Here is a 56,073-nt window from a genome sequence, read left to right as displayed (position 1 = left end):
CGCGCGGCTACCAGTAACCCCAGCGGCGCCGGAGGACCCACTCGACGGCGAGCACGCCCGCCAGGGCGGCGAGGTACCACCAGCGATCCCACACTGGCACCGACTTGCGCCGGCCGATCTCGACCACCTCGGGATCCGCGAGCTTCAGGTCGGGGAGGCGGCCGCCCGGGAGGGCCGAGAACGCGCCGCCCGTGGCCTCCGCGAGCGCCGAGAGCAGCTCCGGGCGCGGCGCCGCATCGGAGTCCTCCGGGCCGGAGCCGCGCACCGCCACCGCGCCGGTCGCGACCTCGCCGTCCCGGCCGTGCGCGACGATCTTGTAGGCGCCGGGGCCCGGCGCGACGAGCTCCACGCGCGCGACGCCGTCCTCCCCCGCCACCGCCTCGCCTCGCGCGACGCTCCGGCCGTCGTCGTCGACGAGCTCCGCCGCGACGCGGTCGCCGGCGGCGGGCCCGAAGTCCGGTCGCCGGGAGGTGACCGCGATCCCGACCGGCGCCCCGGGCTCGACGGCGGGTGCATCGGGCTCGACCTGCAGGGGCGCGAGGCCCGGATCGCGCACGAGCCAGCGCAGGGCCTGGTTCCAGAAGCGCAGGTACGCGCGGTTCCCCTGGCCCGACTCGGCGGCGAGGAACCCCCAGCGCCAGGTCGCGTCGGTCGCGACCGCGAGCGTGCGGCCCTCGCCGACCTCGCGCACCGCGACGAGCGGCGCGGGGCGGCCCTCGACGAGGACCGCGGGCGCCTCGAGCAGGACCGACGCGCCGGCGCCGGGCGCCAGCGCGTGCGTGAGGTTCACCGCGGTGACGGGCGGCAACCCGCGCCAGACCCCCTCGTTCGCGGCGTCGCCCGGGGCGAGGCTCGTCACGGGGTGGCGCTTCCCCTCCGAGGTGAGCCGGGGCGCGATCTCGCCCTCCGCCATCGACGAGCCGTCGATCGGCGCGACGGGGAGGATCTCGGCGAGCGCCGTCTCGCCGTAGCGCCCGTCGCCGAAGCTCTGCTCGCCGCCGACCATGGCGAGCGCGCCGCCCCCGCGCACGTACTCGCGGAGCGCGGGCAGGAAGCGCTCGATCTCGAGCCCGCGGTACGGGGCGTAGGCGAAGTTCACGAAGACCACCGCGTCGAACGTCCGGAGCTGCTCCCCGAAGATCTCCGCCACCGGAAACGGGATGAGCGACAGGTCCTGCTGCGGCCCCGCGTCGTCGGCGTTCGAGCGGAGGATGAAGAAGCTCACGAGATCGACGTTGGGATCCTGCTTGAGCAGGCCGCGCAGGAAGCGCACGTCCCAGCTCGGCCGCCCTGCGACGAGCAGCACGCGGACGCGGTCCCGGATGACGCGCAGCACGAAGGAGTGCGCGTTGTTCTCGACGACCGCCTCGCCCGGGAACACCGGGGCCGCGACGGTGAAGACGAAGGTCCCCGTCGCGTCCGGCGCGAAGGAGAGCGGGACGGTGTAGCGGTCGCGGCCCCGTTCGAGGCGGACGGTGGCCGAGGCGACGACCGCCCCCTCGCGGCGCAGGACGAGCCGGACCTCCTCGTCGGAGAAGCCGCGCGCGCGGAGCGTCACGTCGACCGTGACGGTGTTCCGGACGAACGCGAACTCGTCGACCGCGACGCGCTCGATGGCGAGATCCTTGGGCGCCCCGCGCCCGACCGCGACGGCGTTCACCGGGATCCCGAGCGCGCGCGCCTTGGCGCGGGCCTCCGGGCCCACGCCCTCCGAGAGCGCGGCGTTGTCCGCTCCGTCCGACACCACGAGCAGGCCGGCGAGCCGCCGCGTCGAGCCGCTCGCGCCCGAGGCGACCGCGTCGAGTGCCCCGAGGAGGTCCGTCCGGCCCGCGCGCCCGGGGACGCCGCGCGCGGCCTCCGCCGGATCCACCGGCGCGACGTCCGCGCCGAACGTGTACCACTCGAGGTCCACGCGGTCCGAGAGCCGCTCGAGATCGGCGCGGTGCGCGGCGAGGAACGCCCCGGCCGCCGCCGCGCGGGGCTCGCCGTCCCGCTCCACCGGGAAGTTCATCGAGCGTGAAGCGTCGAGGAGGACGGCGAAGCGGTTGCGGACCCGCGCGGTCTGGAGGAGCTCGACGGCGGGCTCGAGCAGGAGGAACAGCGCGAGGACCGCCGCGAGGGCGCGGAGCGCGACGAGGGCTGCGCGCCGGGCGCGGCGCGCCTCGGAGCGCAGCCCCCGCAGCGCGAGGACCACGGCGCCGGCCGCGGCGAGCGCGGCCAGGGCGATCGCCCAGGTCGGCAGCGGCGTGAGCGCGGTGAGCCGCCAGGCGTTGTACCCGCCGTCCACGCTAGCTCCGCCTGCGGAGGATGAACGGGAGGTGCACGGCGTCGTCCTTGTAGTCCGTGCAGAGCGCGTACATCGCGAGGTTCACGCCGATGCGCAGCGCCGTCTCGCGCTGCGCCTCGCCGCCGGGCGTGCACGGATACTCCCAGTCGCCGAGCTCCGTGCGGGCCCATGCGCCGCCGAGATCGTTCTGCGAGTAGACCACCGCGAGGCGCCCGTCGAGCGTCTGCGCCTCGACCCAGGGCTTCACGAGCACGCGGCCGCCCTGGCGATCGAGGAGGTAGAACGTCTTGTTGAGGACGTGCTCGCGCGGCACGGGCGCGAGCGGGGAGGCGGGGAGCACCCGCGCGAGCTCACGGCGGACCGAGGCGTCGAACGGACCGGCCTCGGTGCCGTCGGCGGAGTCCACGACGAGGAATCCGCCGTACTGCAGGTGGCGGCGGAGGGCGGCGCGCTCGGCGTCGGTGAAGGGCGGGAGCGGCCCCGCCCCGGCGAGGTAGAGCCACGGCCAGCGGTGGAGCCCGGGATCGGAGAGCCGCACCGCGGCCGGTGCGCTCGCCGTCTCGATGGACGTCCGCCGCGCGAGCTCCCACCCGAGGCGGCGCAGCGCGGACGGTCGCGGGTTCCAGCTGCCGCCGTGCTGCACCTGGGCGAGGACGAGCTTCGAGGCGTCGGAGAACGCGCGAGCGCGCCGGGGGAGGGCGGCGAGGGTGGCGGCGGCCGCCGCCGCGGCGAGGAACGTGCGGCGTGGGATACGGGTCGGGCCGGGCATCGATCTCGCGCAGATCTTAGGCGGAAACCGGCGCGGGCGCCCGCGGAATCCCGGGCACGGGCGCCAGGTTGGCGCGCGCTCCACCCGCTGCTAGGGTGTGCGCCGTGTCGGTGCTCAAGAGCGTCCTCGACCTCGCAGCGCGCGCCGTCGCGGCCGCGACCGACCTGGGCCGCCTCGCGGAGCTGCTGCGCGACCGAGGGTTCGCGGTCGCGCTCGCGGCGGGGCTCCTCGGTCTCGCGGCGCTCACGGTCGCGGCGCGGTTCCCGCGCGGGCTGGCCGCGGCGGGCGGGGCGGTCCTCGCCGCCCTCGCCGCGTACGCGCTCCGCGGCGCGATCGCGGCGCACCTCGGGATCTCGCTCGCCGTGGCCACGCCCGTCCTCGCCGTCGTCGCGGGCGCCGCCTGCGCGCTGGTCCCGCTCGCGTTCCCCGCCGCCGTGGGCGCGCTGCCCGGGCTGCTGCTCGGCCTCCACGCGCCCATCGCCGGCCGCGCCGAGCTGGGCGCGGCGATCGGCGCGCTCGTCGCCGGGCTGGTCGGGCTGCTCTTCGCCCGGTTGGTGGCGGTCGGCTTCGCCTCCGCCGTGGGCGGCCTCCTGGTGGGCGCCGCCGCGGTCGCGCTCGGAGGAGCCCGCCCCCTCGCGCGAGAGCTCGTCACGCACCCGCTCGCGATCGTGGCCCTCGCCCTCGTGCTCGCCGTCGCGGGCGCCGCCTACCAGCTCGCCCACGGGGTCGCGCCGGCGCGCGCCCCGCGCCCGCCGCCAGCCGCCTGAGCGACGACGCTCGCGATCGCCTCCCGGCGCGGCGAGTCACGCCCGGCCACGCGGGGCGTCCGGCTCAGGACGTCGCTCGCTCGGGCCGGGCGCCGGCCGCCGGCTCGAGGGGCGCGATCGCGGCCATCAGTCCTCGGGCGGGCCGAGCAGCTCGAAGTCCGGGATCTCCGCGCGCAGGTAGTCCCGCAGCCGGGCCGTGAGCTTCGCCTCGATCTGGCGCGCCCGCTCGCGGGTGAGCTTGAAGCGATCGCCGATCTCCTGGAGCGTCAGGGGCGGCTCTCCGTCGGGGGGCAGGAGGCGCCGGTCGAAGATGTAGCGCTCCTTCTCGTCCTTGATGGTCTGCGAGAACGACTGGAGCTTCTCGCGGAAGATCCGGCGGAGCTGCTCGTCGCCGATCTGCTCGTCGGGAGCGCTCGCGCCGTCGAGCGCCAGGCGATCGAGGCGGGTCTGGCGCGCGTCGTCCTCGTCGCTGCGGAGGGGGGCGTCGAGCGAGACGTCCTCGCTCGACATCCGCGCGGTCATCTCGAGGACGTCCTTCTCCTCGACGTCGAGGTTCTTCGCGAGGAGGCGGGGAGTGGGATCGATGCCGCGGGCGAGGAGCTTCTCGCGCTCCTTGGACAGGTTGAAGAAGAGCTTGCGCTGGGCCTGGGTGGTGCCGAGCTTCACCATCCGCCAGTTCTCCATGAGGAACCGGATGATGTACGCGCGGATCCACCACGCCGCGTAGGACGAGAGCTTCACGCCCTTCCACGGGTCGTACTTCTTGACGGCCTGCATGAGGCCCATGTTCCCCTCCTGGACGAGGTCCAGGACCTGGAACGCGGTGCGGCGGTACTCGTGCGCGATCTTCACCACGAGGCGGAGGTTCGAGGCGACGAGGCGATAGGCGGCGTCGACGTCGCCCGTCTCGCGGTACCGCACCGCGAGCGCGTGCTCCTCCTCGCGCGAGAGCACCGGGTGGCGCGAGATCTCCGCCATGTACGCGCGGAGCGGGTCGTAGCGGACGAGCCCGCCCGCCCCGGCCTCGCGCTCGGCGCGCGAGGGCAGGCGTGGGAGCGGCCGGGAGGTGGCCTCGTCGTCGCGCGTGGGCTTCGCCATCGGGGTTTCGGGCGCGGCCAGGCAGGAATGCCGGCGCGCGCCCGTCGTTGTGTTATATGAGGTGCGGCGCCGCGTGCAAGAACTGCGGCGCCGGCACCGGCGCGTGGCGGGTCTTCGCGGAACGGCGCGGGTTCCGGTCCTCCCTCAGGACCGAGGCCGACGCGGTCCCTAGCGAGATGCCGCCATGCGCCGCTCACGAGCCGCGCCCGACTCGGTCGAGGCGCGAGCAGGAGTCTACGCATGGAGAACCCCGCCGCCGGGGCGCCAGAGCTGGCGCCCTCTGACTACGTCTCACAGGCCTCCTTCGACGAGCTCGGGCTCTCGGAGGCGGTCCGCCGCGCGATCGCCGAGCGAGGCTACGAGCGGCCGACCCCGGTGCAGGCCGCGACCTACCGGCCCGTCCGCGACGGCAAGGACGTGATCGTCCGGTCGAAGACCGGCACCGGCAAGACCGCCGCCTTCGCGATCCCCATCCTCGAGCGCGTGCCGGAGGGCCGGCGCAAGCCCTCCGCGCTCGTGATGTGCCCGACGCGCGAGCTCGCCATCCAGGTGGCCGAGGAGTTCACCGCGCTCGCGAAGCACAGGGACCTGTCGGTCGTCGCGGTGTACGGCGGCGCGTCGATGGGCGACCAGCTCCAGAAGCTCGAGGCCGGCGCCGAGATCGTCGTCGGGACCCCGGGCCGCATCTACGATCACATCCGGCGCCGCACGCTCAAGCTCGACGACGCGATGGTCTGCTGCCTCGACGAGGCGGACGAGATGCTGAACATGGGGTTCTTCGAGGAGGTGACGCGCATCCTCGACAACCTCCCCCAGGACTGTCAGCAGCTGCTCTTCTCGGCGACGGTCCCGGCCGACATCGAGCAGATCATCCACGACTACCTCACCGAGCCGGAGACCATCCTCCTCTCGGGCGACGAGTACTCGGTCGAGAACATCCACAACGTGATGTACCCGGCGGTGGACGCGTACCCGAAGCCGCGCAACCTCCTCTACATGATCGAGACGGAGGAGCCCGAGACGGCGATCGTCTTCTGCAACACGCGCAACGACACCTCGCTCGTGGCGGCCGTCCTGAACCGGAACGGCTACGACGCGGAGCTCCTGAACGGCGATCTGCCTCAGAAGGAGCGCGAGCGGGTGATGGCGAAGGTGAAGCGGGGCGAGGTCCGCTTCATGGTCGCGACCGACATCGCGGCGCGCGGCATCGACATCTCGGACCTCTCGCACGTCATCAACTACTCGCTGCCCGAGGATCCCGCGGTGTTCCTCCACCGGGTGGGCCGCACCGGGCGCATCGGCAAGAAGGGCACGAGCCTCTCGATCGTGTCGGGCGCCGAGATCCACACGCTCACGGTGCTCCAGAAGAAGTACGGGATCACCTTCGAGGAGAAGAAGCTGCCCACGCCCGACGAGGCGCGGCGCCGCTGGACGGACCGCCACGTCGCGGAGCTGAAGGACAACATGAGCGCGTCGATCTTCGAGGCGTTCATCCCGCTCGCGCAGGAGCTCAAGAACCGCCCGGACGGCGAGTACCTCACGGCCTTCGCGCTCAAGTACTTCTTCACGCACCACCGCATGGAGCGGGCCCAGGATCGCGAGAAGGCGGAGCACAAGCGCGAGGAGCACGAGCGCCGCGAGAAGGCCGAGCCGCGCGAGAAGGCCGAGCCGCGCGAGGCCCGCGGGCGCGACCGCGGACATCGCGGCGAGCGGTCGGAGCGGTCCGGGCGTTCGGAGCGCTCGGAGCGCTCGGAGCGTCCGCGTCGCGAGCGCCGCGAGGTGGTCGAGGCGGTCGCGCCGGCTGGCGAGGCGGACGGCAAGACGCGCGAGGTGGCCGCGACGACCGTGGACGCGGGCTCGCCCGCGCCCCGCGAGGGCAGCCGCCGCACCTCGCGCGGACGCGGTGACCGCCCGCGCGAGCCGTCCGTCGAGGGTGACGCCCCCGCGCCGGAGGGTGGCGCGGAGGGGAGCCTCGCCGGGGGGGCGGGGAGCGAGGACGCGGCGAGGCCGCCGCGCGCGAAGATCTTCCTCTCGCTCGGCGAGCAGGACGGCGCCGACGAGGGCCGCGTGCGCGAGGCCCTGTCCACCTTCGCGCCCGGCGTCGAGCCGCGGTCCGTCGAGGTCCGCCGCACGCACAGCTACGTCGAGGTCGCGCCCGAGGCGCTCGAAGGCGCGGTGGCGGCGCTGCACGGCAAGGAGTGGAGCGGGAAGACGCTCACGGCCGAGCGCGCCCGGCGCCGTCGCCGCTGAAGGCCGCCCCACGCCGCCGCGCGACGCGAGGACCTCCTCGCGCGCGGCGGCGTGCGCTCGCGGTGATTCTCCGGTCGACGGGGCCGGGGGGCCCTCACGACGCGCCGCGTCTCGGCTTCGCCGGACGAGAGGCAGGCGATCGCACGCTGCGCGTCGTAGGATGCAGCCTCATTGCCACGCAGGGGAGGCGCGATGGCCCTGTCTACCACCCCCGAGCTCCTTCGCGAGCTCGCGGTCCTCTACAACCGCGTCGCGGAGCTCGAGCGGGCCGGCGGCCTGCGGCCCGGCGAGGGCGCTCCCGAGGGCCTGCAACGGCAGGTCGGAGATCTCGACACGGGGCTCCACGCGGCGGTGGCGGCGTTCTCGGACGATCTGCTCGGCGTGCTCACGCCCGCCGGCGACATCCTCTACGTGAACGACGCCGTCGAGCGGATCGCGGGCTACCGGCCGGACGAGGTGATCGGGAAGAACGCCTGGTCGTTCGTGAGCGAGGAGGACCTCGCGAGCCTCGCGAGCGCACGCTCGACGCCGCTCGACGACGCCATCCCGATCGAGGTCAGGGTCCGCTGCGCCGACGGCCGGCTGCGCTGGCTCGAGTTCTCGGCGCGCCCCTGGCCGCGCGAGAACCCGGTCTACATCATCGCCTGCTGGCGCGACCGGGAAGGACGGCGCGCGGCGGCCGAGGGCGGCGAGGACGCGCTGCGCCTCGACGCCGAGCTCCGCCGCGCCGCGGCGCTCGCCCGCGTGAGCCAGCTCGCGCTCGGGCTCCCGTCCGTGCAGGATCTCCTGGACGCGGCCGCGTCGCTCGCCCCGAGCGCCCTCCAGCTCTCGGCGGGCGCGTACCTCGAGCCGGAGGGAGGCGGCCTCGCCGTCCGCGCCTCCGCCGGCGTCTCGGTCCCGCGCGGCCACGCCGTCCCGGTCGTGATGACGCTCGCCGGCCTCGCGCGCGCGGGCGGCTCGCCGGTCCACAGCTCCGACGTGGTCCGCGACGGCCGCCTCGCGGACTCGCTCCTCGCCGCCGCCGGCGCCGGCGCCGCGCTCGCCGTCCCCGTGCGCGGGAAGGAGCGCGCCCACGGGGTCCTCCTCGTCGCCGGCCGCTCGCCGCGCCACTTCGCCTCGGACGAGATCCACTTCCTCGAGACGGTCGCGAACGTGGTGGCGACCTCCATCGACGCGCGCGCCGCGCAGGAGGCGCTCCGCGTGCGCGAGCGGCTCGCCCGCGCCGTCTTCGACCACGCGCGCGACGGGCTCGCCATCGTCGACCGCGAGGGGCGCTTCGTCGACGCGAACGCGGCGGTGGAGCGGATCCTCGGCGCGACGTTCGAGGCGCTGCGGGGGCACCGGCCCTCGGAGGTCGCCCGCACCGAGCTCGACCTCGCGGCGCGCACGCCGCGCCAGGGCGAGGCCACGGTCACGACGCCGAGCGACACCCGGCTCGTCGAGTGGGACGTGGTGCCCGACATCCAGCCCGGGGTGGCGCTCGCGGTGCTCCGCGACGTCACCTCGCGACGCGAGGTCCAGACCCGCCTCGCCCTCGCGGACCGGCTCATCTCGGTCGGCGCGCTCGCGGCGGGCGTGGCGCACGAGCTCAACACGCCGCTCGCGTACGTCGCCGCGAACCTCGAGTACCTCGCGGGCGCGGTCCCCCCGCTCGTCGCGGACCGCCCGAGCGCGGAGATCCGCGAGGCGCTCCAGGAGTCGGTGGAGGGGGTGGAGCGGCTGGGGCTCATCCTGCAGGACCTCCGCACGTTCATGCGCGCCGCGAGCGGCGCCGACGACGGCCCGGCGGACCTCGAGGCCGTGCTCCGCTCCTCGGTGGCCATGACCTGGAACGAGATCCGGCACCGGGCGCGGCTCGAGAAGGACGTCCGCCGCGTGCCCGCGGTGCAGGGCAGCCCGGCGCGCCTCGCGCAGGTCTTCGTGAACCTGCTCGCCAACGCGGCCCAGGCCATCCCGGAGGGAGACGCGCAGTCTCACGTCATCCGCATCTCCGCCCGGGAGCTGCCCGGCCGGAACGTCGCCGTCGAGGTGGCCGACACCGGCGCCGGGATCCCGCCCGCGGTCCTCCCGCGGATCTTCGAGCCGTTCTTCACGACGAAGCCGGCGGGGCAGGGCACCGGCCTCGGCCTCAGCATCTGCCGCAGCATCGTGCAGGGCCTGGGCGGGCAGCTCGAGGTGAAGAGCACCCCGGGCAGCGGCGCCACCTTCCGGGTGGTCCTGCCGGCGGCCGAGACGGCGCCGTCGGCGTCCGTCACGGCGGGCCGCGCCGCCGCGCCGCCCCCGGTCGCGCGGAGCCGCGTGCTGGTGGTGGACGACGAGCGGCTGGTGGCGGCGTCGCTCCGGCGCGTGCTCGCGGCCGATCACGACGTGACGGTCGTGGCGTCGGCCCGCACGGCGCTCCGGCTCGTCGAGCGGGGGGAGCGGTTCGACGCGGTGCTCACGGACCTCGTCATGCCGGACATGACCGGCCTCGAGCTGCACCGCCAGCTCCTCGCGATCGCGCCCGAGCTGGACGGCCGCGTGCTGTTCATGACCGCGGGCGCGTTCACCGACGAGGCCAGGCGGGCGACGGAGATCGAGCCGGAGGCGTGCCTCGAGAAGCCGGTGCGCCTCGACGTGCTCCGCGGCGCGCTGGCGCGCGTGCTCGCGCGGCGCGAGTGAGGGGCCCCCCGCCAGTCATCTCAGCGGGAGGGGCCCCGCGCAACGCGCGGGGAGGGGCGAAGCCGCTCCCGGCGGGGAACGGTCGCGAACCCGCGAAGCGGGCGCGACCGTTCACGGGCCCCGCCGAGCAGGGGTGGGGTCCCCAGCGGCTTCGCCGCTGGGGAGGGGACGCAGTCCCCGTGAGATCGACTCAGTTCAGCGCGACCGGCCCCGCGAGCTGGGCCCGCAGCGGCGCGATCTTCTCGCGGTAGTCCGGCAGCCACGCCGCCTGGACGGGCGCTTCGCGCGGGACCTGGATCTGCATCGGGTTCATGTACCTCCCGCCGCGCTTGACCGCGTAGTGGAGGTGCGGCCCGGTCGAGAGGCCGGTCGACCCGACGTAGCCGATGATCTGCTTCTGCGAGACCTGCCTCCCCGCCGACACCGCGACCTGCGACATGTGGCAGTAGATGGTCTCGAGCCCGTTGCGGTGGTGCAGGATCACGCTCTTGCCGCAGCCGCCGTTCCAGCCCGCCTGCCGGACAGAGCCGTCGCCCACCGCCCAGATGGGCGTGCCGACCGGCGCGCCGTAGTCGACGCCCTCGTGGGCCCGCGTGTAGCCGAGGACCGGGTGGCGGCGCATCCCGAACGTCGAGGTGACGTGCGCGTACTTGAGCGGTGACTTGAGGAAGCCGCGCCGCGCGCTGTTGCCCTCGTCGTCGAAGTAGCTCGTCTGGCCCGTCGGGTCGGTGTAGCGGAAGAGGCGCTTGCGGCCCGTCGCGGCGCCGTCGTACTCGGCCGCGAGGACGTCCCCGTACCGCAGGAGCTTCCCGTCGGCGTACACCTTCTCGACGAGGATCCGCATCCGGTCGCCGTTCCGGACGTCCTGGTAGAAGTCGACGTCCCAGGCGAGCACGTCCGCGGCGAGCACCGCGAGCCCGGGGTCCTCCTCGGCGCGCGCGAGCGACTCGTAGAGCGACGACTCGATGGTGACCGCCACGCGGGCGACCTCGGTCGTGAGCTCGACCGGGCGCTTCGCGCCCTCGAGCGTGCCGTCCGGGGCCCGCTCGACGATCCACTCATCCGCCGCGCCCTGCCGGTAGCTGAAGCGGTGCAGGTCGCCGTCCGCGGTGCGCTCGATGCGGAGCTGGTCGCCGGGCCGCGCCTTCCGGAAGGGGAAGTGGCCGCGGAGCGCGTCCACCACCTGGTTCACCTCCGCCGCCGCGAGGCGGAGCGAGAACAGCGCCTGGTTCAGGGTCTGGTTCTTCTGCAGCCGCACCGCGACCGTCGTGAAGCGCACCGGCTCGACCGCCGGCGTGGCCTGGGCCGACGGCCCCGGCGCCGGTTCCGCCTGGATGATCGCGGGGTTCGCTTCGGGCGGGACCGCGCGGAGCCGGCCGGCGGCGCCCACCAGGGCGACGGCGAGAATGGTGAGGAAGCCGAGCCCGGCGAGGACGGCGGGGAGACGGCGGCGGCGGGGCAGGTCGTCGGCGCGGTTCTGCATCGGCCGGCAATGTAGCAGCAGGTCCGGCGGATCAGAAATCCCGGTGTTGGGCGTGTGGGAGTGGGTACGTCGGGTGCCCGGTCGCTACCGGGCGGGGAGCGCTGCCGCGCCGCGTCGGAGCGGCCGCCGGCCGGGGTCAGAGCTCCACGCGCCGGTCGCCGTGCTCCTTGCCGTCGAAGCGGAAGAGCGTGCCGCGGCCCTCGATCTTGGAGACGAGGTTCACGGGCCGGCGCCAGAGCGACTGGAGGTGCTTCAGGGTGTCGCGCGCGTAGTCGAGCTTCAGGTCCACCCCGTCGTGCTTGTGCACGAGGAGGAGCTCGCCGCGGTTGTCGAAGTTGCCGTCCTCCACCGCGATCATCGGCTGGCCGAAGTTGGTCAGCATGTGGAGGAGCTTCTCCTTCACCTTCTTGAACTCGCGCTCCATGACCTCCCAGCGCTGGTGCTTGTCGTTGTAGCCGTAGGTGAACAGGCGCTGATCGAGCACGAACTCGAGGGTGAGGAACTCGTCGATGAAGGTGACGTCGTTGTAGTGCTTGCGGACCTCGAAGATCTTCTCGCGCCCGAGGCCGAGCCGCTTGTCCCAGTGCTTGCGCTCCACGAAGGAGTCGCAGTCGTCGTACTCCTTGCCGAAGCGCCCCTTGTTCCAGCGGTCCTCGATGTCGCGCCAGAGCTCCACGCCGAGCTTGTAGGGGTTGAGCTGGCCCGGGTGCGTGGCCAGGGTGCCGGAGTGGTGGTCGGCGTAGTCGATGATCTCCGACGCGTCGAGGGCCTTCTCCGTCATGATCTTGGAGTGCCAGTAGGTGGCCCAGCCCTCGTTCATGATCTTGGTCTGGCCCTGCGGCGCGAAGTAGTACGCCTCCTCGCGGACGATGGAGAGGACGTCGTGCTCCCACCGCTCGAGGGGCGCGTTCTCCAGGAGGAAGAGCAGCACGTCGCGCTCCGGGCGCTCGGGGAACTTGCGCTTGCGGGCGGCCTCCTCGTCGAGCAGCTTCTGCTGCGCCTTCAGGAACTCCGGCGGGTTGATGAACTCCCGCATGTACTCGCGCTCGGACTTGAAGCCCTTCGCGACCTTCCGCTCGCCCTCCTCCTCCGGGTGGTCCGGACGGCGCTTCACGTAGGGTGACTGGTAGTCGATGAGGTTCTCGATCGAGAGGCAGCGATCGATGAAGTCCTCGACCAGCTCCACCCCGAGCTTGTCCTGGTAGCGGCGGACGCGCGTCGCGTGGTTCGCCATCTGGTCCATCATCTTCCGGTTGGTGTGCCGGAACATGAAGTTGTTCTTGAAGAAGTCGACGTGGCCGTAGACGTGGGCCATCACGAGCTTCTGGTCCACGTCCATGTTGGACTCGAGCAGGTACGCGTACGAGGGGTCGTTGTTGATGACCATCTCGTAGATCTTGGAGAGGCCGTACTCGTAGCCCTTCGCGAGCCGCTCGTAGTCCATCCCGAACCGCCAGTGCGGGTAGCGGTTCGGGAAGCCGCCGTAGGCGGCGACCATGTTGATCTCGTCGAAGTTCAGGACCTCGAAGATCGTGTCGAAGAAGTCGAGCCCGTACTCGCGGGCGTAGCCCTCGATGCGCTTGCGGATGTCGTGCAGGTGCGCCGGGAGCTGCGTCTTGCGATCCATGCCGTCCCCTAGTTCCCGGTCCCGAGGAACGTCTTGATGGAGCCGTAGATCCCGTCCTTGTCGGCGATCTCCGAGAGCGCCACGTTGTCGTGCGCGCCGATGGCGTCCTTCAGGTCCTTGATGAACTGGCCGGAGCCGTACGGGCTCTCGACCTGCCCGTACGCGAACAGGTTCACGGCGGGCAGGATGCGGTTCTGGAGCAGGTCCACGCAGAGCCGGGTGTCGTCCGCGCTCCAGTTGTCTCCGTCGGAGAAGTGGAAGGGGTAGACGTTCCAGCTCCCCGGCGAGTACTCGCTCTCGATCATCTCCAGCGCGAGCTTGTACGCGGACGAGATCATCGTCCCGCCCGACTCGCGCGTGTGGAAGAACGTGTCGCGGTCGACCTCGCGCGCGACGGCGTCGTGGATGATGTAGCGGGTCTCGAGGCCCTTGTAGTGCTTGCGCAGCCAGGTGTCGATCCAGAAGGACTCGATGCGGACGATCTCCTTCTGCTCGTCGCCCATCGATCCCGACACGTCCATCATGTAGATGACGACGGCGTTCGTCTCCGGGAGCGGCACCTGCTTCCAGCTCCGGTAGCGCCGGTCCTCGCGCACCGGGACGATGAGCGGCTTCCGCCAGTTGTACGAGCCGCTCGCGATCTGCCGCCGCAGCGCCTGCTTGTAGGTGCGCTTGAAGTGGCGCAGCGACTCGGGCCCGGCCGGCGCGACGCCCGTGTACTTGAGCTTCGTCGCGACGATCCGGTCCTTGCCCTTCGGCTGGATGCGGGGGAGGGAGAGCTCCTCGCCGAGGATGTCGGCGAGCTCCTCGAGCGAGACGTCCACCTCGAGGATGTGCTGCCCCTCGCCCTGGCCGGCCTGCCCGGAGCCGGGCTGCCCGTCCCCGGGCGAGAGCGGATCGCCCGGCTCGCCCTCGCCCTGGCCCACCCCGCCCTGCGACCGCTCGCCGAACACGAAGTGGGGGATGTCGATGGTCGGGACGGGGATGGTGATGAACTCCTTCCCCTTCTTGCCGATCATCTCTCCCTTCTGGACGTACTTCTTCAGGTTCCGCTTGATGCGGCCGCGGATGATGTCGCGGAAGCGGGCGTGGTCCTGCTTGATCTTGAGTGTCATGCGCCGACCACGCTCCTCGCCCGCGCTCCGGGCCCCGCTGCTGGCTAGTCCTTCGCGTCGCCGCGCGCGAAGATCGAGGCGACGTAGTTGAGGACGTCGGTGGAGCAGACCTCGCAGTAGCCGTAGTTCTTGATGAGGCGCTGCTTCACGACGTCGATCTTCTCCTGCGTGTCGCGGTCCACCACCGAGGCGACCAGGTTCTTCAGCTTGATCGAGTCCTTCTGGTCCTCGAAGAGCTTCAGCTCGAGCGCCTTGTGGAGCCGCTCGTTCGTGCGGTAGTTGAAGGTCTTCCCCTCGATCGCGAGCGCGCCGATGTAGTTCATGATCTCGCGGCGGAAGTCGTCCTTCCGGCTGTCCGCGATGTCGATCTTCTCCTCGATCGAGCGCATCAGCCGCTCGTCGGGCTCCTCGTACTGGCCCGTGTACTTGTTGCGGACCTTCTCGCGCTGCGTGTACGCCTTGATGTTGTCGATGTAGTTCGCGCACAGCTTCGTGATCGCGTCCTCGTCGGCGCTGATCGCGCGCTGGACCTCGTTCTTCACGACGTCCTCGTACTCGCGCTTCACGTCGGTGAGGAGGTCCCGGAAGCGCTTGCGCTGCTCCTCGGAGGAGATGAGCGAGTGCTGCCGCAGGCCGGACTCGAGCTCGTTCAGCACCATGAACGGGTTCACGCAGCCGTCGCCCTTGTCGGAGACGAGCGCGTTCGAGATCTTGTCCTGCACGTAGCGCGGGCTGATGCCCTCCATGCCCTCGCGCTGCGCCTCCTTGCGGAGCTCCTTGATGTTGTCCTCGGTGAAGTTCGGCAGCGACTTGCCGTTGTAGAGCTTCAGCTTCTGGACGAGGGTGAGGTTGTGCTTCTTCGGCTCTTCCAGCCGGGTGAGCACGCCCCACATCGCGGCCATCTCGAGCGTGTGCGGGGCGATGTGCTTGCCCCGGATCTTGTGGCTGTTGTAGTCGCGCTCGTAGATCTTCACCTCCTCGTCGAGGCGCGAGATGTACGGGATGTCGATCTTGACGGTGCGATCCCGCAGCGCCTCCATGAACTCGTTCGACTGGAGCTTCTTGTACTCGGGCTCGTTCGTGTGGCCGACGATGACCTCGTCGATGTCGGTCTGGGGGAACTTCTTCGGCTTGATCTTGTGCTCCTGCGTGGCGCCGAGGAGGTCGTAGAGGAACGCCACGTCGAGCTTCAGGATCTCGACGAACTCGATGATGCCGCGGTTCGCGATGTTGAACTCACCGTCGAAGTTGAACGCGCGCGGGTCCGAGTCGGAGCCGTACTCGGCGATCTTCCGGTAGTTGATGTCGCCGGTGAGCTCGGTCGAGTCCTGGTTCTTCTCGTCCTTCGGCTGGAACGTGCCGACGCCGACGCGATCCTTCTCGGAGAGGATGAGCCGCCGCACGCGCACGTGCGTCATCACCTTCTCCCAGTCGCCCTTGTACTCCGTCATCAGCTCCTTGAAGACGAAGCGGCAGGCCGGGCAGAGGTCGCCCGTGTCCGGGATGGTGAAGCCGGCCTCCGGCGGGGAGAGCTCCGCGTAGACCTTCGCGCGCCACTCGTGGGGCACGAGGTGCAGCGGCTCCTCGTGCATCGGGCAGGGCATGAGCTCGCGGCGCTTCACCCCGTCGAGGTTGGTGCGCTCGACGTCCCACGCGTAGGTGTAGACCGCGCCCTCCGGGCTCCTGGAGTACGCCTCGAGCCCCTTCTTGAGCAGGCGCGCGATGGTCGACTTGGACGAGCCGACCGGGCCGTGCAGGAGGATGACGCGCTTCTCCGTCCCGTACATCTGCGCCGCGCTCTTGAAGACGTTCACGAGCTTCATGAGCGGGATGTCGAGCCCGTAGATCGCGTCCTTCCCGCCGAACATGGGGTCGGTGAAGAAGTCGTAGCGGATGAGCTTCTTCTTGTTGTCGATGTACTCGGTCTTCCCGTGCGACAGGATCATGTCGTAGACGCGCTGGAACGCGGTCCGCGTGACCTTCGGGTTCTGCCGCACGATGGCGAGGTACTCCTCGAAGGAGCCCTCCCAGTGCTGCTCCGAGTACCCCTCGCGATCCTGGAGCGCGGCGATCCGCGACACCCAGCCCGTCTGCGTCACTTCTCGGACGTCTCGCATGCGTGCCCTCGAGCTTGCGCCGCCCGAGTTGCGGCGGCTCAAGGGAGCATAAGGTCCGGCGAGGCGCGCTGCAGAGACGCAGGGCCCCGCGCGCGCCGAGGACTCCCGGGTGGGGAGCGGCCGCGCGCGCTCAGCGCGCGCCGCGCTTGAAGAACTCCACCTGCCAGCGCTGCACGGCCGCGTTGTGGCAGGCGAGGTCGGGGCAGAAGACGTGCGAGCCGTCGTTGCGCGAGACGAAGTAGAGATCCTTGCACTGCGCGGGCGCGAGGACCGCGCGGAGCGCTGCGGCTCCCGCGCTGGCGATCGGCCCGGGGGGCAGGCCCGCGGTCGTGTACGTGTTGTACGGATGGGGCGTGAGGAGGTCCGCGCGGGTGATGTTCTTCGACCATCGCCCCGTCCGGAGCATCGTCGCGTACATCACGGTGGGGTCCGTCTGGAGCGGCATCCCGATGCGCAGCCGGTTCAGGAACACGCACGCGATCCGCGGCCGCTCGTCCACGCGTCCGGTCTCCTTCTCGACGATGGAGGCGAGCGTCGCGACGCGCCCCTCGTCGAGCGCGATCCCGGGGGCCCGGAGCGCGTCCGCCTTCCGGTACTCGTCGTCGAAGCGAGCGACCATCGCCTCGGCGATGGCGCGCGCCGAGGACCCCCTCGCGAAGCTGTACGTATCGGGGAAGAGGAACCCTTCCAGGCTGGCGTACGGCACGCCCAGCGCCCGCGCGACCGCCGGGTCGCGTGCCACGGCGAGGAACTCGGCCTCGCTCGCCAGCCCGCTGCGGGCCACGATCGCCGCGATCTCCTCGGCGCGGAGCCCCTCGGGCACGGTGAACCGGTACAGCTTCACCTCGCCTCGGAAGACGCGCTCGATGACCTCGTCGGGCCGGAGCGGCCCCGCGAACGCGTACTCGCCGGCGCGGAAGGTGCGCCGGTCCCGCTTCACGAACCGAAAATAGCGCCACGCCACCCGCTCGTCGGAGAGCACGCCCGCCTGCGCCAGCGCGCGGATCACGGCGCGCGCGCTCGAGCCGGGGGGCACCACGACGACCTTCTCGTCGGGGCCGCCGTACGGCGTCTCGCGGAAGACGGTCACGTCGCGCCAGGCGAGGGCCGCCATCGCGGCGGCGGCGACGAGCGCGACGAGGACGACGGCGAGGACGAACCGCTTCAAGCCTGCCTCCGATCGAGCCAGCCCTGCAGGATGATCGCCGCCGCCTCGGCGTCGACGCGCGCGCGGACGTCCCGCGACGAGAACCCCTGGTCGCGCAGCCTCGACTCGGCCTCGAACGAGGAGAGCCGCTCGTCGAAGAGCTCGACCGGCACGCCGGCCGCGCGCCCGAGCTCCGCGGCGAACGCCCGCGCGTGGCGGGCCTCCGGTCCTTCGGTCCCGTCCATGTTGAGCGGGAGCCCGACGACCGCGGCCTCGACCTCCCACTCCCGCATGGCGGCGAGGATGGCGGAGAGGTCGGCCTCGCGCGATCGGTGCTGGACGACGGAGAGCGGCCGCGCAGTGCGGAGCACGTCGTCGGCGAGGGCGAGGCCGATCCGGGCGCGGCCCAGGTCCAGGCCGAGGTAGCGCATCGCGCGGAATCTAGGCGCCGACCGGGCGTGCCGTAAAGGCCGGAGCGCGGCCGAGGGGAACGCGGCGCGGACCCGCGAGGTGCGTGGAAGTGCGCGGAACCACGGCGCAGCGGGGTGGCACGCGCCGCGCTGTGGGGGGCGACGCCGGCGCGCTCCTGACCTCGCCGGCCCCAGGAAAGGATCTCACACATGATCTCCGCCGCCAGCTCCGGCTCCGCCCCGTCCGCCGCGCCCGTCTTGACCCCACCGCTGGAGGAGGCGCGGTCCTCCTCGCTGCACGCCGCGGCCGGCGCCGCCGTGCGCGGCCTCGCCGAGCTCGCGATCGAGACCCTGGTCCCCCAGGCCGCCCGGACCACGAAGGCGAAGCGCACGAGGAGCTCCGCCGCGCGGCGCTCCACCGCCTCGCGCTCCTCGAGCGCGGGCTACGCGAAGAAGACGTCCAGCTCCACCGCGTCGTCGAGGTCGTCGTCCTCGAAGACGACGGCCGGCGACCCGTTCGCCTTCCTCGACGACCCCAGGCTCTCGCTCGAGGAGAAGCTGATGCGCCTCCTCGCGCAGCTCAACGCCCGGTACGAGGAGGAGATGAAGCAGCACATGGACGTCCTCGCGGGCAGGTCGTCCTCCGCGAGCAAGTCCGGGTCCACGGGCGGGACCTCCGGGACGAAGAAGAAGAAGGGCGGGATCTTCGGCGCGCTCGCGTCGGTGGTGAAGAAGATCGTCCCCGGCGCGGGCCAGCTCGTCGACATCCTGAAGGACAAGACCTTCCAGGCCGCGCTGAAGAAGCTCGGCGGGCCGGTGCTCGCGGCGGGCGCCACCGCCCTCGGGTTCCCCGCGCTCGCGCCGGTGCTCATGAAGATCGGGCCCGACCTCGCGAGCGGCGCCGTCGACCTCGCGAAGGCCCTCGACGCCGAGATGAAGTCGTCGAGCGGAGGCTCAACCGCGTCGGGGTCGTCGAGCACGGCGGACGGCGAGAGCGCGCTCTCCCAGAGCGAGCAGCAGCTCGAGCTCATGAAGCTCCAGCAGCTCCAGGAGAAGCAGAAGGAGATGTTCAACCTCGTGTCCTCGATCTTCCGCATGCAGCACGAGACCCGGTCTTCCATCATCGGGAACCTCCGCTAGGAGCCGCGCCATGAACGTCATCGAGGGAACGGAGCAGGGGACGCTCGCGGAGCTGCAGGGGATCCCGCCGGACGTCGGCGACGCCATCGCCTGCCTCGCGGAGGCGGAGCTCGAGGCGGGACGGGTGGAGACCGCGCGCGCGATCCTCGAAGGGCTCGTCGTCACGAACCACGAGGACGCCGGCGCGTGGGCGCTCCTCTCCCAGGCGCACAGGCGCCTCGGCCAGCCGCTCGCCGCGCGGTTCTGCGCCGAGGTGGCGACGAAGCTCGCCCCGGCCGATCCGTTCGTCCGGCTGACGCGCGCCGAGAGCCTGCTCGCGACGCCGGGTGCCGACAGGGCGGAGGCGTGCGCGGAGCTGCGCGCGGTCGCCAGCGACGTCGAGGTGGGGGAGCGGGCCACGGCGCTGCTGGGCGCGCTCTCGCAGTGAAGGGCGGCCCCTCCGCCCCGGGACCTCCAGAGTCCACTTCCTGGCGGCGGATCCGGAGCGCGTTCGCTTGACGATTCGCGGGTGTTTCGGGGATATTTCGCGCCCAGGCTGGGGGGTCCGCGCCACCCTGCCGCCCGGACCGACGGTCGGTCCGGTGACAGGACGAAGGAAGAGAAGCGATGGCGATCGGCACCGTGAAGTGGTTCAACGACGCGAAGGGCTACGGGTTCATCTCGCAGGAGGGCGGGGAGGACGTCTTCGTCCACCACAGCGCCATCGAGATGGACGGGTTTCGCACCCTGAAGGAGGGTGAGCGCGTCGAGTTCGACGTGACCCAGGGCCCCAAGGGGCTTCAGGCAGCCAACGTCCGGAGGCAGTAAGACCGGGCCTCCTGCGACGATCGAGCGGCCTCGGGTCACCGGGGCCGCTCGCGCTTCTGGCGCGGGCCGCGGCAACGAACGAGAAGGGACTGAATGAGCGAGAAGGAAGCCGGCATCGAGGTGCAGGGGACGGTCGAGGAGGCCCTCGCCGGCGGCATGTATCGCGTCAAGGTGGACCAGGGCCCGACCGTGCTCGCGTACGCCTCGGGGAAGATGAAGAAGTTCCACATCCGCATCATCCCGGGCGACCGGGTCAAGCTCGAGCTGTCGCCGTACGACCTCACGCGCGGACGCATCACCTACCGCGACAAGTGACCGGCGCGGCGGCGCCGCGCCGCGCGGTGCCCGATGACGCCCTCCCGACGCAAGCTCTGGCTCGACTGGCAGCGCGGCCTCGCCGTGCTGTTCATGGTCGAGGTGCACGTGCTCGACGCCTGGCTCGCGCCCGACGCGCGCAGCGGCGCCGCGTACCACGCGCTCCGCATGCTCGGCGGCTTCGCCGCCCCCGGCTTCCTGTACATGGCGGGTCTCTCGCAGGCCCTGGCGGACGCCGCCGCCGTGCGGAAGGGGATCGCCCCCGCCGCCCGCCGCGCCTCCGCGGTCCGGCGTGCGCTCTGGCTGCTCGGGGTCGCGTACGGGTTCCGCGCCGTCGAGCTGGTCGTCGGCGGAGCCTGGCGGCGCGAGGGGGGCTGGACGGATCTCCTGCGCGTGGACGTCCTGAACGTCATCGCGGTCGGGCTCCTCCTCTCGGCCCTCCTCTCCGTCGGCAGATCGGCCCGGGTGGGCGCGCTCCTGGCCGGCGCAGCGGCGCTCGCGATCGCGCTGGCCACGCCCGTCGTCGCCGAGGTGCTGCGCCACTACGATCTCCCCTCGGCTGCGGCCGCGGCGGACCCGGCCGCGCGGCAGGCGCCGAGCCGGCTCGTGGACGTCCTCTTCGCGTACCTCTACGGAAGCTGGCCGCGCGCGAACTTTCACCTGTTCAACTGGGCGGGCTTCCTCCTCGCGGGCGCCGCCGCCGCGCCGCTCGCGCGCGGTGACAAGCGGCCGGTGCTCTGGCTCGGGCTCGGCGCGGCGCTCTTCGCGCTCGGGTGGTGGGCGGACCGCTGGGCCCCCGTCTACGCGTACCAGCAGTTCTGGCGGACCTCGCCCTCGTGGTTCGCCATGCGGCTCGCGGTGTGCCTCGCCCTCACCGGCGCGCTCCAGCTCCTGCCGGACGCGGCGGAGCGCGGGCTGGGCTGGCTGACCCTGCTCGGGCGGCAGTCGCTCGTCGGGTACATCGTCTCGGTCGAGCTCACGTACGGCGCGCTCGCGTGGCGGGTGAAGCGCGCGCTCTCCTTCCCCGCGACCGTCTTCGGCATCGTCGCGATGGTCGCGGTCACGTGGGCCATCTCGCTCGCGTGGGAGCGCTACCGGGCCCGGAGACGAACGGGCGGGCAGCGCGGCGCGGGGACGCTCCGCGGCGTGGGCGCCTGATCGGGCCGCGCGCCGCAGGGCGCGAGCCCGTCGCGCGGTGGCGCGCGCCGGGCGGGCGGCGCGTCAGCCCTCGCGGAAGACGATCGGCTCGGACAGCGCTCGGAGCAGGTCCTCGTCCGAGAGCGCGCCCTGCTCGGTCATCTTGTGCAGGATGTCCTCGACCCGCTGCTCCCACGCGTCGCTCGGGCTGCCCCGGGCGCGCATGCCGTGGTAGCGGATCGGGTTCGGGATGATGGAGGCGAGGAACGCGGCCTCCTTCGCGGTGAGCGCGCGGGCGTCCTTGCCGAACCAGTGCTGCGCGGCCGCCCCGATGCCGTACACGCCCGGCCCCCACTCGACGAGGTTCAGGTAGATCTCGAGGAGGCGCGCCTTCGGGACGGTCGCCTCGAGCGCGACCGTGATGGCCGCCTCGCGGATCTTGCGCGCGAGCGTCTTCTCCCGCGAGAGGTAGAGGTTCTTCGCGAGCTGCTGCGTGATGGTCGAGCCGCCCCGGACGACGCGTCCCTCCTCGGCGCCGCGCGCGAACGCGTCGGCCAGCTCGGCGAAGTCGAAGCCGGGGTGGCCGAAGAAGCCCCCGTCCTCGCTCGTGGTGACCGCCCGGATGACGTGCTCGGGGAGGTCCGCGATCGGGACGAAGGTCGGGGTGCGCGGGCCGATCTCGAACGCGCGGGCGCGCTCTCCCTCGCCGTTCACCGGCTGGTAGGGGAAGGGGCGGCGCAGCGCGACGGGCTCTCCCTTGCGCGAGGCCTCGCGCATCCGCGTGAGGTCGAGCCCGGCCCCGACGGTCCAGGCGGCGGGAGCGAGGAGCGGGCCGGAGACGTCGAGGTGCGCGTCGAACGTGCCGCGCGCGCGCGGCGCCTCGGGAGGCGGGGCGAGACCCGGTGGCAGCGCCTCGACGAAGGCGGTCCAGTCGGCGCGATCCGCGTGCAGCGAGGCCGTGAACGGCACCCCCGAGCCGAGCCGGGCCTCGGCCGTCACGCCGACGCGCAGGTCGGCGCCGAGCGAGAGGACGCCGTCCCGGAACGCGACCCGACGCTCCGCTGCGTCCCAGGTGACGGTCCCCTCTGCGCCGAGCCGGAACGGGCCGAGCGGCTCGTCCCCGACCCGCTCGCCGGACGCGAACAGCCGCTCACCCGAGGCGCGCAGCCGTGCCTCGACGTGCGAGAAGCCCTCGTCCGACTCGGCGTCGAGCTCGAGCGCCACGGCGCCGTCGCTCAAGGTCGCGGGGCCGGCGCGCAGCGCGGGCGGGAGGAGCGCCGGCGAGAGGTGTCCGAGCCGGACGTGGGCGCGCCAGCGGTCGTCGGCGGTGGTCTGCGCGGTGACCTGGCCGGTGCCGCCGCCGGGCAGGCGCAGCGCGAGCGTGAACGACGCGCCGGCGGCGTCGCGCGCGCCGCCGAGCTCGGCGTCCACCGGGCCCAGCTCCACCTGACCGCGCTCGAGGGGGAGCACCACGACGAGCCCGCGCACGTGGACGGACGGGAGCGCCGACCGCGCCGAGGGGCGCGGGCGCGGCGCGGCGGGCGGGGCTGGCTCGGCCGTTCCCGGACGCTGCCGCCGCTCGAGGAGCGCGCGGAGCGCGCGCCCGCGCGGACCGACGGAGACCCGGACGCCGGAGAGCGCGATGGAGGCGGGCTCCAGCCGGCCTCGCAGCAGCCCGAGGAGGCTCGGACGCGCGGCGATGCGCTCGATCCGGACGAGCGGCTCGCGCGGGCTCGCGCCGGGGAGGGTGACGGGGCCGAAGGTCGCCCGGAAGAGCGGGTCGATCGCCACGCCGGGCGCGACGGTGACCTCCGTCCCGAGACGCGCGCGCAGCTCCGCGCCGATGCGCTCGCGCAGCCAGCGGTCCACCGCTGGCAGCCGGACGACCCCCTGCACGGTCGCATAGAGGGCGAGCAGCGCGGCGAGCGCCGCGAGGAGCGCGCGCCGTACCCAGACGGGAGGCCGGGCCGGCGACGGCCGCATGTCTCGCTCGGCGCGCATCGGCGCGCGCTGTTTACCGGCCCGCGGCCGGGAGGTCAACCACGGAGCCGGCGGCACGGACGCACGCGAGCGGGAGGAAAAGGAGAGGTGCTCTGTTACATTCTCCCGGGAACTCATGGCCCCGTCCCGCACACGCCTCCGGCGACGCATCCGCCGCGACCGTCTCGGGGTCCGGACGCTCCTCGCCATCGCGCTCTCGCTGGGCGCGAACGCGGGGCTCCTCTGGGCGCTCCTCTCCGCCGGCGCGTTCGCGTTCCGCGCGCCGGGGCCGGCGCGACCCGTGGCGCTCACGCACCTCTCCCAGTCGCAGTGGGACGCGAACCGCGCCATCGGCAACCGCCCTCCGCCGCCTCCCAGCGCGGCCCCCGCGCCGCAAGCGCCTCCCGTGCCGCCCCCGGAGGAGCAGCGCGCGGCGGGCAAGGTGGTCGAGCTCGCCCCGGACGCACCGGGCGAGGACGCGGCGCCCAAGGACAGCCGCTTCCTGTCCGAGCGGAACCGGCGGGTCGAGAAGGAGACGGTCTCGCGCTACGCGGGCAATTCGCAGAACCTGCGGTCGCAGCCGTCCCCTGCGTCGCCGGGGCGCCAGGCGTCGGGCGAGGGCGGCAAGGCGGAGCGAAAGACCGAGGCGAAGGAGGGCGCGCCCGGCCAGCGAGGCACGGGCGCGGATCGCCTGCGCATGCCGCAGCAGGAGCAGAAGCCCGAGCAGGCGCAGGAGAAGCTCGCCCTCGCGCCGAGCGCGGGAGGCGAGACCCCGCTCCATGAGCAGCAGCGGAGGGAGCGCGTCGAGCAGGGGGCGCCCTCGCCTGCGCTGCCGGGCGCGCCGGGGGACGGCTCCGATCGGCTGCAGGGGCCGAAGCGTCCCGACCTGTCGCTCGGGCAGGACACGCTCGCGCGGCTCGCGGGCGGGCCCAACATGGACGGGTTCCGCGAGGCGGAGGAAGGCGACGTCACCGCCCTCAACACCCGCGAGTTCAAGTACGCCACGTTCTTCAACCAGGTGCGCCGCGAGATCGGCGCGGACTGGTACCCGCGCGTGCGCGCCGCCGTTCGCGAGCGCGACCCGGAGTTCAAGCACTTCTTCTACAAGGAGCGGACGGTGGTGGTGAGCGTCACGCTCGATCGCTCCGGCCACGTGACCGATCTGTCCGTGCTCCAGTCGTCCAACGTCGACTTCTTCGACCGCGTCGCGATGGCCTCCGTGCGGCAGGCCCAGCCGTTCCCGAACCCGCCCGGCGGGTTGTTCGGCTCCGAGCCGACCACCCGCGTCCCGTTCACCTTCACGCTCTACCCGTCCGATCGGCGGCCGTTCGTGATGTGGGAGCGCCCGGAGCAGTGACCGGGCGTCCGCCTGGCCGCGCACGCGCGCGGGCGAGGAGCGGTCGCACGCGCCGGCGGGGTCGGGCAGGAATGGCGACGCCGCCGTGTTCCCACGGCGCGTGGACACCTCAGCGAACCGCAGCGCTGCGCGCGTTGCGCACGAGCGTCCGGTGCGGCGCGCCCTCGTCGCGCTCGTCTCGTCGGTGGCCCTGAACGCGGCGGTCTTCGCCGCCATCCACTCCGCGGGCGCGTTCGCGCTCTCCCGCCGCGCGGAGGCCGTCGCCCGGGTCGGGCTGGCCGCGGTGTCCGCAGCGCGCTGGCGCGCGAACCGGCTCGTGTCCGCGGAGCGCGCTCAGCCCACGCCCCTCGAGCCCGCTCGCCGCCCGCCGCCGGCGGTGGACGAGCGCCCCGACCCCCGCGGCGAGGTCGTCGCGGCGCCCCCGTCCGCGGATCGGCGCGCGCCAGAGCGCTGGCGGTTCCTCTCCGACCACGACGGCAGCGCGCCGCGCGACGTGCAGTCTCGCGAGGCGGGGAAGCGGCGCTGGGACACCCCGCTCGCGCGGCCCACCCCGGGCCCGGAGGGCGCCCAGGGGATCCCACGGAACGGAGAGGGCGGCAGCGCCGAGACGCCCGTGCCCGGCCGCGAGGGCTCCGCGGACGCGGGCGAGGCGGTCGCGCGCGCGCGGGCGGCGCTCGCGCCTGCGCCCGCCGGAGAAGCTCCCTCGGGTTCCGCCGCCTCTGCAGCCCGCGAGGCCGCCCCCGCGGCGGCGGCCGGGGAGGGTGGCGCGCGCAGCACAGGACCCTACGACCCGCGCCTGCTGCCGACCGCGTCCACGTTCGAGCGGCTCGCCGGCGGACCGGGCGAACGGCTCCACGACGTGGAGGAGGGCGACGCGACGGGGCTCAACACCCGCCGGTTCCGCTTCGCGGAGTTCTTCCTGCGCGTGAAACGTGCGATCGCGCGCGAGTGGGACCCGAACCGGACCTGGGACGCGCGCGACCCCGCCTCGCAGCGGTACGGCCGGCGGACCCGCGGCACGACGGTGGACATCGTGCTCGAGCCGGCGGGCGGCGTCCGCGACGTGCGCCTCGTGGCGAGCTCTGGCCTCGACTTCTACGATCGCGAGGTCGTGCGCGCGATCCGCGCCGCCTCGCCCTTCCCGAACCCGCCGCGAGCGCTCGTCGGCGCCGACGGGCGGATCCTGCTCGCCCGGTGGCGCTTCGAGCTCGCCTGGGACGACGCGCGGCCGAGGTTCGCCCTGCCGGACGCACCTCGGCCCTGAGGGCGGCCGCTCGCCCGGGCGCCCGTCATGTCACCGACGCGCCATGTTCCTGAGCGGCGGATGCGGTATATCCCCCCGATGGATCAGCCGCAGCGCGTCAAGATGGAAGGCGTCAAGAACGTCGTGCTCATCGCGCACGACAGCCGGAAGGACGATCTCCTCGAGTGGGTGAAGTACAACCGCGAGGTGCTGAAGGAGCACCGGCTGTTCGCGACCGGCACGACGGGCGGCCTGGTGCAGGCCGCGACGGATCTCCGGATCACGCGCTTCAAGAGCGGGCCGCTCGGGGGCGACCAGCAGGTCGGCGCCAAGATCGCCGACGGCGAGCTCGACGTGCTCATCTTCTTCTGGGATCCGCTCGAGCCGCAGCCCCACGATCCGGACGTGAAGGCGCTCCTGCGCATCGCCGTGCTCTACAACATCCCCACCGCCTGCAACCGGTCGACGGCCGACTTCATCGTCGCCTCCGAGCTGTTCCACGGTGAGTACGACCGGATCGTCGAGGATCACGCCGCGGTCCGCGAGGCGTACCTGCGCTCGCGCGCGGCCCGCGGTTACTGAGCGCGGGCGGGGCACCCCGGGCCGAGGCCGCGGGGTGCCGGCCCGCCGTCACTCCACCTTCATCCCGGGGCGCCACCGCAGGATCGGCTTGCGGGCGGCGCGCGTCTCGTCGAGCCGGGCGCGGAAGGGCCGGGTCGGCGCCGCCTTCACCGCCTCGGGATCCGCCTGCGCCTCCTCGGCGATCGCCTTCATCGCGGTGCAGAAGCGCTCGAGCGTCTCCTTCGACTCGGTCTCCGTCGGCTCGATCATGAGCGCGCCGGAGACGACGAGCGGGAAGTAGACCGTGGGCGGATGGAAGCCGTGGTCGATGAGCCGCTTCGCGACGTCCATCGTCGTGACGCCGTGAACCTTCTGCAGCTTGTCGTCGAAGACCACCTCGTGGAGCGAGTCCGTCTCGTAGGGGAGGTTGTAGGTGCCCTGCAGGAGCTTGCGGACGTAGTTGGCGTTCAGCACCGCGAGCTTCCCGGTCTCGGCGACGCCCTCCGGGCCGTACTCGCGGATGAGGGCCCAGGCGCGGACGAACATCCCGAAGTTGCCCCAGAACTCGCGGAGCTTCCCGATCGTCTGCGGCCGCTCCTTCGGCTCGACGAGGAGGCGGTACCGCTCGCCCTCCTTCACGACGACGGGCAGGGGAAGGAAGGGCGCGAGCTTCGCCTTGACCGCGACGGGCCCGGAGCCCGGGCCGCCCCCGCCGTGCGGCGTCGCGAACGTCTTGTGCAGGTTGTACTGCATGACGTCGAAGCCCATGTCGCCCGGGCGCGCGACGCCGAGCAGCGCGTTCATGTTCGCGCCGTCGCCGTACACCAGGCCGCCCTTGGCGTGCACGATCTCGGCGATCTCCGCGATGTTGCTCTCGAAGATCCCGAGCGTGTTGGGGTTCGTGATCATGATCGCGGCGACGTCCTCGTCCATCGCCGCCGCGACCGTCTCCGGGTGGAGCCGGCCGTCCGCGCCCGACGCGAGCTGCACGACGTCGTAGCCGTTCAGCGCCGAGGAGGCCGGGTTCGTCCCGTGCGCGGTGTCGGGGATGAGCACCTTCTTGCGCGGGTTGCCGTGCGCCTGGTGGTAGGCGCGGATGAGCATGAGCCCGCACAGCTCGCCCTGGGCCCCGGCCGCGGGGACGAGCGTCGTCTGGTCGAAGCCGGCGATCTCCGAGAGCGCCCGCTCGAGCCGGTACATGAGCTCGAGCGCCCCCTGCGCGAGCTCCGCGGGCGCGAGCGGATGCACGTTGGCGAAGCCCGGCAGGCGCGCGAGCGCCTCGCTCGACCTCGGGTTGTACTTCATGGTGCAGGAGCCGAGCGGGTAGAAGCCGGTGTCGATCCCGTGGTTCCAGGAGGACATCCGCGTGAAGTGGCGGACCACCTCGAGCTCGGAGACCTCCGGCATGCCCTCGACGCCGTCGCGCAGCAGCGCGGCCGGGAGCTCGCGGGCCGGGTCGAAGTCGCCGCCCGCAGCGGGCAGCGACACGCCGCTCCGGCCGGTCGAGCCGCGCTCGAACAGGAGCTGCTCCTCGTGCACGAGCCCGCGCGTCGCGCCGCCCGCGCCGACCTCCGCGTGCGCCGTCGCCGTCACCTTCGCGTCCTTCTCCATGCTGGGCTTCCAGCCGGTGGGGTTTCCCATGGCTATCCCTTCACCGCCTGCGCGAAGAGCTCGATGAGCTCGGGGGTGTGCAGCTCGGTCGCGACGCAGAGGAGCGCGCCCTTGGCCCCGCGGAGCTCCGGGTACCAGCGCGCGAGCGGCGCGCCGGCGGCGATGCCGCGCTTCGCGAGGCGCGCCACCGCCGCCTCGGCGTCCCCGACGTCGAAGGCCAGCTCGTTGAACGACGGCGCGGAGAACACCGGGGAGATCCCGGCGCGCCCGAGCGCGTCCTTCAGCAGCCGCGCGCGCGTGAAGTTGAGCCGCGCGAGCTCGGTGAGCCCCTTCTTGCCGAGGAGCGACAGGTGGATCGTCGCGGCGAGGGCGCTGAGGCCGGAGTTCGTGCAGATGTTGGAGGTCGCCTTCTCCCGCCGGATGTGCTGCTCGCGCGTGGAGAGGGTGAGGACGAAGCCGCGGCGGCCGTGCTTGTCCACCGTCGCGCCGCAGACGCGGCCCGGCATCTGCCGGACGAACTGCTCGCGCAGCGCGAAGAAGCCCGGCGCAGGGCCGCCGAAGGCGAGCGGGTTGCCGAAGCTCTGGAAGGTCCCCACCGCGACGTCGGCGCCGAGCGCGCCCGGCGCCTGGAGGAGGCCCAGCGCGACCGCCTCGGCGGTCACGGAGATGGTGAGCGCGCCGGCCCGCTTCGCGATGGCGGCGGCCTCCGGGAGCGCGTCCACGACGCCGAGGAAGCTCGGGTAGCCCACGATGACGGCGGCGGTCCCGCCGTCCACCGCCTTCTCGAGCGCGGCGAGGTCGGTCCGTCCGTCCGGGCCGAACGGCACGGTCGCGATCTCGTCGCCCGTGGACCGCAGGTAGGTCGCGAGGACCTTGCGGTACTCGGGGTGGACCGCGGCCGAGACCACGATCTTGCTGCGCCCCGTCACCCGCGTGGCCATGAGGGCCGCCTCGGCCATCGCGGTCGCGCCGTCGTACATGGAGGCGTTCGAGACGTCCATGCCGGTGAGGAGGCACACGAACGTCTGCCACTCGAAGAGCGCCTGCAGCGTGCCCTGCGAGACCTCCGGCTGGTACGGCGTGTAGGCGGTGAAGAACTCGCCGCGGAGCAGGAGCTGGTCGACGACCGGCGGGACGTGGTGCGGGTAGCAGCCGGCGCCGACGAACGGCGGGTGCGCGGTGTCGTTGCGCGCGGCGAGCGCGCGGAGCTCGGAGAAGAGCGTGACCTCGTCCGCCGCGGGCGGCAGGTCGAGCGGGCGGGAGAGGCGCAGCCGCTCCGGGATCGAGCGGAACAGGGCGTCGAGGCTCTCCGCCCCGATGGCGTCGAGCATCGCCCGGACGTCCTCGGGCGTGTGCGGGTGGTAGCGCAAGGCGCGGACTCCTGTGGCGCGCGCGAACCCGTCCCGGGACGGCCGCCCGCGAATGTCTCGGTGACGACGCCCGCCGGGCGGCGGACGCCTACTCCTGCTCCTCGACGAACGCGCGGTACGCCTTCGCGTCCATGAGCGCCTCGAGCTCCTTCGGATCGGAGGGCTCGACGACGATCATCCAGCCCTCCTCGTACGGATCGTCGTTGATCGTCTCGGGCGCGTCGGCCAGCGGGTCGTTGACCTCGACGACCTTGCCGGAGAGCGGGGCGAAGAGCTCGGAGACGGCCTTGGTCGACTCGACGACCCCGAACGACTCCCCCTTCTTCACCGTGTCCCCGACGTCGGGCAGCTCCACGAACACGACGTCGCCGAGCTGATCCTGGGCGAAGTCGGTGATCCCGATGACGACCTGCGTGCCCTTCGTCCGGGCCCACTCGTGCTCGCGCGTGTACTTCAGGGTGTCGGGGATTTCCATGGCGTCCCTCTCCTCGGTCACTTCCGCGTGTAGAACGGCGTCTTCACGACCTTCGCCGCGGCGGCGCGGCCGCGGATCTCGACGCCGAAGGTCGAGCCCTCCGCGGCGAGCGCCGGCGGGACGTAGGCGAGGCCGATCGAGGTCTTGAGCGACGGGCTCTTCGTCCCGCTCGTCACCTCGCCGACCTTCCGCCCGTCCTGCACCACCGGATACCCGTGGCGCGCGATCCCCGCGTCGGTCAGCACGAAGCCGACGAGCTTCCGCGCGAGGCCCTGCTCCTTCTGGCGGACGAGCGCGTCGCGCCCGATGAACTCGCCCTTGTCGAGCTTCACCACCCAGCCCAGGCCGGCCTCGAGCGGCGTCGTGCCGTCGTCCATGTCCGAGCCGTAGAGCCGGTAGGCCATCTCGAGCCGGAGCGAGTCGCGCGCGCCGAGGCCGCACGGCTGGATGCCCTCGGCCTGGCCTGCGTCGAGGAGCGCGTCCCACAGGCGCGGCGCGGCGGCGGGGGGGCAGAAGAGCTCGAAGCCGTCCTCGCCGGTGTAGCCCGTGCGCGCGACGAGGCAGGGCACGCCCGCGACCTCGCCCTGGGCGAAGCGGTAGGAGCGGATGGGCATGAGATCGAGCGGCGTGAGCCGCTGGAGGAGCTGCGCGGCGCGCGGCCCCTGCAGCGCGAGCTGGGCCCAGTCGTCGGACTCGTTCTTCACGTCCGCTCCGCCCGGGTGGCCGGACAGCCAGTCGAAGTCCTTCTGCCGGTTGCCCGCGTTCACGCACACGAGCAGGTCGTCGGCCGCGCGGCGGTACACGACCACGTCGTCGACGATCCCGCCGGACTCGCGGCAGAGGCAGCCGTACTGCGCCTGGCCGTCCGCGACCTTCGAGAGGTCGTTCGTGAAGAGCCGGTTCAGCGCCTCGAGGGCGCGCGGGCCGCGGAACACGACCTCGCCCATGTGCGACACGTCGAACAGGCCGACGCGCGTGCGGACCGCCTCGTGCTCCTCCAGGATGCCGGCGTACTGGACGGGCATCTCCCAGCCGGCGAAGTCCACCATCCGCGCGCCGGAACGGACATGCGTTTCGAAGAGGGGCGTTCGCTGGGCCATGGGGCGCCTCGGGGACCGGAAGGGCGGGCGGATTCTATCGGGGTCGACTGTCGGGTCAAGCGCGCCGGGACCGGCGGAAGATCTCGCGGGGACGCGCCCTTGGACTACCGCTCCCGCGAAGGGTCCGCAAGGCAGGAATGGCGGAGGCGCCCCGCGCCCCCCGGAACGGGCGCGCTCGCGGCGCTCGCACTCGAGGCGTATCAGGGGCAGGCGACGGGCTCGCAGCGTCCCGCGCCCACGGCCGCGCAGCAGTAGAGCGGTGCGCCGCCGTCGTCCTCGAAGCGGTAGCGCCAGCCCGCCCGCGCGACCTCGAGCACGCCGAACCCCCACCGCACCGACGCGAAGATCACCTCGGTGCCCGGGACCGACGCGGTGTCGAACCGCTCCGACGGGCGGCCCCGCGCTCCGTTCCCCGAGACGAGCACGTCGAGGCCGCTCGGCGCGCGGAGGTGCTGGAGATCGTGATCGTGCCCGGCGAGGAAGGCGCGGACGCGTCCCCCGCCCGCGGCGAGGAGCCGGTCCATCCGCGCGAGGTAGTCGGGCGTCGCGTCGGTGCGGTGCCCGCCGGCGGCGACCGGCGGGTGGTGGCCGACGAGGAAGCACCAGGGCTTGTCGCAGCCGCCGGGCTCCGCGTCGCAGGCGTCGGCCCGGCAGCCGGGCGCCTCCTCGCGCACGAAGGCGACCTCGTCGTCGAGCGCGAACCCGCCGTACGCGCCCTTCACGAGGTTCGTGTCGACCACGAGGAAGCGGGCCGCGCCGCGATCGAGCGCGTAGTGCCGCGCCGGCATCTGCCAGAGCGGCGACCGGTGCGCGACCTCGAGGCAGGCCTTGAGCCGACCCTCGGCGACGGGGTCCCCGCCCTGGCTGCAGCTCCCGCCGGACGCCACGTCGTGGTTGCCGAGCGCGAGGTAGACCTCCGCCGCCGGCGTGCCGGCGAGGGTCGAGAGCGGCCCCTCGTGGCGAGCGAACCCGGGGTCCGCGGGCGCCGCGAAGCCGGGGGCGAGGGTGTTGCCGTCGGCGCCGAAGGCGCAGGCGGACGCCCCGGGCACGGTCGTGCTCGGGCCGCACGGGTAGACGTCGTCGCCCGGGAAGAGGGCGAGCGCGAAGGGCGACCTCCGGTGGGCCGAGGACACGGCGCGGGCGACCTCGCGCTGCTGGTCGGTCCCGTCCCCGAAGTCGGCGAGGTGGAGGACGCGCAGGAACGGTCCGGCGAGCTCGGGGGCGGGCCCCGGCCGGCGCGCGCGCTCGGAGCGGACGGTGAACGTCGGGCTCGATCCGCAGCCGCCGGCCGCGAGCGTGAGCGCGACGAGCGCCGCGGCGAGCCGGGCCCGGATCACCGCGCGCGCGCCCTCGCGAGGTCGATCGTGTTGACGAGCAGCATGGCGCGGGTCATCGGCCCGACGCCGCCCGGCACGGGCGTGATCGCGGAGGCGCGCCGCGCGGCCCCCGCGTACTCCACGTCGCCCACGAGCCGCCCGTCCTCGAGCCGGTTCATGCCGACGTCGATCACGACCGCGCCCTCGCGGACCCAGTCACCCCGGACGAGCTCGGCCTTGCCGATGGCCGCGACGAGGATGTCGGCGCGGGCGACCTCGCCGGCGAGATCCTGCGTGCGCGAGTGGGCGATCGTCACCGTGGCGTGCTTCTCGAGCAGCATCGCGGCCATGGGCTTGCCGACGATGTTGGAGCGGCCGACGACGAGGGCGCGCTTGCCCTTCGGGTCCACCTTGGCCTCCTCGAGGAGCCGCATCACGCCGGCGGGGGTGCACGGGCGCGGCGTGCCGGGGATGCCGATCGAGAGCGCGCCGACGTTGAACGGGTGGAAGCCGTCCGCGTCCTTGCGGGGATCGATCGCGTCGAGGACGGTGCGCTCGTCGAGGTGCTTGGGGAGGGGGAGCTGGACCAGGATGCCGTGGATGGTCGGGTCGGCGTTGAGCCGGCCGACGAGCGCGAGCAGGTCGGCCTGCGACGTCGTGGCGGGGAGGTGGTGCTCCACGGAGCGGATCCCGACCTCCTCGCAGTCCTTGCGCTTTCCGCGCACGTAGATGGCGGAGGCGGGGTCTTCGCCGACCCGCACCACCGCGAGGCCGGGGGCGATCCCGACCGCCACGAGCGCGCGAACCGCCTCCGCGACCTCACTCCGCACCTTCGCCGCGATGAGCTTACCGTCGATGATCATAGGGCTCGGCAGTATAGCGAAGGCCGCCGGGAGCGGCGCCCCCATCCTGGCCGCTTGGCGCGGAGCCCGGCCCGCCCCACCGTCAGGGTCATCCCTCGGTCCGCTCGCACGCCGCCCCGGAGGCCGACCATGGCCCTGTATCGCTTCCTCTTCGCTCCGGCGCTCCTCGCCCTCGCCGTGCTGGCCGGCCCCGGCCGCGAGCAGGGGCCCGTGACCCAGGCCGAGCCGCCGCGCGTCGTCGCGCCCGAGCGCGCCGCGGCGGCGCCCGCGCCGCAGGCCCAGGGATCGCTCTCGCGCGCCGTCGCGAAGCACGCGCCGCGAAACCCCGCGCGGCCGGCGCGGCGCTGATCGCGCACGGGGCGAACGCGACCGGGTCCGGCTAATATCCCGTCGCGCGCCGACGCGCTCCGGGAGAACCGCCGATGGCAGAGCTGTGCGAGAAGTGCACGACGCCCCTCGACGACGCGGGCCACTGCGTCACGTGCGAGGCCGACGCCGAAGGGCTCGCGCTGGTCACGCGCTCCGGCTACGCCTCGGTGCGCGAGATGATGTCGCTCCTCGAGGTCGAGGGGCTCGGGCCGGAGATGGAGAAGGTCCCGCCGGCGCGCCCCGAGGAGCGCGCCCATCCGCTCTGGAACCTGTACGTGCCGCGGGACGAGGCCCCGCGCGCGGTGGAGTTCCTGCGGAGGGACTGGGCGGAGCTGCTCGAGGATCCCGAGGCCGCGGCGGCCGCGGCCCGGGGCCAGGCGGGCGTGGATCTGGACCAGGACGGGGACCTCACCTGCCCGGCCTGCGGGCACGTGTTCGCGGTGCGCGGCGGGGAGGAGGCCGAGTGCCCGGAGTGCGGTCTCGGGCTCGGCGCGCCGTCGAACGCCGCGCCGGACGAGTCGCAGTCCTAGGATTAGAGCCCCATGCCCAGGGAGCTCGCGGACCTCCACATCCACGTCGGCGGGGCGGTCGCGCCCCACGTCCTCTGGTCGATCGCCCACGAGCAGGGGTTCAAGCTGCCCGTCTCCGACTACTGGGAGTTCAAGGAGCTCGTCTCCGCCCGGCCGGGGAAGGTGAAGTCGCTCGACGAGTACCTCGCCGTCCTGCACACCTGGACGGAGAAGATCCAGTCGTCGCCGCAGGCGATGGAGCGCAGCGTCTACGAGGTCATCGGCAAGGAGTACCGCTCCTCGCGCGTCTCGCTCATCGAACTGCGCTTCAACCCCATGAAGCGCAACGTCGGCGGCGAGCGCGATCTCGATCACATCATCCACGCGGCGCTCCGGGGCATGGACCGCGCCCTCCTCGAGTACGGCGTCCGCGCCGGGCTCATCTTCTGCCTCGCCCGCGAGTTCGACGCGCACCTCAACGAGATCCTCGTCGAGAAGGCCATCAAGTACCGGCGCCGGGGCGTCGTCGGGATCGACCTCGCGGGGACGGAGCGGAACGCCCTCGAGCTCGACGGCCGCGAGGTGAAGCGCTACCGCGAGCTCTTCGCGCGCGCCCGCGCGGCGGGGCTCAAGACCACCGTGCACACCGGGGAGACCGCCGGGACGGGCGCCGAGGGGGTGCGCGCCGTCGTGGAGGAGCTCGAGCCCCAGCGGATCGGCCACGGGATCTGCGCCGCGAAGGACGAGCGGGTGATGGATCTCCTGCGCGAGCGGGGGATCGTGCTCGAGATCTGCCCGAGCTCCAACCTCGCGACCCGCGCGGTCGCGTCGCTGGCGGAGCTCGGGGGGATCCTGCGGCGGTTCTGGGAGCGCGGGGTGAAGTTCACGATCAACACCGACGGCCCGTACCTGCTCGACACGGACATGCGCACGGAGGTGCGGCTCCTGCGCGACGGCGGCATCCTCTCCGACGAGCAGATCGACCAGACGCTCGCGTGGGCCCGCGAGGCGAGCTTCATCGAGGATTGATCACACGGGGCCTGCGGCCCCGGCCCCGGCGGGCTCGCTTCGCTCCGCCCCACGACCGCCGCGCTCCGTCAGCCCGCAGCCTCCGCCTCGGCCGCATCCAGCGCGGCGGCGGTGCGGGCGAGGTCCTCGGACGAGCGGAAGTGACGCGGCTCGAAGGCGGCCGCCATCGGGGTGCCCCACTCCTCGGGCGGCGCCTCGATGCCGGGGAAGTACCGAGGCCGCCGGTGCACCAGGGCGGCGAGCATCTCGGAGAGCGGCGAGCGGAAGCGCTCGGGGCCCCCCGCCGCCGACAGGATCCGCTCGGCGCGCCAGCGCAGCTCGAGCACGCGCCCGAACCCCTCCTGGAAGATCCGCTTCACCGGCGTCTCGGCGAGCGCCTCGATCGCGCGGCCCTCGTCGCCGCCGGCGAGCTTCTCGAGCCCGAGCTCGAGGTAGGCGCGCGCCGCCTGGAAGACCCCTCGCACGGCGTCGAGGTCGCCGGGGTCCACCGCGTCGGCGACGAGGACGGCGTTGGCGGCCGACACGATCTGCCGCTCGACGGCGTCGCGCTCCGCGGGCGAGAGCGCGGCGAACGCGCGGTCGAGCAGCGACGCCTGCGCGAGCGTCGCGAGGAAGAAGCCGGGCGGACGCGCGGCCAGCCCGGGCGCCGCGGCCGGCGTCCGCGGCGGGCGCGCGAACCACGAGAGGGCCTCCTCGAGGGACGGGTAGCCGAGATCCGCGAGGCGGGCGGCGCGCCAGCGGAGGGCCGTCTCCTCGAGCTCGCTCGGGAGGTCCCAGCGGAGCGAGGAGAGGAGCCGCGTCGCGGCGAACGGATCCTCGGCGTACAGGTCGTCGAGGACGCCGCGCACCGCCATGTACTCGGTGCCGTCCACGAGGAACTCGATCACGAACTTGTTCTCGGGCGTCCGCATGAAGCGGTCGCTCGTGAGCTCCGGATCGGGATCCTGCTCGAGGTCGTGGATGCGCAGGCTCGTGCGCAGGACGAGGTACAGCACCTCGCGGTCGAGCGCGGCGAGCTTCCGCTCCCAGCGGGCGGCGGCCTTCGGCTCGAGCTGCGCCCCGGCGCGCGCGGCGCGGAGCCACGGCAGCGCCTTGCGCGGCTCGAACCCCGACCGCGACCAGGCGTCGAGGTCGATGAAGGTCTTGAACTGCTGGGCCGAGGCGAGCTGCACGATGAACGCCGCGTCGGCGAGGCCCACGTCGCGGATCGTGAAGTACAGCTCGTCGGCGGGCAGGGCGCGCACGAGCGCCTGCGGATCGCGCGCGTCGAGGATGACGTCGAGCCGCTTGCGCCCACGCGCTGCGGCCAGCGCCGCGCGCGCGTCCCTCAGCTCGGCAGGCGCGAGCGCCCTGTTCTCCCTGGCCATCACGCACCCCCATGGTGCGCCACCCCGCGGCGGCGCAACGCGCTGCGCGGACCGCTTCGGGGCGGCAGCCCACCGGACGGACGACTGGAGAGACCGCGCGGCGCCGGGCGTCGTGGTGGCGCGCGCGAGGCCGGGGGAGGCGCCTCGGAGGCCGAGGCCGGCCTCGCGCTACGCCCGCGCGGCGGCGCGGGAGGCGCCGTGGGCGACCTTCACGATCTTGCCGGCCTTGAGGCAGCGCGTGCAGACGCGCACGTGCTTCACGGTGCCGTCGACCGTCGCCCGGACCGAGCGGAGGTTGGGCATCGAGCGGGTCTTCGTCTTGTTGTTCGCGTGGGAGACGTTGTTCCCGACGAGCGGGCCCTTCCCACAGATGTCGCAGCGGCGTGCCATGGCTTGCTCCGAAAATCCGAAAGAGCGCGGGATATTACGCAACGGCGGCGGAAATGCAAGAGGCTGGTTCACGCGGCGGGCGCTCGCCGCCGCCGCGCAGCAGTGCGGGCGTGACCCGCGCGATCCCGCCTACTTGAGCGGGTTCTTCGACCCCAGGAGCGCGGCCACGTGCCCGGCCGCCTGGATCCCCGCGTAGAACTCGCCCTCGATGCCGAGGCCCGGGAGCACCTCGCGGCCGGCGAAGAACAGGTTCTTCCAGGGGCCGCGCACCGGCACGCCGGTCACGCCCAGGAACTCGTCGAGGTTGGCCTCGTAGAGCGGGTGGACGGGAGGGAGATCGGCGGCCTCGGGAGAGGCGAGCAGGGGCGCCGACTCGGCGATGAGGTGGCGCTCGAAGAAGGGGATCGCGTCCGCCACCGCCTCGCGGATCCTGGAGGCGGCCTGCTGGAGCGCCGGCCGGCTCCGGACGTCGGCGGGGACGAACCCCGACGCGCAGACGACGCGCTCGTCCGAGACGGGCTCGCCGCCCGAGCCCTTGTCGCCGGGGCCCTTGCGCCCCTCGCGGCGCGCGGGGAGCACCTGCAGGAACACGGCGTTGTCGAGGCCGTCGCCGGCCGAGGCGTTGCGCAGCGCGATCACGTTCTCGGCGAGCGCCGGCGGGAGCGCGGCCTGCTTCACCACGAGGTTCACCGAGACGAGCTGACGCCGCGGGCGAATCCCGCGGAGCGGCTCTACGGCGCGCGACTCGCGGAGATCCGCGGGCAGGAGGTCGAGGAGGCGGTCCGCGTCGGTGGCCACGATGAAGGCGCGCGCCACGTGGGCGTCCGGGGAGTCGGCGAGCCGCACCGCCTCGACCTTGCCGCCCTCGATGTCGAACCCGGTCGCGACGGCCGGCTCGCCGGGGCCCCCGCGCAGCTCGCCGCGGGACTCCGCGATGCGCCGGCGCACCATCTCGCGCAGCGTGCCCTGACCGCCGGGGAGGCGGCTCGTCCCCCGGAACGCGCCGCCGAGGAGCCGGACGAGCGAGAGCGGGGAGGGCTCACCGTCGAGGTACGTGAGGAAGCGGTGCGCGATGGCGACGCTCTGGGCGAGCTCGTGGTCCTCGAGCCCTGCGAACGGCCTCGCGACGCCCACCGGCTCCTTCGGCGCGCCCGGCGCGGTCGAGGCGAGCTTGATGGCCTTCTTCACCTCGCGCCGCTCGATGAACCCGTCCGGAGGGAGCGGCGGCGCGGAGCGCAGGAAGAAGCCGGCGAAGTCGAAGAGGGTCCCGAGCGTCGCGAAGGCCGCCTCGAGCGCCTCCGCCTCCTGCGGCCACTCGCGGCGCAGCTCCGTGCGCAGGATGGCGGGATCGCGCGAGAGGTCGGCGCGGTGCTTCGGCAGGAGGAGCTGGAAGTCCGGATCCGAGGGCACGAGCGCGCGCGAGAAGTCGGTCGCTAGGCCGAGCTCGGAGAGGACCGCCTCCGCGCTCGGCAGCTGGCGCGGGGAGGGGACGACCGCCGGTCCGAAGGGCAGGATGTAACCCTGGTCGGCGTAGTGGAAGCCGGGGTCGTCGTGGGCGACGTGCAGGACGCGGAGGCCGCGCCGGGCGAGCAGCGCGCCGGCCACCACGCCGCCGAGCTGCGAGCCGACCACGCAGACGTCGTAGATGCGCTGGGTTGCGGGAGGACGGAAGGTCTGCGCCACGGGCGCGGGAGTCTACCCGGGTTCGGCCGCGCGCCAAACCTCTTCTCGACCCCGCCGCGATTCCGCGGCCGGGCGGCCGGCCGCTCGCTTCACGCCAGCTCCACGAGCGGGTTCGTGACCGGCCCGGGCGGAGCGAGCCGCGCACCCTCCACCCGCACGCGCCGCCCCTCGACCGAGAGCCGGCCCGCCGCCAGCCACTGGATGGCCTGGGGGTAGAGCCGGTGCTCCTGCTCGAGGATGCGGGCCGCGAGCGCCGCCTCGTCGTCGTCGGGCAGGACCGGCACGATGGCCTGCGCGATCACGGGGCCGGTGTCCGTCCCCTCGTCGACGAAGTGCACGGTGCAGCCCGCGAAGCGCGCGCCGTACTCGACGCACTGGCGCTGGGCGTGGAGCCCCGGGAAGCTCGGCAGCAGGCCGGGGTGCACGTTCAGGACGCGCGGGCAGCCGCGCGACGCGGGCGTCGGGCCGAAGGCGCGCAGGAAGGCGGGCGTGACGAGCCGCATGTAGCCGGCGAGGCACACGACCTCGACCCGGTGCGCGCGCAGGACCTCGACGAGCCGGAGGTCGTAGGCCTCGCGATCGGCGACGCCCTTCGACGGGAGCACCTCCGTCGCGACGCCCGCGCGGCGCGCCCGCTCGAGCGCTCCGGCGGTCGGGACGTTCGAGACGACCACGGCGACCTCGGCGTCCACGCGGCGTGCGGCGCCGCCTGCCCCGCAGGCGTCCAGGATGGCCTGCAGGTTCGTGCCGCCGCCCGACGCGAGGACCCCGAGCCGGATCACCGCACCACCTCGCAGGTGGCCTCGCCCGTGCCGTCCTCGATCTGGCCGACGGTCCACGCGTCGAGGCCGCGCGCGCGCAGCGCGGCGTGCGCTGCCGCCTCGTCGCCCGGCGCGACCACGGCGACGAGCCCGAGCCCCATGTTGAAGGTCCGGTACATCTCGTCGCGCGGCACGCCGCCCTCGCGCTCGACGAGGTCGAAGATGGCCGGCCTCGGCCAGCGCCGCTCCTCGAGCACCGCGCGCGTGCCGTCGGGCAGCGTGCGCGGCACGTTGCCGGGCAGGCCGCCGCCGGTGATGTGGGAGAACGCCTTGACCGGGACCGCCTCGAGGAGCGCGAGCACGTCCTTGGCGTAGATGCGGGTCGGCTCGAGGAGCGCCTCCGCGAGCGTGCGGCCTCCGAGGGCGTCGAGGCGCCGGTCGAGTGGGTTCTTCTCGAGGAGCGCCTTGCGCGCGAGCGAGTAGCCGTTCGAGTGGAGCCCGGTCGAGGCGACGCCGATGACGAGGTCGCCCTTCGCGACCGTCTTGCCGTCGACGATGCGCGAGCGGTCCACGCAGCCCACCGCGAAGCCCGCGAGGTCGTACTCGCCCGGGGCGTAGAAGCCGGGCAGCTCCGCGGTCTCGCCGCCGATGAGCGCGCAACCTGCCTGACGGCAGCCCTCGGCGATGCCCTTCACCACCTCGGCGCCCTGCTCGGCGGACAGCTTCCCCGTGCCGTAGTAGTCGAGGAAGAAGAGCGGCTCGGCCCCCACGACCGCGACGTCGTTCACGCACATCGCCACGAGGTCGATGCCGATCGTGTCGTGGCGGTTCGCCTCGAAGGCGACCTTGAGCTTCGTCCCGACGCCGTCGGTGCCCGAGACGAGCACCGGCTCGCGGTACTTCTTCACGTCGAGCGCGAAGAGCCCGCCGAACCCGCCGATCCCGGCGAGGACCTCGGGGCGGAGGGTGGGACGGGCGTGGGGCTTGATGAGCTCGACGAGGCGGTCGCCCTCGTCGATGTCGACGCCCGCGTCGCGGTAGGTCAGGGACATGGCGGGCCATTACCGCGACGGCGCGACGGCCGCAAGCTGCTCCCGCGCCGGGCAGGGCGACGGGGCGGACGCCGGCCGCCGCGCGCCGTGGCGCACGTCGTGGCCGCGCCCGGGGGGCGCGGTTGCTCCGGGTCGTCGCCTAGAGCGCGACCGCGAGGAGCAGGAGGGCGGCGAGGAGTACGGTGGTGAGGCGCATCGGGAGCGGCTTTCGCTCGGAGTGCTGGCAGGCATCGTAGCGGAGCGATCCGTCATCGCCAGTTTCCGGCCGCGTTCGTGCCGCGCCGCGTCGCGGGCGGTTCGTTGACACTGGCGCGTGAGGTCGGCTAAGCACCACTTCCTTCCGAGGTCACGCACCGCAAATGCCCTGGTTCTCCAAGCAGAAGAAGGTGAAGGCGAGGGAGTCGACCCCCGCCGCCCCGCCGCCGCCGCCCGCCAAGGGCGAGGGCATCTGGCACAAGTGCGAGGGCTGCGAGAGCGTGGTCGCGCGCGCGGAGCTCGAGCGCGAGTGGAACGTCTGCCCATCGTGCGGCCAGCACGAGGCGCTGCCGATCCGCCGCCGGTTCGAGCTCGTGCTCGACCCCGGCTCCTTCGAGGAGCTCGACGCCGATCTCACCCCGCAGGATCCGCTCGGCTTCGTGGACGCGAAGAAGTACCGCGACCGCCTGAAGGGCACCTACAAGAACACCGGGCTGCGGGACGCGTTCATCTCGGGGGTGGGCTCGATCGCCGGGCAGCAGGTGTCGATCGGGTCGTTCGCGTTCGAGTTCATGGGCGGCTCGATGGGCTCGGTCGTCGGCGAGAAGGTCACGCGGGTCTTCGACCGCGCCTTCGAGCGCCGGCTGCCGGCCATCGTCTTCAGCTCGACCGGCGGCGCCCGCATGCAGGAGGGCATCTTCTCCCTCATGCAGATGGCGAAGACCTCGGCGGCGCTCCACCGCTTCCGGGCGGTCAGGAAGCCCTACGTGTCCGTGATGCTCCACCCGACCACGGGCGGCGTGGCGGCCAGCTTCGCCTGGCTCGGCGACGTCGTCATCGCCGAGCCGAAGGCCCTCATCGGCTTCGCCGGGCCCCGCGTCATCGAGCAGACCATCCGGGAGAAGCTGCCGCCGGGCTTCCAGCGCAGCGAGTTCCTCCTCGAGCACGGGATGATCGACGCCATCGTGCACCGCCACGACATGCGGGATCGCCTCGGGCAGCTCCTGTCGCTCCTCGGCTGACCCGCGCGCGAGCGGCCGCGCCCGGCCCGGCGCGGTCCCGCGGCGCGCGCTAGCACACCGCCATGGCCGATCCCCACGCCTACCTCGCCGGGCTGCAGCCGCTCGCGATGCGCTTCGGGCTCGAGCGGATGCAGCGCGCCCTCGACGCGCTCGGCCGTCCGGAGCGCGCCTACCCCGTGCTGCACGTCGGCGGCACGAACGGCAAGGGCTCCACCTGCGCGATGGCCGCCGCCGCCCTCGAGGCCGCCGGCCACAGGGTCGGCCTCTACACCTCGCCTCACCTCGTCCGCTTCAACGAGCGGATCCAGGTTGCGGGCGCGCCCATCGGAGACCTGGACCTCGCCTCGGCGATCGAGGAGATCCGCCGGGCCTGCCCGTGGCACGACGCGGGCGAGGAGGGCGACCGGCTGACCTACTTCGAGTTCGCGACGCTCGCCGGCCTCCTCCACTTCGCGCGCGCGGGCGTCGGCGCCGCCGTGGTGGAGGTGGGGCTCGGGGGGCGCTTCGACGCGACGAACGCGATCGTGCCGCGCGTCACGGCGATCGCCGCCATCGGCCTCGACCACACGCAGCTCCTCGGCGACACCGTCGAGCAGATCGCCTTCGAGAAGGCCGGGATCTTCAAGCCCGGCGTGCCGGCGGTGGTGCACGGGCGCCAGCCGCCCGGGGCGCTCGAGGCGCTGCGGACGGAGGCGGCGCGGCGCGGCGCGCCGTTCGTCGTGGCCGCCCCCGACTACCCGGGCCCGATCGCGCTCTCCGGGCCGCACCAGCGGGGGAACGCCGCGCTCGCCCACGCGGCGCTGCGCGCGCTGGCGCGCGCCGGGGTCGCGGTTCCGGACGAGGCGATGGCGCACGGCATCGCGACCGCGCGCTGGCCGGGGCGGCTCGAGGAGCTCTCGGGCGTGCTGCTCGACGGCGCACACAACCCGGACGGCGCCGCCGCCCTCGCCGCCGCGCTCCGGGCGATGTACCCCGGCCGACCGGTCGAGCTCGTGTTCGGGGTGCTCGCCGACAAGGACCACGCGCACATGCTGGCCGCGCTCGTCCCGGCCGTCCGGGCGCTGCACGTCGTCACGCCTGCGTCCGCGCGGGGGCGGCCCGCGGCCGAGGTCGCCGAGGCGGCGCGCCGCCTGGGGGCCCGGGCGGACGTGCACGGCTCGGTCGCCGAGGCGATCGACTGCGCGCGAGGCGCCGCGGCGCCGGACGGCGTGGTCTGCGTCGCCGGCTCGCTCTACCTCGTGGGTGAGGCGCGCGGGCTCCTCGCGCCCAGGTAGTCAGATATCGCATTGGAACCCCTGGGCTTTTTTTGAGGGGGCGGCCGGTCGCATGCTAACCTGCCCGCCGACCTTTCTGGGGAGCCCACGCATGCGTCCTCGCCACCTCGTCGCGCTGGTCCTCGCCTTCGCGGGCAGCAGCGCCCGCGCCGCCGGCGCCCTCAACGTCGTCACCGCCGTCGAGGTGAAGGACGAGGGCGCCGCCGTGGTGCTCCAGGTGAAGGGCTCGAAGCCGCCGAACTTCACGACCTTCTCGATGGCCGATCCGCCGCGCTTCGTGATCGACCTCTCCGAGGCGCGTCTCCAGGGCGTCCCGGAGGACCTCGTCGTCCGGAACGGCGTCGTGAACCTCGTGAAGAACCTGTCGTACGGCTCCGAGGCGACCGCGATCGCCCGGATCATGGTGGCGTTCCAGGTCGAGGTCGATCCGCCGGAGGTGCTGGCCGAGGGGAACACGCTCGTCGTCCGGGTCGCGAAGCCGGCGGGGGCGTCCCCGGCCGTGGCGGCCGACGACGGCGCCCGCGCGCGCGAGGCGGAGGAGGCGAAGGCTCGCGCCGCGGCCGAGAAGAAGGCGCAGGAGGAGGCCGCCGCCCGCGCCGCAGCCGAGGCCCAGGCGCGCGCCGAGGCGGAGAAGGCCGAGGCTGCGGCCGCGGCGGAGAAGGCGCGGGTCGCCGAGGTCGCGGCCGCGGAGGAGAAGGCGCGAGCCGCCGAGGTCGCGGCCGCGGAGGAGAAGGCGCGGGCCGCCGAGGCGGATCGCGCCAAGGCCGGGGTCGAAGCCGACGCGCAGCCGGCGAGCGCGGCGGCGGAGGAGCAGTCCCGCGCGGAGGCCGAGGCGAAGGGCGCCGCCGAGGCGCGCGCGGCGTACGAGAAGGAGCGGCAGGAGGAGGTCGCGAGGTCCGAGGCCGAGGCCCAGGCCCGGTCGCGCGCGGAGGGGGAGGCGCGCGAGGCCGAGGCCAGCGCGCGCGCGGAGGCGGACCGTCGGGCAGAAGAGGAGGCCGGCGCGCGCGCTGCGGCCGAGGCTCGGGCCGCATCGGAGCGCGAGCTCGCCGCGGCGAACGGCAAGGCCGCCGCGCTCGACGAGGCGCCCGCGCCGGAGCGGTCCCGGGGGGCGGCAGCGGAGTCGCATCCGGAGCCGGCGGCCGCGGTGGCCGAGACGGCCGCCGAGGCGTCCGCCGGGCGGCTCGACGTGGGGGCGCCGCGGGCGCAGCTCCGCGAGGTCGGGTTCAAGCAGATGTCCGGGGTCTCGCGCGTCTTCGTGCGCACCAGCGTGACGCCCCGGTTCTCCGTCCAGGACGTGGGCGAGAACGTGATCCGGGTCGAGCTCGAGAACACGCGCGCGACGCGCCGGAACGACCTGCGTCACCTCGACACGTCGTTCTTCTCCTCCGCGGTCGCGGTCGTCACCCCGGCGCGCCGCGGCTCGAGCTACGTCCTCGACATCAAGCTGCGCGAGCGGGTCCCGTACCAGCAGCGGATCGAGGGCGACATGCTCGCCATCGACTTCGAGCGGCCCGCCGCGCCGGCGTCACTGCCGGTGGCGGGGCCCGCCGGGGCCGCGCCGGGCGGCGGCGCCGCTGCCGACCCCGTCCCGGCCGCGCTCGAGGGCGAGGCGCCCGCGACGACGCCGGCCGCGAATTGACGCGACAGCGACGGCGCGCCGCGTAGAATCGCGCCCTCGCCGTGCACCGCACTCCGCTCCTCGCCGTTGTCGCGCTCGCGGCGCTCGCCGCGCACCTCGCCGCCGCCCAGGCGCCGGCGACCGCTGCGCGTCGGGGCGCCCTCCCGGAGGGAGACGTCCACGTCGACGCCGGGACCGTCACCTACGACGCGTCCACCGGGAGCTTCCTCGTCGAGGACGGGGCCGTGCTGCGGAGAGGCACCGTCGTCCTGCGCGCGCGGACCGCCCGCTATGACCCCGAGACGGGCCAGGTCGTGGCGACGGGCGGCGTCCTCCTCACGGACGCCACGCGCGCGGTGGCCGCGGATGGGGTCACCGCGGTGCTCGGCGGCCCGTTCGAGGCGCAGGACGTCGTCGCGTTCCTGAAGAGCGGGCCCGTGGAGCTCGGCGGGGCCGAGTCCATCGACGCGGCGCGCGGCCTCGGCCAGAACCGGCTCGTTTTCTCCGGCAAGTCGCTGCAGGGGGACCCCTCGGGACGGCTGAAGCTGTCCGGCGCCCGCCTCACGCTCTGCGACTGCGGGGCGGGCCGCGCGCCCTCGTGGGAGATCCGCGCGGCGAACGCCGAAATCATCGCGGGGAAGCGCGCCACGCTCTCGTGGCCCGTCGTCTACGTCACGCCCCGGTTCCTCTTCGTCGATCACCCCGTGCCGGTCCTCCCGCTGCCGTGGCTCTACCTGCCGCTCGGCGAGCGGCAGACGGGGCTCCTGGTCCCGCAGCTCGTGTCGAGCGGCGCGACCCGCTTCGCCGTCGACGTCCCCCTGTTCGTCACGCTGGGGCGAAGCGCCGACCTGACCTTCACGCCGGGCTACGCGTTCGGCCCGGGCAGCGCGGCGGTGGACAAGGGCAAGCCCGCCGTGCGCGGGCCCACCGCGCGGCTCGAGGGCCGCTGGGCCCCGGCGGTCGGGGCGGCGGGCCGGGCCGAGCTGACCTGGCTCCGGGACCTGGACGCCGAGCCGGGCGGTGAGTCCGGGAGCCGCTACGCGGTCGCCCTCGCCCACGCCCAGCGCTTCTCCGAGCGCACCTCGCTCCGCGCCGACCTCGCGCTCTACAGCGACCCGCTCCTCGCGCGCGACTTCTCGACCGACATCCTCGCGCGCGGCACGAGCTACCGGCGCTCGGACCTCGTGGTCGAGCACGCGCGGGACGCGCTCGTGCTGGAGGCGGGCGCCTCCTACCTGCAGCCGTTCCTCGTCTCGCCGGAGGGCTACGGCCTGTTCGGACGCGACGTAGACGAGCTGCACCGCTGGCCGTGGGCCTCGGCGACGCTGCTTCCGAGCTTCCTCGGGCCGCTGCGGGTGGAGGGGAGGGCGGGCGCGGCCCGCTTCGCGCCGGCTGCGTCGCTCGACGGAGGGACCCTCCGCGGCCTCGTCGCCGATGGCGCGGCAGGTGTGCCGTACGAGCTCCCGCGTCCGTCGGGCGTGGACCGGGTGCTGCGGCCCGGCGCCTCTCGCGGCGACGTCGGGCTGGAGGTCGCGGCCCCGCTGCAGCTCGGGAACGCGCTCGTGGTGGAGCCGTTCGTCCGCGGTGCGGCGCTCGGCTACGCGTTCGAGGACGGGACGGATCCCGCCATGCAGGCGTGGGGAGTCGCCGGCGCGCGCCTCGAGACGACCTTCGGGCGCGCGTTCGGGGCGATCCGGCACCGGGTGACGCCCTGGGTCGAGTGGCGGCTCGGGAGCGAGTCGGCGGGCAACGCGGATCTCCCGGCGGCGTACGACTCGCTCGACCGGGTCGAGCGCTCGTCGCTCGTGACGCCCGCGGGCGCGCCGGGGCCGGTGGAGCTGCCGCTGCCCATCCTGTCCGCCGCTCCGCGCGGCCGCTTCCAGCAGCTGCGTGCCGCGGTCGACACGCGCCTCTCCCTGCGCGGGGCCGACGTGCTCCGGCTCGAGCTCGGCCAGGACTACGACGTCGAGACCGGCCGGCTCGCGGAGACGTTCACGAGCGGCGAGCTGCGGGCGGGCCGCTTCAGCGCGGACGCCGCGGCGCGCTTCCTCGCCTTCGGCGGGCGCAAGGAGCCGGTGCCGCTCACCGGCGTGCCGCGGCTGCCGTCCTCTCCGCTCGATCGACTCACCGAGCTCCGAGCCTTCGGGTCCGTCTCCGATCGGCGCGGAGATGCGCTCCGGCTCGGGCTCCTCTCCATCGGGAGGGGCGCCTCGGGCAGCCTCGTCGCCGGGCTGGATCCGCTGTTCGATCTGCGGCCCGCGCCGCTCGAGGCGGTGGCGCAGGGGAACGCCGGCGTCACCGCCCGCCTTGGGGGAGCGACGGCGACCTACGACGTGCTCTTCCCGGGCCGTCCGGTGGTCCGCTCCTGCCCGGACCGTACCCGCGAGGTGGGTGCGCTCCACATCCAGCAGCACGTCGCGACGTTCGCCTGGCAGTCGCCCTGCCGCTGCTTCCGGGTGGCCGCCAGCCTCACCCTGAACGACTGTGGGGGGTTCACTCCTCGGATGATGATCGATTTGGCCCCGGTGGGGTCGACTCTCGCAGGTGCGAGTCGGTAGACTCTCTCCCCCCAGGCGGAGCGACTCGTCCGCCATTCGCGGGGGTTGCGATACGTGAACCTCGACTGGAGAATCGACGGGTGAGCCGGACCCGAACACCGCCGCCGCACGCCGCGCGGAACGCCGAGGGGAACGAGCCCGAGAAGCGCCGCGCCATCCTCCACGCCGCGGTGCGCGTGTTCGCGGAGAAGGGCTACCACGGCTGCCGCATCGCCGACGTGGCGCGGGCCGCCAACGTCGCGTACGGGCTCGTGTACCACTACTTCCGGAACAAGGAAGAGCTGCTCGAGAGTGTCTTCGCCGAGCAGTGGACGATCCTCATCAACGCCATCCGGGCCATCGACGAGGGGCCCGGTACGGCGGCCGACAAGGTCGCGGCCATCTTCGGGTTCGTCTTCGACGTGTACAAGGCGGCCCCCGCCGCGGTGCGCGTCCTCATCCTGGAGGTGACGCGCACGCCGCAGGGGCTCCGCGCCGGCTCGACCCGCGAGACCTTCGACCGCGCCGTCCACCTGGTCGCGGACGTGGTCCGTCAGGGCCAGCAGGCCGGCGAGCTCCGCGCGGAGCTGGACCCGGTCATCGCCGCGGCGGGCCTCCTCGGCGCCCTCGAGCTCGCGATGACCGGCATGGTGATCGGCATCGTGCCCGCGGGGGACGAGGCCGCGGTGGACCGGGTGAAGGGCGAGGTCGTCGAGCTCGTCTGCGGCGGGCTGCGGCGCCGCTGAGCGGCACCCGGCCCCCGATCGACTGCGCGCGCCCCGCCGGGAGCTTTTGCCGGGCGGTGCCCCCGAACAGAATCCCTTCCCCCATGCCGCGCTGCGGCGTCGGTGGGTCGCCGGCCGGATCGCCCGGGCGGCGGGCTCGTGATCTTTCGCCGGCGCGCGGCGCGCTGCCGGCATCCGGCCCCGCGGGGCCGAGCAAGGGTGAGTGATGGCGGCGCGCGTGCTCGTGTCGGACGACCTCTCGCCGGAGGCGGTGAGGATCCTCCAGGCGGCAGGGCTGGAGGTGGACGTGAGGGTGGGCCTCAGGCCCGAAGAGCTCGAGCGGATCATCGGCGACTACGACGGCCTCGCGGTGCGGAGCGCCACGAAGGTGACCGCGCGCCTGCTCGAGAAGGCCGCCCGGCTCAAGGTGATCGGGCGCGCCGGGGTCGGCGTCGACAACGTGGATCTCGCGGCGGCCACCCGCCGCGGCGTCGTGGTGATGAACACGCCCGGGGGCTCGTCGATCACGGTGGCCGAGCTCGCGCTCGCCATGATCCTCGCCCTCTCGCGCCACGTGGCCGCCGCCACCGCCAGCGTGAAGGGTGGCAAGTGGGAGAAGAAGCGGTTCCAGGGCCACGAGCTCGCCGGCAGGACGCTCGGGGTCGTGGGGATCGGGAACATCGGCTCGGTCCTCGTCGAGCGGGCCCTCGCCATGCGCATGCGCGTCGTCGCGTTCGACCCCTTCATCTCGCCCGAGGCGGCCGCCAAGCTCGGCGCGTCGCTCGTGGACCTCGAGACCCTCTGGCGGGAGGCGGACGTCGTCTCGGTCCACGTGCCCCTCACCGAGAAGACGCGGAACCTCGTCGACGTGGCGGCGCTCGCCAAGATGAAGAAGGGCGCGATCCTCGTGAACTGCGCCCGGGGCGGCATCGTGGACGAGCGGGCGCTCGCCGAGGCGCTGCGCTCGGGACACCTCGCGGGCGCGGGGCTCGACGTCCTCGAGCAGGAGCCGCCGCCCGCCGATCACCCGCTGCTCGCGCTCGAGAACGTGCTCCTCACGCCGCACATCGGCGCCTCGACCGAGGAGGCGCAGTCGGCGGTGGCCATCGCGGTCGCCGAGCAGCTCTCGGACTACCTGGTGCGGGGCGTCGTGCGGAACGCCGTGAACGCGCCGGGGCTGCCGCCGGAGATGATGGAGCAGCTCGCGCCGTACCTGCCGCTCGCGGAGAAGCTCGGCGCGCTCGCGGCGCAGCTCGCGCCGCCGGGCCCGACCGAGGTCGCGGTGGAGGTCGCCGGCGAGCTCGCCTCGGTGCCGCTCCGCCCGCTCGTCGCGCGCGCGCTCGCCGGCGTCCTGCGGCCGTTCCTCGACACGCAGGTGAACGAGGTGAGCGCCCCGGCCATCGCGCGGGAGCGCGGGCTCGCGGTGCGGGAGACGCGCTCGGCCGAGCCGCACGACTACGCGAGCCTGGTGACCGTCACGGTCCGCGGCGCGGGCGGCGAGGCCCAGGTCGCCGGGACGGTGTACGGGAAGCGGGACGCGCGCATCGTGCGGGTGAACGCGTTCCGGGTCGAGGCGGTGCCGGACGGGCAGGTGATCCTCTGCGAGAACGACGACGCGCCCGGCGTCTTCGGCAGCCTCGGCACGACGCTCGGGGCCGCGGGCGTGAACATCGCCCGCATCTCGCTCTCGCGCGTGGAGGATCGCTCGCGGGCCTTCGCCTTCCTCAACGTGGACTCCGCGCCGTCGCCGGAGCTCCTCGAGCGGCTGCGCCGCCTGCCTCACGTCCGGTCGGTCCAGGCGATCTCGCTCTAGGCGCGGTCGCGCCGGCGCTCCAGCGGGCGCGTGGCGGCGATCCGGGCCGGCGATCCGCGCGGCCCGCGGGGCGGCTCACCGGCGCAGCCCGCGGCCGATCCCCTTTCGCGTCCGGACCGGGGCGGATAGAGTCGCGCGCGATGCTCGACCTCTCGCTCCCGTCCGGCCTGCGCGACCTCCTCCCCGATCACTCGGCGCACCTCGCCGAGCTGTCCGCGAAGCTCCAGGAGGTGTTCTCGCGCTTCGGCTACCGGCGCGTGTTCCTGCCCACGCTCGAGCGGCTCGACGTGGTGGAGCGCGGGCTCTCGGCCGCGGCGCTCGCGGACGTCATGAAGTTCGTCGAGCCCGGCTCCGGAGAGGTCGTCGCCATCCGGCCTGACATCACGCCGCAGATCGCGCGGCTGTACGCGGCGCGCCCGGACGCGCTGCCGTCGCCGGCGCGGCTCTGCTACGACGGCCCGGTGCTGCGCGCCCGCGAGGCGCGGGCGGGCCGTCCCCGCGAGGTCTACCAGGCCGGCGTCGAGCTGCTCGGCGCGGGCGGGCCGTCCGCGGACGCGGAGGCGCTCGTGGTGCTGGCGCGCGCGCTCGAGCGGGTGGGGCTCGGCGCCGCCGTGCTGGAGGTCGGCCACGCGCGCTTCGCGCACGCGGTGATCGACGGGGCGGGGCTCGCGCCGAAGGGGCGCGCCGCCGCGTGGGAGGCGCTCTCCCGCAAGGACGAGGACGCCCTCGCCGCGCTCGCGAAGAAGGGCCGCGGCGAGGCCGCCGCCCGCGCAGCGCTCCCGGAGCTCGCGACGCTGTACGGCGACGGCGCGCTCTCCCGCGCCCGCAAGCTCGTGCGGGACGTCCCCGGCGCCGCCACGTCGCTCGGCCAGGTCGAGGCGGCGCTCAGGATCGCCCGGCGCCGGGGGGTCAAGGACGTCTCGGTGGATCTCGGGGAGACGCGTGGCCTCGGGTACTACACCGGCATCACCTTCGCCGGCTACGCGCCGGGGGCGGGGAGCGCGGTCGCGGCGGGCGGCCGTTACGACGAGCTCCTCGAGCGCTTCGGCCGGCCCGGGCCGGCGATCGGCTTCGCCGTCGACCTCGAGTTCGCGACCCAGGCGCTCGAGCGTGCCAACGGCCGGGCGGGCGAGCGCACCGCGCGGTCCCGCCGCAGCCGTCCGCGCTAGCGGATCCCGGTCCGCCCTGGTATCGTGCCGCACCTGCGTCGGCGCTGCGACCGCGAGGTGCGCGCGCCGGGAGTCCACCCAGGGAGCCATCACATGCCGAACGTGGTCGTCGTCGGAGCCCAGTGGGGCGACGAGGGCAAGGGAAAGATCGTCGATCTCCTCACCGAGCACGCGGACGTCGTCGTCCGCTTCCAGGGGGGGAACAACGCCGGCCACACGCTGGTGGTGAACGGCGAGAAGACGGTCCTCCACCTCATCCCGGCGGGCATCCTCCACCCCGGCAAGTCGTGCGTCATCGGAAACGGCGTCGTCTTCGACCCCGAGGTCTTCGTCATGGAGGTGGACCGGCTCAAGAGCCGGAACGCCCTCGCCGACGACGCCCAGCTCGTGGTGTCGCTCGACGCGCACGTGATCATGCCGTGGCACAAGGCGATCGACATCGCGCGCGAGCAGGCGATGGGCGCCGGGAAGATCGGGACGACCGGCCGCGGCATCGGGCCGACCTACGAGGACAAGGTGGCGCGGCGCGGGCTGCGGATCCGGGACCTCGTCGACGCCTCCCGCCTCGAGCGCAAGGTGAAGGAGCGGCTGCCGGCGGCGCGGGAGGAGCTGCGCCGGCTCGGCGCCACGCCCGACCTCGACGAGGCGGCGATCGTCGCCCGCTACGCGGAGCTCGGCCGCCGCGTCGCCCGCTACGCCGCGGACGTGTCGCTCTGGCTCCACCGCGCGCTGCAGAACGGCAAGCAGCTGCTGTTCGAGGGCGCGCAGGGGACGATGCTCGACGTCGATCACGGCACGTACCCGTTCGTCACGAGCTCGAACACCGTCGCGGGCAACGCCGTGGTGGGGTGCGGCCTCGGGCCGACCGCCGTGGACTACGTCCTCGGGATCTCCAAGGCTTACTCCACGCGCGTGGGCGGCGGTCCTTACCCGAGCGAGCTCAAGGACGAGACCGGCGAGCGGCTGCGCAAGATCGGCGGCGAGTTCGGCGCGACCACCGGCCGGCCCCGCCGCACCGGGTGGCTCGACGTCCTGGCGCTGCGCTACGCCGCTCGCGTGAACGGGCTGCACGGCATCGCGATGACGAAGCTCGACGTGCTCACCGGGTTCGACACGGTGAAGATCGCCGTCGGCTACCGCGTGGACGGCAAGGTGCTCGACGAGATGCCGTCGGATCCGGAGCTGCTCGAGCGGGCCGAGGCCATCTACGAGGAGCTGCCGGGGTGGAGCGAGAAGCTCGACCACCTCCGGAGCTGGGACGACCTCCCGCCCCGCGCGCGCGCCTACGTGAAGCGCGTGGAGGAGCTCTCGGGCGTGCCGGTGGTCGGACTCTCCGTCGGCGCCGACCGCGGGCAGACGATCCTGCTCGAGAACCCGTTCCGCAAGTAACCCTCGGGCGCACGCGGTGGGCGCGTCCTCGCGCCCGCCGCGCACCTCTTCCGCGTTCCACGCACAGCGGCGCCATCCCAGGCGCCGCCTCGCGCGGCGCCGAGGGCGGTCGCTTCGGCTCTGAGCGGTCGCGCCTCGAGCGCCGCCGCCTTCGCTGGTCGTGCGCTCGGGCGTATCATGCGCGCCATGCGCGCTCTCGCCCTGTTCGCAGTCCTCCAGGTCGCTCCGGCGCTCGCGCTCGCGCAGGGGGCGCCCGGGACGGCGCCCTCGAGCGGCGCGCGCCCGGTCGTGCAGAGCGCCGGCGCGAGCCCCGCGGCTCCGCCGTCGAGCGTGACGGGCGTGACGGCCGCCCCGGCTCCCGGCACGACGACCGTGACCGCCGCTCCGAGCTCTCCTCAGCCGTCGACCGCGGCCCCGACCGCCAGCGCGAGCCCGACCCCGACTGCAGCCCCCGCGGCCACAAATCCGGCCGCGACCGCGAGTCCGGCCGCGACCGCGAGTCCGGCCCCGGCCGCGACGGCGAGCCCGGCCGCGACGGCGAGCCCGGCCGCGACGGCGAGCCCGGTCGCGACGGCGAGCCCGGTCGTGACCGCCAGTCCGGCCCAGACGCCGGCCGCGAGCCCCGCCGCGACCCCGACCGCCGCTTCCGTTCCCGTCGCGCCCACGGCCGCCGTCGCGGAGCGGCTCGCGCAAGGCGATCGCGCCTTCGGGGCGGGTGACGTCCGCGGCGCGCTCTTCGCCTATCAAGACGCGGTCTACCTCCAGCCCGGGTACGCCTTCGCGCGCGTGAAGCTCGGGCGCGCCTACCTCGCGCTCCGCTACCCCGCGCAGGCCATCGCGCAGGGGGAGCTCGCGCTCGCGTCCGATCCGGCCAGCGACGACGCGCGCCGGCTCCTCGAGGAGGCCCGCGCCGCCCGGATCCCGGCGCCCGCCCTTTCGGCCTCGCCGGCGCCGCAGCCCGTGCCCGCCGCTGCGGCTGCGGCGCCCGCTGCGCCCGCGCTCGGCGCGCCCACCGGCGCCATTCCTGCGGGGGCGACGGTCGTCGTCGTGATGCCGGCGGGGGTGGCCCCCGGAACGACGATCGCCGTGCCGTCCGCGGCCCCCGCGGCCGCTCCGGCCCCGCCGGGGACCCAGCCACGCACCTACCGTCTCACGCCCGAGCCGTACGACGCCCCTGCGCCCCTCCCTGCGGCGTCGGCGCAGGCCGGCGGGCCAACCGCCGCGCAGCGCTACCGCAGCGCGCTCGACCTCGTCGCGCGCCGCGAGTACGGCGCGGCGATCGCGCTCCTCGACGACGCGATCGCGCTCGATCCGCGGCTCGCCGTCGCATACACGGCCCGTGCGAGCGCGAAGTTCGGCCAGAGACGGTTCCGCGAGGCGGCCGACGACTACAAGGCTGCGCTCGGCCTCGACCCGGCCCTCGGGACTCCGCTGTACGGCCTCGCCGAGTGCTACCGGCTCCTCGGCGACCCGCTCGCGGGCGAGCTGTACCGCCGTTACTCGAATAGCCACGCCCGGGACGTGCGCGAGGAGCTTCGGTCGGTCGCGCGCGCCCGCGCAGACGAGCTCTCCGGCCGCTGATCCTGGAGGCGCGGCCCCCTCGGCCGCGCGGCCGCCTCCGCCCCCGCGCGGAGGGCGGTCGCGTGCCGCGCACGAGCGCTCGGGTCGCCCGGGCCCGGCCCCAATCGTACCGCGCCGCCCGTCTGGCCCACCTCCGTGGGCGGCCGTACACTTGGGGCATGGAGGCGGCGCGGATCTACAAGACGCGCCTGCCGCTCCGGATCGCGGTCGCCACGGCGGGCACGTTCTGGTTCGGCGTGCTCGTCGTGCTCCTCGGCGCCCCGGGCGCGGAGCCGCGCGCCGTGCTCGGCGCGACGCTGTTCCTCGCCTTCTTCGCGGTGTTCACCGTCCTCTACGCCCGGACGTCCATCACCGTGACGGACGACGGCATCGTGGCCGCGACGCCCTTCAGCCGCCGGCCCGTGCGCTACGAGGAGATCCGCGAGATCATCGTGCAGGACGGGCTCGGCGGGCGCGTCTACGCCCTGTTCACGCAGCGCGGGCGCGTGCAGTTCACGAGCCTCTTCGCTCGCCACCGCGAGCTGTTCGAGCTGCTCCTCGAGCGGGCGGACCTCTCGCCGCAGCGGCTCGGGCGCTGAACCTCACGATGAGGACGCGAGCGCCAGCGCCGCGGCGGAGAGGCCGAGGAGCGCCGCGGCGGTGAGGTGCGCGAGGGGGAGCCGAGGCGCCCTTCGGCCGGGCGCGTCGGCCGAAGCGGGGAGCGCGGCGCACGTGCGCGCGCCCGGGTGGACGAAGACGAGCGTCGTGTCTCCGACCGTGAGCTCGTCGCCGTCGCGGAGCGCGCAGGGCAGGCGCTCGAGCCGCATGCCATTCACGCGCAGGCCGTTCTTGGAGCCGAGATCCTCGATGAAGGCGCCCTCCGCGTCGAGGCGCAGCCGCGCGTGACGGCGCGACGCCTGGGCGTCCCGGACGCGGATGTCGGCCGCGCGCCCGCGCCCCAGGACCTGCTCGGCGCCGAGCGGGTGCCGCGCCCCGGCCTCGGGCCCGGTGACGACGACGAGGTGCACGCCGCCGATCGGCGCCTCCGGGATCGCCGAGGCATCCCGGAGCAGCGCCGCCGCGGCGACGCGGGTGCCCTCCGCGGCGACGGCGGCGGGGAGGGCGATGCGGTGGCCCCCGAGCTCGACCGACTCGCCGGAGCGGAGCAGGCGGCGCGCGCCCGCAGGCAGGGGCCGCCCCGCCGCGCGAGCGCCCGACACGCACGCCTCCACCACCAGGCCGGCCGCGCACGGCAGGAGGCGGAGCGCGCAGGGGGGAGCGCCAGGCAGCTGGAGGTCGTCGGCGCGCGATCCGCCGGCGGTCGCGGGGGAGGAGAGGTCGCGCCGCTCGGGGTCGGCACCGGCGCACTGGAGCATGAGCGTCTGTCGCACGAGGCCGTGGGATCCAGCGCCCGTGCCAGCGGGCCCCGAGCACGGGCCACGAGATCTCGCGAGGTTGGACGGGCGGCCTGGCTGAGGGGGTCCGCCGCGCGGCCCGGCCGGCACGGCGCGCGCCCTTTCGCGGCCAGCGCTATCCGGAGTCGGAGCCGACGTGCCAGCGGCTCTCGGCCCGCGAGCGCTCGGAAGGATCGCCCTCGAAGCGCAGGTAGCCGTTCAGCTCCAGGGTGTCCACGAGCGTCTCGGCCTCGAACTCGCCGATGCCGAGCTCGTGCACCAGGACGTCCCGGAAGTAGCTCCGGCCGCGGAGGTATCCGACGGGAGGCTCGGTCGGGGGGATGTGACGGCGAATCCGCTCGGCGACGTCGGCCAGGTCGAAGTCCTCGATGCCCACAGGCAACCCTAGGGGCGCTCCCATAGGATCGCCAGGGGGTCGAGGGCGGCCGAAGCGGGCACGCGGGTGACGCGGCGCCCGTCCGAGAGCAGCCGGACCGCCCCCTCCTCGTCCGTCCGGAGCACTGCGGCGCCCGCCGCGCGCCAGCGCTCCACCGCCTCGGCATGGGGGAAGCCGAAGCGGTTGTCCCGGCCGAGGCTCACGACGGCGAGCGCCGGGCGCACCGCCCGGACGAACGCCTCGCTCGAGGACGTCCGGCTGCCGTGGTGCGGCACCTTCACGACGTCGGCCCGGAGCCCGCCCCTCGAGAGCGCCGCGGCCTCTCCCGCGTGCTCGACGTCGCCGGGGAACAGGAACGCGGTCGTGCCGTACCCGACGCGCAGCACGACCGAGGCGTCGTTCGCGCCGAGCCCTTCGCGGTCCCCGCCCAGCACGTCGAAGCGGACGCCGGCCCGCTCCCATCCGTCGCCGGGGGCCAGGGGAACCGGCGCCAGCGCCGCGAGCACGCGCGCCACCTCGCCCTCGGCGGGTGCGCCGTTCGAGAACACGAGGTCGATCGGGACCGCGCCCGCGACCGCGGCGAGGCCGAGGGCGTGGTCGGGGTGCGGGTGCGAGACGAAGACGGCGGCGAGGCGGGTGACACCCAGATCGCGGAGGAGGGGGACGACGTCGCGCGCGCCGGGATCCGCGCCGCCGTCCGGAGCGCCGCCGGTGTCCACCAGCACGGCGCTGCCGTCCGGGAGCCGCAGGAGCGCCGCGTCGCCCTGGCCCACCGAGAGGAACAGGACCTCGAGCCCGCCGCGCGCCTCGGCCG

The 56,073-nt window shown here is 74.1% G+C and carries 48 protein-coding genes; 24 read left to right on the top strand and 24 right to left on the bottom strand.

All coding sequences use genetic code 11. The features are described 5' to 3' along the window. Positions 1 to 7 precede the first annotated feature (7 nt). Both MNZ39_RS07005 and MNZ39_RS07000 read right to left on the bottom strand, forming a co-directional pair. Entirely contained in the window at positions 8 to 2,287 is a 2,280-nt protein-coding gene (locus MNZ39_RS07005) for a glutamine amidotransferase (RefSeq protein ID WP_242336586.1), read from the bottom strand. 1 nt (position 2,288) lies between these two features. Next, positions 2,289 to 3,056 carry a DUF4159 domain-containing protein gene (locus tag MNZ39_RS07000; RefSeq protein ID WP_242336583.1) on the bottom strand — a complete coding sequence of 256 codons (768 nt, stop codon included), beginning with the start codon at positions 3,054 to 3,056 and terminating at the stop codon, positions 2,289 to 2,291. A 104-nt stretch (positions 3,057 to 3,160) separates the two neighbouring features. Here MNZ39_RS07000 and MNZ39_RS06995 point away from each other — a divergent pair, with 104 nt between their 5' ends. After that, on the top strand, positions 3,161 to 3,823 hold the full coding sequence (locus MNZ39_RS06995; RefSeq protein WP_242336580.1) for a hypothetical protein: 663 nt from the start codon (positions 3,161 to 3,163) through the stop codon (positions 3,821 to 3,823). Between the two features lie 126 nt (positions 3,824 to 3,949). Here the strand turns inward: MNZ39_RS06995 and MNZ39_RS06990 are convergent, their stop codons facing one another. Continuing rightward, entirely contained in the window at positions 3,950 to 4,921 is a 972-nt protein-coding gene (locus MNZ39_RS06990) for an RNA polymerase sigma factor RpoD/SigA (RefSeq protein ID WP_242336576.1), read from the bottom strand. A 240-nt stretch (positions 4,922 to 5,161) separates the two neighbouring features. Here MNZ39_RS06990 and MNZ39_RS06985 point away from each other — a divergent pair, with 240 nt between their 5' ends. Both MNZ39_RS06985 and MNZ39_RS06980 read left to right on the top strand, forming a co-directional pair. Continuing rightward, positions 5,162 to 7,171: a DEAD/DEAH box helicase gene (locus MNZ39_RS06985; RefSeq protein WP_242336573.1), complete on the top strand. Its 2,010-nt coding sequence runs from the start codon at positions 5,162 to 5,164 to the stop codon at positions 7,169 to 7,171. Between the two features lie 192 nt (positions 7,172 to 7,363). Further along, the gene (locus MNZ39_RS06980) at positions 7,364 to 9,832 is read left to right on the top strand and encodes a PAS domain S-box protein (protein ID WP_242336570.1); all 2,469 of its coding nucleotides are present in this window, start codon (positions 7,364 to 7,366) and stop codon (positions 9,830 to 9,832) included. A gap of 190 nt (positions 9,833 to 10,022) precedes the next feature. Here the strand turns inward: MNZ39_RS06980 and MNZ39_RS06975 are convergent, their stop codons facing one another. The 6 genes from MNZ39_RS06975 to ruvX form a co-directional block, all read right to left on the bottom strand. Further along, the gene (locus MNZ39_RS06975) at positions 10,023 to 11,315 is read right to left on the bottom strand and encodes a M23 family metallopeptidase (protein ID WP_242336567.1); all 1,293 of its coding nucleotides are present in this window, start codon (positions 11,313 to 11,315) and stop codon (positions 10,023 to 10,025) included. A gap of 136 nt (positions 11,316 to 11,451) precedes the next feature. Further along, positions 11,452 to 12,942, bottom strand: a complete 1,491-nt coding sequence (locus tag MNZ39_RS06970; RefSeq protein WP_242336564.1) for a SpoVR family protein — start codon at positions 12,940 to 12,942, stop codon at positions 11,452 to 11,454. Between the two features lie 8 nt (positions 12,943 to 12,950). Next, positions 12,951 to 14,057, bottom strand: a complete 1,107-nt coding sequence (locus MNZ39_RS06965; RefSeq protein WP_242336561.1) for a DUF444 family protein — start codon at positions 14,055 to 14,057, stop codon at positions 12,951 to 12,953. Between the two features lie 44 nt (positions 14,058 to 14,101). Further along, on the bottom strand, positions 14,102 to 16,174 hold the full coding sequence (locus MNZ39_RS06960; RefSeq protein ID WP_242336558.1) for a PrkA family serine protein kinase: 2,073 nt from the start codon (positions 16,172 to 16,174) through the stop codon (positions 14,102 to 14,104). Positions 16,175 to 16,304: 130 nt separating this feature from the next. Continuing rightward, positions 16,305 to 17,342: an endolytic transglycosylase MltG gene (gene mltG / locus MNZ39_RS06955; protein WP_242336555.1), complete on the bottom strand. Its 1,038-nt coding sequence runs from the start codon at positions 17,340 to 17,342 to the stop codon at positions 16,305 to 16,307. Beyond that, positions 17,339 to 17,752, bottom strand: a complete 414-nt coding sequence (gene ruvX, locus MNZ39_RS06950; RefSeq protein ID WP_242336552.1) for a Holliday junction resolvase RuvX — start codon at positions 17,750 to 17,752, stop codon at positions 17,339 to 17,341. The genes mltG and ruvX overlap by 4 nt, the downstream gene beginning before the upstream one ends. A gap of 189 nt (positions 17,753 to 17,941) precedes the next feature. On the opposite strand from ruvX, the gene MNZ39_RS06945 reads away from it, so the two are divergent. The 5 genes from MNZ39_RS06945 to MNZ39_RS06925 all read left to right on the top strand — a co-directional run bounded on the left by MNZ39_RS06945 (position 17,942) and on the right by MNZ39_RS06925 (position 21,151). After that, positions 17,942 to 18,871 (top strand): hypothetical protein, encoded by a 930-nt coding sequence (locus MNZ39_RS06945; protein ID WP_242336549.1) that lies wholly within the window; start codon positions 17,942 to 17,944, stop codon positions 18,869 to 18,871. Between the two features lie 10 nt (positions 18,872 to 18,881). Continuing rightward, complete coding sequence (locus MNZ39_RS06940) at positions 18,882 to 19,298, top strand: hypothetical protein (protein WP_242336546.1); 417 nt, start codon at positions 18,882 to 18,884, stop codon at positions 19,296 to 19,298. Positions 19,299 to 19,477: 179 nt separating this feature from the next. Continuing rightward, positions 19,478 to 19,678 (top strand): cold-shock protein, encoded by a 201-nt coding sequence (locus MNZ39_RS06935; protein WP_242336545.1) that lies wholly within the window; start codon positions 19,478 to 19,480, stop codon positions 19,676 to 19,678. A gap of 93 nt (positions 19,679 to 19,771) precedes the next feature. Next, positions 19,772 to 19,993, top strand: coding sequence for a translation initiation factor IF-1 (gene infA, locus MNZ39_RS06930; RefSeq protein ID WP_012097326.1), 222 nt, complete (start codon positions 19,772 to 19,774; stop codon positions 19,991 to 19,993). Positions 19,994 to 20,026: 33 nt separating this feature from the next. Continuing rightward, positions 20,027 to 21,151 carry a heparan-alpha-glucosaminide N-acetyltransferase domain-containing protein gene (locus tag MNZ39_RS06925; RefSeq protein ID WP_242336542.1) on the top strand — a complete coding sequence of 375 codons (1,125 nt, stop codon included), beginning with the start codon at positions 20,027 to 20,029 and terminating at the stop codon, positions 21,149 to 21,151. A gap of 63 nt (positions 21,152 to 21,214) precedes the next feature. On the opposite strand, the gene MNZ39_RS06920 is transcribed toward MNZ39_RS06925, so the two are convergent. Beyond that, a complete protein-coding gene (locus MNZ39_RS06920) occupies positions 21,215 to 23,113 on the bottom strand; it encodes a transglycosylase domain-containing protein (protein WP_242336540.1) in 1,899 nt (632 codons plus the stop codon). 133 nt (positions 23,114 to 23,246) lie between these two features. Here MNZ39_RS06920 and MNZ39_RS06915 point away from each other — a divergent pair, with 133 nt between their 5' ends. The 3 genes from MNZ39_RS06915 (at position 23,247) to MNZ39_RS06905 (ending at position 26,292) form a co-directional block, all read left to right on the top strand. Continuing rightward, the gene (locus MNZ39_RS06915; protein ID WP_242336537.1) at positions 23,247 to 24,467 is read left to right on the top strand and encodes an energy transducer TonB; all 1,221 of its coding nucleotides are present in this window, start codon (positions 23,247 to 23,249) and stop codon (positions 24,465 to 24,467) included. A gap of 151 nt (positions 24,468 to 24,618) precedes the next feature. Next, on the top strand, positions 24,619 to 25,731 hold the full coding sequence (locus tag MNZ39_RS24840; protein ID WP_242336534.1) for a TonB family protein: 1,113 nt from the start codon (positions 24,619 to 24,621) through the stop codon (positions 25,729 to 25,731). A 78-nt stretch (positions 25,732 to 25,809) separates the two neighbouring features. Continuing rightward, a complete protein-coding gene (locus MNZ39_RS06905; protein ID WP_242336531.1) occupies positions 25,810 to 26,292 on the top strand; it encodes a methylglyoxal synthase in 483 nt (160 codons plus the stop codon). Between the two features lie 48 nt (positions 26,293 to 26,340). Here the strand turns inward: MNZ39_RS06905 and gcvPB are convergent, their stop codons facing one another. From gcvPB to folD, 6 genes are all read right to left on the bottom strand, one after another. Beyond that, positions 26,341 to 27,912: an aminomethyl-transferring glycine dehydrogenase subunit GcvPB gene (gene gcvPB / locus MNZ39_RS06900; protein ID WP_242336528.1), complete on the bottom strand. Its 1,572-nt coding sequence runs from the start codon at positions 27,910 to 27,912 to the stop codon at positions 26,341 to 26,343. Positions 27,913 to 27,914: 2 nt separating this feature from the next. Further along, positions 27,915 to 29,252, bottom strand: a complete 1,338-nt coding sequence (gene gcvPA, locus MNZ39_RS06895; RefSeq protein WP_242336525.1) for an aminomethyl-transferring glycine dehydrogenase subunit GcvPA — start codon at positions 29,250 to 29,252, stop codon at positions 27,915 to 27,917. Positions 29,253 to 29,340: 88 nt separating this feature from the next. Next, complete coding sequence (gene gcvH / locus MNZ39_RS06890; protein WP_242336522.1) at positions 29,341 to 29,727, bottom strand: glycine cleavage system protein GcvH; 387 nt, start codon at positions 29,725 to 29,727, stop codon at positions 29,341 to 29,343. Positions 29,728 to 29,744: 17 nt separating this feature from the next. Further along, positions 29,745 to 30,827, bottom strand: a complete 1,083-nt coding sequence (gcvT, locus tag MNZ39_RS06885; RefSeq protein WP_242336519.1) for a glycine cleavage system aminomethyltransferase GcvT — start codon at positions 30,825 to 30,827, stop codon at positions 29,745 to 29,747. Positions 30,828 to 31,027: 200 nt separating this feature from the next. Further along, positions 31,028 to 32,164 carry a metallophosphoesterase gene (locus MNZ39_RS06880; protein WP_242336516.1) on the bottom strand — a complete coding sequence of 379 codons (1,137 nt, stop codon included), beginning with the start codon at positions 32,162 to 32,164 and terminating at the stop codon, positions 31,028 to 31,030. Continuing rightward, positions 32,161 to 33,006: a bifunctional methylenetetrahydrofolate dehydrogenase/methenyltetrahydrofolate cyclohydrolase FolD gene (folD, locus tag MNZ39_RS06875; RefSeq protein WP_242336513.1), complete on the bottom strand. Its 846-nt coding sequence runs from the start codon at positions 33,004 to 33,006 to the stop codon at positions 32,161 to 32,163. The genes MNZ39_RS06880 and folD overlap by 4 nt, the downstream gene beginning before the upstream one ends. 129 nt (positions 33,007 to 33,135) lie before the next feature. On the opposite strand from folD, the gene MNZ39_RS06870 reads away from it, so the two are divergent. The 3 genes from MNZ39_RS06870 (at position 33,136) to add (ending at position 34,913) form a co-directional block, all read left to right on the top strand. Beyond that, entirely contained in the window at positions 33,136 to 33,354 is a 219-nt protein-coding gene (locus MNZ39_RS06870) for a hypothetical protein (RefSeq protein WP_242336510.1), read from the top strand. 74 nt (positions 33,355 to 33,428) lie between these two features. After that, a complete protein-coding gene (locus MNZ39_RS06865) occupies positions 33,429 to 33,905 on the top strand; it encodes a hypothetical protein (RefSeq protein ID WP_242336507.1) in 477 nt (158 codons plus the stop codon). Positions 33,906 to 33,917: 12 nt separating this feature from the next. After that, positions 33,918 to 34,913: an adenosine deaminase gene (gene add, locus MNZ39_RS06860; protein ID WP_242336505.1), complete on the top strand. Its 996-nt coding sequence runs from the start codon at positions 33,918 to 33,920 to the stop codon at positions 34,911 to 34,913. 68 nt (positions 34,914 to 34,981) lie between these two features. Here the strand turns inward: add and MNZ39_RS06855 are convergent, their stop codons facing one another. The 5 genes from MNZ39_RS06855 to purM all read right to left on the bottom strand — a co-directional run bounded on the left by MNZ39_RS06855 (position 34,982) and on the right by purM (position 40,166). Then, positions 34,982 to 36,280, bottom strand: a complete 1,299-nt coding sequence (locus tag MNZ39_RS06855; protein WP_242336502.1) for a DUF6178 family protein — start codon at positions 36,278 to 36,280, stop codon at positions 34,982 to 34,984. A 168-nt stretch (positions 36,281 to 36,448) separates the two neighbouring features. Continuing rightward, entirely contained in the window at positions 36,449 to 36,670 is a 222-nt protein-coding gene (rpmB, locus tag MNZ39_RS06850) for a 50S ribosomal protein L28 (protein WP_242336499.1), read from the bottom strand. 129 nt (positions 36,671 to 36,799) lie between these two features. Next, the gene (locus tag MNZ39_RS06845) at positions 36,800 to 38,353 is read right to left on the bottom strand and encodes an NAD(P)-binding protein (protein WP_242336496.1); all 1,554 of its coding nucleotides are present in this window, start codon (positions 38,351 to 38,353) and stop codon (positions 36,800 to 36,802) included. An 89-nt stretch (positions 38,354 to 38,442) separates the two neighbouring features. Continuing rightward, positions 38,443 to 39,135 carry a phosphoribosylglycinamide formyltransferase gene (purN, locus tag MNZ39_RS06840; RefSeq protein WP_242336493.1) on the bottom strand — a complete coding sequence of 231 codons (693 nt, stop codon included), beginning with the start codon at positions 39,133 to 39,135 and terminating at the stop codon, positions 38,443 to 38,445. Next, positions 39,132 to 40,166: a phosphoribosylformylglycinamidine cyclo-ligase gene (gene purM / locus MNZ39_RS06835; protein WP_242336490.1), complete on the bottom strand. Its 1,035-nt coding sequence runs from the start codon at positions 40,164 to 40,166 to the stop codon at positions 39,132 to 39,134. Before purM ends, purN begins: the two co-directional genes overlap by 4 nt. Before the next feature lie 359 nt (positions 40,167 to 40,525). Here purM and accD point away from each other — a divergent pair, with 359 nt between their 5' ends. The 10 genes from accD (at position 40,526) to MNZ39_RS06785 (ending at position 54,067) form a co-directional block, all read left to right on the top strand. After that, entirely contained in the window at positions 40,526 to 41,383 is an 858-nt protein-coding gene (accD, locus tag MNZ39_RS06830; RefSeq protein WP_242336487.1) for an acetyl-CoA carboxylase, carboxyltransferase subunit beta, read from the top strand. Between the two features lie 62 nt (positions 41,384 to 41,445). After that, on the top strand, positions 41,446 to 42,657 hold the full coding sequence (locus tag MNZ39_RS06825; RefSeq protein ID WP_242336484.1) for a folylpolyglutamate synthase/dihydrofolate synthase family protein: 1,212 nt from the start codon (positions 41,446 to 41,448) through the stop codon (positions 42,655 to 42,657). A 91-nt stretch (positions 42,658 to 42,748) separates the two neighbouring features. Next, entirely contained in the window at positions 42,749 to 44,296 is a 1,548-nt protein-coding gene (locus tag MNZ39_RS06820; RefSeq protein ID WP_242336481.1) for an AMIN domain-containing protein, read from the top strand. A gap of 41 nt (positions 44,297 to 44,337) precedes the next feature. Continuing rightward, positions 44,338 to 46,833, top strand: a complete 2,496-nt coding sequence (locus MNZ39_RS06815; protein WP_242336478.1) for an LPS-assembly protein LptD — start codon at positions 44,338 to 44,340, stop codon at positions 46,831 to 46,833. An 80-nt stretch (positions 46,834 to 46,913) separates the two neighbouring features. Then, entirely contained in the window at positions 46,914 to 47,558 is a 645-nt protein-coding gene (locus tag MNZ39_RS06810) for a TetR/AcrR family transcriptional regulator (protein WP_242336475.1), read from the top strand. A 205-nt stretch (positions 47,559 to 47,763) separates the two neighbouring features. Next, the gene (gene serA, locus MNZ39_RS06805; RefSeq protein WP_242336472.1) at positions 47,764 to 49,350 is read left to right on the top strand and encodes a phosphoglycerate dehydrogenase; all 1,587 of its coding nucleotides are present in this window, start codon (positions 47,764 to 47,766) and stop codon (positions 49,348 to 49,350) included. 140 nt (positions 49,351 to 49,490) lie between these two features. Beyond that, entirely contained in the window at positions 49,491 to 50,519 is a 1,029-nt protein-coding gene (gene hisZ, locus MNZ39_RS06800; protein WP_242336469.1) for an ATP phosphoribosyltransferase regulatory subunit, read from the top strand. A 93-nt stretch (positions 50,520 to 50,612) separates the two neighbouring features. Continuing rightward, positions 50,613 to 51,908, top strand: coding sequence for an adenylosuccinate synthase (locus tag MNZ39_RS06795; RefSeq protein ID WP_242336466.1), 1,296 nt, complete (start codon positions 50,613 to 50,615; stop codon positions 51,906 to 51,908). A gap of 186 nt (positions 51,909 to 52,094) precedes the next feature. Continuing rightward, positions 52,095 to 53,489, top strand: a complete 1,395-nt coding sequence (locus tag MNZ39_RS06790) for a tetratricopeptide repeat protein (protein ID WP_242336463.1) — start codon at positions 52,095 to 52,097, stop codon at positions 53,487 to 53,489. Positions 53,490 to 53,647: 158 nt separating this feature from the next. Beyond that, on the top strand, positions 53,648 to 54,067 hold the full coding sequence (locus MNZ39_RS06785; protein ID WP_242336460.1) for a hypothetical protein: 420 nt from the start codon (positions 53,648 to 53,650) through the stop codon (positions 54,065 to 54,067). Between the two features lie 3 nt (positions 54,068 to 54,070). Here the strand turns inward: MNZ39_RS06785 and MNZ39_RS06780 are convergent, their stop codons facing one another. From MNZ39_RS06780 to MNZ39_RS06770, 3 genes are all read right to left on the bottom strand, one after another. Next, positions 54,071 to 54,859, bottom strand: coding sequence for an FHA domain-containing protein (locus MNZ39_RS06780; RefSeq protein WP_242336457.1), 789 nt, complete (start codon positions 54,857 to 54,859; stop codon positions 54,071 to 54,073). A 139-nt stretch (positions 54,860 to 54,998) separates the two neighbouring features. Then, on the bottom strand, positions 54,999 to 55,259 hold the full coding sequence (locus MNZ39_RS06775; RefSeq protein ID WP_242336454.1) for a hypothetical protein: 261 nt from the start codon (positions 55,257 to 55,259) through the stop codon (positions 54,999 to 55,001). A gap of 8 nt (positions 55,260 to 55,267) precedes the next feature. Next, the coding region (locus MNZ39_RS06770) for a ComEC/Rec2 family competence protein (RefSeq protein ID WP_242336452.1) at positions 55,268 to 56,073 on the bottom strand (806 nt) is incomplete at its 5' end.

The organism is Anaeromyxobacter sp. SG66 (genome assembly GCF_022690805.1).
Lineage (GTDB): Bacteria > Myxococcota > Myxococcia > Myxococcales > Anaeromyxobacteraceae > Anaeromyxobacter > Anaeromyxobacter soli.
This window is presented reverse-complemented; position numbering and strand designations above follow the sequence as displayed.

Excerpts from the sequence above, each read along its gene's own strand:
- serA (WP_242336472.1), top strand. The coding sequence starts at position 47,764 with ATGGCGGCGCGCGTGCTCGTGTCGGACGACCTCTCGCCGGAGGCGGTG.
- accD (WP_242336487.1), top strand. The coding sequence starts at position 40,526 with ATGCCCTGGTTCTCCAAGCAGAAGAAGGTGAAGGCGAGGGAGTCGACC.
- MNZ39_RS06790 (WP_242336463.1), top strand. The coding sequence starts at position 52,095 with ATGCGCGCTCTCGCCCTGTTCGCAGTCCTCCAGGTCGCTCCGGCGCTC.
- MNZ39_RS06870 (WP_242336510.1), top strand. The coding sequence starts at position 33,136 with ATGGCCCTGTATCGCTTCCTCTTCGCTCCGGCGCTCCTCGCCCTCGCC.
- infA (WP_012097326.1), top strand. The coding sequence starts at position 19,772 with ATGAGCGAGAAGGAAGCCGGCATCGAGGTGCAGGGGACGGTCGAGGAG.
- MNZ39_RS06855 (WP_242336502.1), bottom strand. The coding sequence starts at position 36,280 with ATGGCCAGGGAGAACAGGGCGCTCGCGCCTGCCGAGCTGAGGGACGCG.
- hisZ (WP_242336469.1), top strand. The coding sequence starts at position 49,491 with ATGCTCGACCTCTCGCTCCCGTCCGGCCTGCGCGACCTCCTCCCCGAT.
- MNZ39_RS06865 (WP_242336507.1), top strand. The coding sequence starts at position 33,429 with ATGGCAGAGCTGTGCGAGAAGTGCACGACGCCCCTCGACGACGCGGGC.
- MNZ39_RS06980 (WP_242336570.1), top strand. The coding sequence starts at position 7,364 with ATGGCCCTGTCTACCACCCCCGAGCTCCTTCGCGAGCTCGCGGTCCTC.
- gcvT (WP_242336519.1), bottom strand. The coding sequence starts at position 30,827 with ATGGCCCAGCGAACGCCCCTCTTCGAAACGCATGTCCGTTCCGGCGCG.
- MNZ39_RS06825 (WP_242336484.1), top strand. The coding sequence starts at position 41,446 with ATGGCCGATCCCCACGCCTACCTCGCCGGGCTGCAGCCGCTCGCGATG.
- MNZ39_RS06905 (WP_242336531.1), top strand. The coding sequence starts at position 25,810 with ATGGATCAGCCGCAGCGCGTCAAGATGGAAGGCGTCAAGAACGTCGTG.
- purM (WP_242336490.1), bottom strand. The coding sequence starts at position 40,166 with ATGTCCCTGACCTACCGCGACGCGGGCGTCGACATCGACGAGGGCGAC.
- MNZ39_RS06960 (WP_242336558.1), bottom strand. The coding sequence starts at position 16,174 with ATGCGAGACGTCCGAGAAGTGACGCAGACGGGCTGGGTGTCGCGGATC.
- MNZ39_RS06940 (WP_242336546.1), top strand. The coding sequence starts at position 18,882 with ATGAACGTCATCGAGGGAACGGAGCAGGGGACGCTCGCGGAGCTGCAG.
- MNZ39_RS06935 (WP_242336545.1), top strand. The coding sequence starts at position 19,478 with ATGGCGATCGGCACCGTGAAGTGGTTCAACGACGCGAAGGGCTACGGG.
- MNZ39_RS06965 (WP_242336561.1), bottom strand. The coding sequence starts at position 14,057 with ATGACACTCAAGATCAAGCAGGACCACGCCCGCTTCCGCGACATCATC.
- gcvH (WP_242336522.1), bottom strand. The coding sequence starts at position 29,727 with ATGGAAATCCCCGACACCCTGAAGTACACGCGCGAGCACGAGTGGGCC.
- MNZ39_RS06990 (WP_242336576.1), bottom strand. The coding sequence starts at position 4,921 with ATGGCGAAGCCCACGCGCGACGACGAGGCCACCTCCCGGCCGCTCCCA.
- MNZ39_RS06795 (WP_242336466.1), top strand. The coding sequence starts at position 50,613 with ATGCCGAACGTGGTCGTCGTCGGAGCCCAGTGGGGCGACGAGGGCAAG.
- MNZ39_RS06985 (WP_242336573.1), top strand. The coding sequence starts at position 5,162 with ATGGAGAACCCCGCCGCCGGGGCGCCAGAGCTGGCGCCCTCTGACTAC.
- MNZ39_RS06820 (WP_242336481.1), top strand. The coding sequence starts at position 42,749 with ATGCGTCCTCGCCACCTCGTCGCGCTGGTCCTCGCCTTCGCGGGCAGC.
- MNZ39_RS06970 (WP_242336564.1), bottom strand. The coding sequence starts at position 12,942 with ATGGATCGCAAGACGCAGCTCCCGGCGCACCTGCACGACATCCGCAAG.
- MNZ39_RS06920 (WP_242336540.1), bottom strand. The coding sequence starts at position 23,113 with ATGCGGCCGTCGCCGGCCCGGCCTCCCGTCTGGGTACGGCGCGCGCTC.
- gcvPB (WP_242336528.1), bottom strand. The coding sequence starts at position 27,912 with ATGGGAAACCCCACCGGCTGGAAGCCCAGCATGGAGAAGGACGCGAAG.
- MNZ39_RS07000 (WP_242336583.1), bottom strand. The coding sequence starts at position 3,056 with ATGCCCGGCCCGACCCGTATCCCACGCCGCACGTTCCTCGCCGCGGCG.
- MNZ39_RS06785 (WP_242336460.1), top strand. The coding sequence starts at position 53,648 with ATGGAGGCGGCGCGGATCTACAAGACGCGCCTGCCGCTCCGGATCGCG.
- add (WP_242336505.1), top strand. The coding sequence starts at position 33,918 with ATGCCCAGGGAGCTCGCGGACCTCCACATCCACGTCGGCGGGGCGGTC.
- MNZ39_RS06945 (WP_242336549.1), top strand. The coding sequence starts at position 17,942 with ATGATCTCCGCCGCCAGCTCCGGCTCCGCCCCGTCCGCCGCGCCCGTC.
- MNZ39_RS06925 (WP_242336542.1), top strand. The coding sequence starts at position 20,027 with ATGACGCCCTCCCGACGCAAGCTCTGGCTCGACTGGCAGCGCGGCCTC.
- MNZ39_RS06915 (WP_242336537.1), top strand. The coding sequence starts at position 23,247 with ATGGCCCCGTCCCGCACACGCCTCCGGCGACGCATCCGCCGCGACCGT.
- folD (WP_242336513.1), bottom strand. The coding sequence starts at position 33,006 with ATGATCATCGACGGTAAGCTCATCGCGGCGAAGGTGCGGAGTGAGGTC.
- ruvX (WP_242336552.1), bottom strand. The coding sequence starts at position 17,752 with ATGCGCTACCTCGGCCTGGACCTGGGCCGCGCCCGGATCGGCCTCGCC.
- MNZ39_RS06975 (WP_242336567.1), bottom strand. The coding sequence starts at position 11,315 with ATGCAGAACCGCGCCGACGACCTGCCCCGCCGCCGCCGTCTCCCCGCC.
- rpmB (WP_242336499.1), bottom strand. The coding sequence starts at position 36,670 with ATGGCACGCCGCTGCGACATCTGTGGGAAGGGCCCGCTCGTCGGGAAC.